Annotated in this window: 39 protein-coding genes; 19 read left to right on the top strand and 20 right to left on the bottom strand. The window is 71.3% G+C overall.

Going from position 1 to position 46,074, the window contains the following annotated elements:
• Window positions 1-17 precede the first annotated feature (17 nt).
• Window positions 18-968, bottom strand: a complete 951-nt coding sequence (locus tag NZH93_RS11315) for a Gfo/Idh/MocA family protein (protein ID WP_259622946.1) — start codon at window positions 966-968, stop codon at window positions 18-20.
• A 313-nt stretch (window positions 969-1,281) separates the two neighbouring features.
• Here NZH93_RS11315 and NZH93_RS11310 point away from each other — a divergent pair, with 313 nt between their 5' ends.
• Window positions 1,282-2,325 (top strand): hypothetical protein, encoded by a 1,044-nt coding sequence (locus NZH93_RS11310; protein WP_259622945.1) that lies wholly within the window; start codon window positions 1,282-1,284, stop codon window positions 2,323-2,325.
• Window positions 2,312-3,412, top strand: a complete 1,101-nt coding sequence (locus NZH93_RS11305) for a hypothetical protein (RefSeq protein ID WP_259622944.1) — start codon at window positions 2,312-2,314, stop codon at window positions 3,410-3,412. The genes NZH93_RS11310 and NZH93_RS11305 overlap by 14 nt, the downstream gene beginning before the upstream one ends.
• 226 nt (window positions 3,413-3,638) lie before the next feature.
• On the opposite strand, the gene NZH93_RS11300 is transcribed toward NZH93_RS11305, so the two are convergent.
• Window positions 3,639-3,809 carry a hypothetical protein gene (locus tag NZH93_RS11300; RefSeq protein ID WP_259622943.1) on the bottom strand — a complete coding sequence of 57 codons (171 nt, stop codon included), beginning with the start codon at window positions 3,807-3,809 and terminating at the stop codon, window positions 3,639-3,641.
• A gap of 182 nt (window positions 3,810-3,991) precedes the next feature.
• Here NZH93_RS11300 and NZH93_RS11295 point away from each other — a divergent pair, with 182 nt between their 5' ends.
• Together NZH93_RS11295 and NZH93_RS11290 are read left to right on the top strand one after the other, a co-directional pair.
• Window positions 3,992-4,837 (top strand): hypothetical protein, encoded by an 846-nt coding sequence (locus NZH93_RS11295; protein ID WP_259622942.1) that lies wholly within the window; start codon window positions 3,992-3,994, stop codon window positions 4,835-4,837.
• A 2-nt stretch (window positions 4,838-4,839) separates the two neighbouring features.
• Window positions 4,840-8,091: a tetratricopeptide repeat protein gene (locus NZH93_RS11290; RefSeq protein ID WP_259622941.1), complete on the top strand. Its 3,252-nt coding sequence runs from the start codon at window positions 4,840-4,842 to the stop codon at window positions 8,089-8,091.
• On the opposite strand, the gene NZH93_RS11285 is transcribed toward NZH93_RS11290, so the two are convergent.
• The 5 genes from NZH93_RS11285 to NZH93_RS11265 are packed head-to-tail and all read right to left on the bottom strand — an operon-like array spanning window position 8,088 to window position 15,460.
• Window positions 8,088-10,847, bottom strand: coding sequence for an AbfB domain-containing protein (locus NZH93_RS11285; RefSeq protein WP_259622940.1), 2,760 nt, complete (start codon window positions 10,845-10,847; stop codon window positions 8,088-8,090). The genes NZH93_RS11290 and NZH93_RS11285 overlap by 4 nt on opposite strands.
• Window positions 10,848-10,906: 59 nt before the next feature.
• Complete coding sequence (locus NZH93_RS11280) at window positions 10,907-11,848, bottom strand: ABC transporter permease (RefSeq protein WP_259623144.1); 942 nt, start codon at window positions 11,846-11,848, stop codon at window positions 10,907-10,909.
• Window positions 11,849-11,904: 56 nt separating this feature from the next.
• Window positions 11,905-12,870, bottom strand: coding sequence for an ABC transporter permease (locus NZH93_RS11275; protein ID WP_259622939.1), 966 nt, complete (start codon window positions 12,868-12,870; stop codon window positions 11,905-11,907).
• Window positions 12,867-14,378: a sugar ABC transporter ATP-binding protein gene (locus NZH93_RS11270; RefSeq protein WP_259622938.1), complete on the bottom strand. Its 1,512-nt coding sequence runs from the start codon at window positions 14,376-14,378 to the stop codon at window positions 12,867-12,869. Before NZH93_RS11270 ends, NZH93_RS11275 begins: the two co-directional genes overlap by 4 nt.
• A 2-nt stretch (window positions 14,379-14,380) precedes the next feature.
• Window positions 14,381-15,460, bottom strand: a complete 1,080-nt coding sequence (locus NZH93_RS11265) for an ABC transporter substrate-binding protein (protein ID WP_259622937.1) — start codon at window positions 15,458-15,460, stop codon at window positions 14,381-14,383.
• 112 nt (window positions 15,461-15,572) lie between these two features.
• Here NZH93_RS11265 and NZH93_RS11260 point away from each other — a divergent pair, with 112 nt between their 5' ends.
• From NZH93_RS11260 to NZH93_RS11225, 8 genes are all read left to right on the top strand, one after another.
• On the top strand, window positions 15,573-16,610 hold the full coding sequence (locus NZH93_RS11260) for a LacI family DNA-binding transcriptional regulator (protein WP_259622936.1): 1,038 nt from the start codon (window positions 15,573-15,575) through the stop codon (window positions 16,608-16,610).
• Window positions 16,611-17,127: 517 nt separating this feature from the next.
• Window positions 17,128-17,688: an RNA polymerase sigma factor gene (locus NZH93_RS11255; protein WP_443742647.1), complete on the top strand. Its 561-nt coding sequence runs from the start codon at window positions 17,128-17,130 to the stop codon at window positions 17,686-17,688.
• A complete protein-coding gene (locus NZH93_RS11250; protein WP_259622935.1) occupies window positions 17,685-18,485 on the top strand; it encodes a zf-HC2 domain-containing protein in 801 nt (266 codons plus the stop codon). The genes NZH93_RS11255 and NZH93_RS11250 overlap by 4 nt, the downstream gene beginning before the upstream one ends.
• A gap of 11 nt (window positions 18,486-18,496) precedes the next feature.
• Entirely contained in the window at window positions 18,497-19,288 is a 792-nt protein-coding gene (locus tag NZH93_RS11245; RefSeq protein WP_259622934.1) for an ABC transporter ATP-binding protein, read from the top strand.
• The gene (locus tag NZH93_RS11240) at window positions 19,285-20,628 is read left to right on the top strand and encodes a hypothetical protein (protein ID WP_259622933.1); all 1,344 of its coding nucleotides are present in this window, start codon (window positions 19,285-19,287) and stop codon (window positions 20,626-20,628) included. The genes NZH93_RS11245 and NZH93_RS11240 overlap by 4 nt, the downstream gene beginning before the upstream one ends.
• Window positions 20,625-21,176, top strand: coding sequence for a hypothetical protein (locus NZH93_RS11235; protein WP_259622932.1), 552 nt, complete (start codon window positions 20,625-20,627; stop codon window positions 21,174-21,176). The genes NZH93_RS11240 and NZH93_RS11235 overlap by 4 nt, the downstream gene beginning before the upstream one ends.
• A gap of 531 nt (window positions 21,177-21,707) precedes the next feature.
• Entirely contained in the window at window positions 21,708-23,342 is a 1,635-nt protein-coding gene (locus tag NZH93_RS11230) for a vWA domain-containing protein (RefSeq protein WP_259622931.1), read from the top strand.
• A gap of 69 nt (window positions 23,343-23,411) precedes the next feature.
• Window positions 23,412-24,218 (top strand): alpha/beta fold hydrolase, encoded by an 807-nt coding sequence (locus NZH93_RS11225; RefSeq protein WP_259622930.1) that lies wholly within the window; start codon window positions 23,412-23,414, stop codon window positions 24,216-24,218.
• Here the strand turns inward: NZH93_RS11225 and NZH93_RS11220 are convergent.
• The 4 genes from NZH93_RS11220 to NZH93_RS11205 all read right to left on the bottom strand — a co-directional run bounded on the left by NZH93_RS11220 (window position 24,208) and on the right by NZH93_RS11205 (window position 27,773).
• Entirely contained in the window at window positions 24,208-25,551 is a 1,344-nt protein-coding gene (locus tag NZH93_RS11220) for a hypothetical protein (RefSeq protein ID WP_259622929.1), read from the bottom strand. The genes NZH93_RS11225 and NZH93_RS11220 overlap by 11 nt on opposite strands.
• A gap of 40 nt (window positions 25,552-25,591) precedes the next feature.
• Window positions 25,592-26,074: a universal stress protein gene (locus tag NZH93_RS11215; RefSeq protein ID WP_259622928.1), complete on the bottom strand. Its 483-nt coding sequence runs from the start codon at window positions 26,072-26,074 to the stop codon at window positions 25,592-25,594.
• A 1-nt stretch (window position 26,075) separates the two neighbouring features.
• Complete coding sequence (locus NZH93_RS11210; RefSeq protein WP_259622927.1) at window positions 26,076-27,308, bottom strand: SLC13 family permease; 1,233 nt, start codon at window positions 27,306-27,308, stop codon at window positions 26,076-26,078.
• A 69-nt stretch (window positions 27,309-27,377) separates the two neighbouring features.
• Window positions 27,378-27,773, bottom strand: a complete 396-nt coding sequence (locus tag NZH93_RS11205; RefSeq protein ID WP_259622926.1) for a nuclear transport factor 2 family protein — start codon at window positions 27,771-27,773, stop codon at window positions 27,378-27,380.
• A gap of 87 nt (window positions 27,774-27,860) precedes the next feature.
• Here NZH93_RS11205 and NZH93_RS11200 point away from each other — a divergent pair, with 87 nt between their 5' ends.
• Window positions 27,861-28,232, top strand: a complete 372-nt coding sequence (locus NZH93_RS11200; protein ID WP_259622925.1) for a winged helix-turn-helix transcriptional regulator — start codon at window positions 27,861-27,863, stop codon at window positions 28,230-28,232.
• On the opposite strand, the gene NZH93_RS11195 is transcribed toward NZH93_RS11200, so the two are convergent.
• Window positions 28,214-28,912 carry an SDR family oxidoreductase gene (locus tag NZH93_RS11195; RefSeq protein WP_259622924.1) on the bottom strand — a complete coding sequence of 233 codons (699 nt, stop codon included), beginning with the start codon at window positions 28,910-28,912 and terminating at the stop codon, window positions 28,214-28,216. The genes NZH93_RS11200 and NZH93_RS11195 overlap by 19 nt on opposite strands.
• Before the next feature lie 77 nt (window positions 28,913-28,989).
• On the opposite strand from NZH93_RS11195, the gene NZH93_RS11190 reads away from it, so the two are divergent.
• Both NZH93_RS11190 and NZH93_RS11185 read left to right on the top strand, forming a co-directional pair.
• Window positions 28,990-29,448 (top strand): winged helix-turn-helix transcriptional regulator, encoded by a 459-nt coding sequence (locus NZH93_RS11190; RefSeq protein WP_259622923.1) that lies wholly within the window; start codon window positions 28,990-28,992, stop codon window positions 29,446-29,448.
• A gap of 56 nt (window positions 29,449-29,504) precedes the next feature.
• The gene (locus NZH93_RS11185) at window positions 29,505-30,116 is read left to right on the top strand and encodes a hypothetical protein (RefSeq protein ID WP_259622922.1); all 612 of its coding nucleotides are present in this window, start codon (window positions 29,505-29,507) and stop codon (window positions 30,114-30,116) included.
• A 12-nt stretch (window positions 30,117-30,128) separates the two neighbouring features.
• On the opposite strand, the gene NZH93_RS11180 is transcribed toward NZH93_RS11185, so the two are convergent.
• Together NZH93_RS11180 and NZH93_RS11175 are read right to left on the bottom strand one after the other, a co-directional pair.
• On the bottom strand, window positions 30,129-32,993 hold the full coding sequence (locus NZH93_RS11180) for an AfsR/SARP family transcriptional regulator (RefSeq protein WP_259622921.1): 2,865 nt from the start codon (window positions 32,991-32,993) through the stop codon (window positions 30,129-30,131).
• Window positions 32,994-33,268: 275 nt separating this feature from the next.
• Window positions 33,269-33,637 carry an STAS domain-containing protein gene (locus tag NZH93_RS11175; protein ID WP_259622920.1) on the bottom strand — a complete coding sequence of 123 codons (369 nt, stop codon included), beginning with the start codon at window positions 33,635-33,637 and terminating at the stop codon, window positions 33,269-33,271.
• A gap of 141 nt (window positions 33,638-33,778) precedes the next feature.
• On the opposite strand from NZH93_RS11175, the gene NZH93_RS11170 reads away from it, so the two are divergent.
• The 3 genes from NZH93_RS11170 (at window position 33,779) to NZH93_RS51210 (ending at window position 38,247) form a co-directional block, all read left to right on the top strand.
• On the top strand, window positions 33,779-34,126 hold the full coding sequence (locus tag NZH93_RS11170; RefSeq protein ID WP_259622919.1) for a helix-turn-helix domain-containing protein: 348 nt from the start codon (window positions 33,779-33,781) through the stop codon (window positions 34,124-34,126).
• An 82-nt stretch (window positions 34,127-34,208) separates the two neighbouring features.
• Window positions 34,209-34,646, top strand: a complete 438-nt coding sequence (locus NZH93_RS11165; protein WP_259622918.1) for a response regulator — start codon at window positions 34,209-34,211, stop codon at window positions 34,644-34,646.
• A gap of 2,209 nt (window positions 34,647-36,855) precedes the next feature.
• Complete coding sequence (locus NZH93_RS51210; RefSeq protein WP_372506614.1) at window positions 36,856-38,247, top strand: cellulose binding domain-containing protein; 1,392 nt, start codon at window positions 36,856-36,858, stop codon at window positions 38,245-38,247.
• A 31-nt stretch (window positions 38,248-38,278) separates the two neighbouring features.
• Here NZH93_RS51210 and NZH93_RS11155 read toward each other — a convergent pair whose 3' ends face one another.
• The 4 genes from NZH93_RS11155 to NZH93_RS11140 form a co-directional block, all read right to left on the bottom strand.
• On the bottom strand, window positions 38,279-40,351 hold the full coding sequence (locus tag NZH93_RS11155) for a putative bifunctional diguanylate cyclase/phosphodiesterase (RefSeq protein WP_259622916.1): 2,073 nt from the start codon (window positions 40,349-40,351) through the stop codon (window positions 38,279-38,281).
• A gap of 257 nt (window positions 40,352-40,608) precedes the next feature.
• On the bottom strand, window positions 40,609-41,130 hold the full coding sequence (locus NZH93_RS11150; RefSeq protein WP_259622915.1) for a PepSY domain-containing protein: 522 nt from the start codon (window positions 41,128-41,130) through the stop codon (window positions 40,609-40,611).
• A gap of 86 nt (window positions 41,131-41,216) precedes the next feature.
• Entirely contained in the window at window positions 41,217-42,476 is a 1,260-nt protein-coding gene (locus NZH93_RS11145; protein WP_259622914.1) for a sensor histidine kinase, read from the bottom strand.
• Between the two features lie 6 nt (window positions 42,477-42,482).
• Window positions 42,483-43,166, bottom strand: a complete 684-nt coding sequence (locus NZH93_RS11140; protein ID WP_259622913.1) for a response regulator transcription factor — start codon at window positions 43,164-43,166, stop codon at window positions 42,483-42,485.
• Between the two features lie 91 nt (window positions 43,167-43,257).
• On the opposite strand from NZH93_RS11140, the gene NZH93_RS11135 reads away from it, so the two are divergent.
• Window positions 43,258-43,734, top strand: a complete 477-nt coding sequence (locus tag NZH93_RS11135) for a hypothetical protein (protein WP_259622912.1) — start codon at window positions 43,258-43,260, stop codon at window positions 43,732-43,734.
• Here NZH93_RS11135 and NZH93_RS11130 read toward each other — a convergent pair.
• Both NZH93_RS11130 and NZH93_RS11125 read right to left on the bottom strand, forming a co-directional pair.
• Complete coding sequence (locus NZH93_RS11130) at window positions 43,721-44,902, bottom strand: PP2C family protein-serine/threonine phosphatase (protein WP_259622911.1); 1,182 nt, start codon at window positions 44,900-44,902, stop codon at window positions 43,721-43,723. The genes NZH93_RS11135 and NZH93_RS11130 overlap by 14 nt on opposite strands.
• Complete coding sequence (locus NZH93_RS11125) at window positions 44,899-45,651, bottom strand: alpha/beta fold hydrolase (RefSeq protein ID WP_308214188.1); 753 nt, start codon at window positions 45,649-45,651, stop codon at window positions 44,899-44,901. Before NZH93_RS11125 ends, NZH93_RS11130 begins: the two co-directional genes overlap by 4 nt.
• Window positions 45,652-46,074: the final 423 nt, after the last annotated feature.

Raw genomic sequence — 46,074 nt, 5'->3', positions numbered from 1 at the left:
CCCCCCCCACCGCGGGTTCACGCGTGGAACGCCTCCACGGCCTCCTGCACCCGCAGGGCGATGTCGAAGCCCGCCAGGTTCGGCGAGCCGGTCCCGCGCACGGCCTCGGCGAACAGGCCGAGGCGCGAGGCGTCCGAGCCCCTCCGGCGGCTGGGGACGGGGTTCCAGGAGCCGTCCTCGAAGACCTCCAGCCTCGCCCAGTCTCGCAGCCGGTACGACCGGCGCGTCCCCCACAGGACCCACTCGTACACCTCGGGTCCGGCGACGCCCGCGACCCCGGTGAAGTGCACCGGCACGTCGCCGGCCCGCAGCAGCCCGCGCGCGGCCACCTCACTGCCCTCGGCGGGGAAGTCGGCGCTCACGTCGACCGCCCGCAACGGCCCCAGCAGCCGGTCCGTCAGGTACGCGAAGTGCGAGAACACCTCCCGCACGAACCCGCCCTGCTGCCGCCCGTCCAGCCACGCCGCGTCCGCCTGGAACTCGCGGGGCCACTGGGGGAACTGGAGCCGGACGTCGACGCCGAGCACCTCGCCCGCCTCACCGGCGGCCAGCGCCCGCTCGACCTCCAGCACGACGTCCCGGTCCGAGAGCGCGAAGTTCACCGCCGTCGCGAGCCCGCTCGCCGCGGCCGCGTCCCGCATCGTCCGCCCGTCCTCCGCGCTGACCGACAGCGGCTTCTCGCAGAACACCGCCTTGCCCGCCCCCAGCGCCGCCACGGTCAGCTCCGCGTGGAAAGCGGGAGGCGTGGCGAGGTAGACCGCCTCCACGTCCGAGGCGCCCAGCACGTCCGCCGGGTCCCGGCTCACGGCGATCTCCGGGTGCGCCGCGGCCACCCGGTCGAGCGTCGCCTGATCGAGGTCACAGGCGCGCACGACCTCCAGGTCCGCGTGCTCCGCGGCCACGTCCAACACCCGTCCACCCATGGCGCCGAGTCCGATGATGCCCAGCTTCACTGGCTTGTCGACCATGTGGCCCAGCCTGCCGGCACCGGGGACCCGCGCGACACAGGGTGGCCACCAATTGGTCGTACGGTCATTCACACGTGAGCCGCAACTCCCCCCTTTCAGCGGTACACCCGACCCGATTGTCCGCAACCGAATCGGCATAAATCACGAAGTAATCCGCAAAAATCGGTAATCTCAAGCCAATGAGAGCACTCGATCAGGTGACAGCAAAAATCTGTCGTAACAGGGAGTCGTAAGTGCGCGATGATAGCCCTGAATCGCCGGAAGCGAACGCGGAACAATTGGCTCCGCTCCGGCGAAAGGGAGGTAACAGCCGATGGATACCACGACGAACGCTTCGTCTGCAGAAAGCACGCGGTCTGTCGCCTCTGCCGCGAACACCCTCGTCCACGCGATCAGGACGGACGGGTACGACGTCGGTTTGGCGTTCGACCGGCTCGAGTCGAACGCGAAGAGGACGGTTGGGGACTCCACCCGCGGATTCGCTCCCGTCGCCGAACCGAGCGACCAGGAGTTGCTGGAGTCCGCGCTCGCGCAGCTCTCGATCGGCGCCACGCTGTGCGTCGCCGACGGGGTGCTGATCGACCCCGCGCGGGTGGGAGAACTCCAATCCGCGGCCGCCTCGTTGGCGTTCACGTCAGACGTCTTGGAGAACGTGGGTCGCGAGTCCGGCCCGATCCGCGGGTTCGACGGCACTGGTGACGCGGACCGGTCCGTGCTAGAGGTGGCGCGGGAGTCGCTGGACTCGCTGTCCACCGCTGCGGCGGAGGTAACGACCTCCCTGCTGGACAAGACCTTCCGGCCGGTCGTCGACCAAGTGCCCACGGTGCTGCGCGACCTCGTCACGGACTTGGACGTCGCGACGCCGAGCCGGCTGCTCACGCTGGCGTTGCGCGCGATCCGCCGAGGTCTCAGCCTTCTCCTGAGGTTGGCGGACTTCACCGCGGTCGAGCGGCTCCGCGCCGACCTCGACGAGGTGCTGACCCGGCTGGGCCGGGGGGAGGACGGCACGGTCATCGCGGGATGGGCCATCGGGGCGACCTCGGTCGGCAAAGGGCTCACCGAACCGGTGGGCGCCGAGAAGCGACTGGTGGCACGCCGGTTGGGCGACCTCGTCCGTACCTTCGACAAGGTTTGCACCATCTTGGGCCGCATCGCTGTCGTGATCACCGGGTTGGCGGGCGTGCTGGCACTAGTGCAGATCACCCTTCCCCAAGCAGCAGCGCTGACGTCCACGGGCCTCGTGCTCGTGCTGGCCGCGCTCGTGCTGGCGGGGCGCGACCACACCGGTGCCACCGACCTGCCAGGCCGCGTGCGGGGTGTCCGCCTGCTCGTCGAGGACCACCATGCCCCTTCTTGATCTGGACGCCGTGCTCCGATTCCGAATCGCCGCGGAGAACGCCCGGATGGAGGACTTGGCCCGCTTCCTCGACCACACGACTACAGGCCTCACCGGCCTCACCGACCGGGTCGAGGCGCAGTCGTTGACGACACGGAGCGGCACCGACTGGTCGACGTGGCACGCCTCGGCCAGGGACGCGGATCCCCTGGTCCGGGAGGTTCTGGCGCTCGGGATGAATCGACTGCTCCAGGACGCGAAATTGGATTCTGGCGTGTTCGAAGTGGCCGATTTTCTGCTTTCCCGGTTAACGTCCACCGCCGGGCTTCCCGGCGTCGTGCTGGGTCACACGCAGGAATTGGAGTCGATCGACGAGGACCGCTCGACGATCTCTCTGCGCTTTCCCGGCACCAGGGTGTGGGACCTGCCGTTCCTCGCTCACGAATTCGGTCACCACGCCGCCGCCCGACTACCGCACCTGGACCCGGCCCTGAGGGATTCGCGACCGTTGCAGGACGTGGTGGATTCGGTCGCAGGAACGATCGGCGGGGATCTCGACAAGGCGCGGAGCCACGCGAACGAACTCGTCGCCGACGCGGTCGCCACCACGTGCCTCGGCCCCACCTACCCGATCGCCACGCTGTGCCTGAGGACGTCCGACGGCGGACGGGCCTCCGCGACGACCAGCACCCACCCGTCGTGGAGGGACCGGGTGGCGACGATGGGGGCCGTGCTGGAGGCGCTCACCGCCGCGACCGGGCTCCACCGCTACCGGGACGCGCACCTCACCACGGTCAGGGCTGTCGAGAACAGCCTGTTCCGCACCCTGTGCCCACCCGCGCCCGCCGCCGCCGAAGCGGCTGAGCGGACGGTCGTCTCGATCGTGCGCCATCGGCCGGGACTCGTCTACCGGGACGCCGACGCGGCCATCGACGTGGCGCACAGGTTGGCTCAGCTGGATCCCGAACCACCCGCGGATGCGAGCGTCCTCGCTGTCCTCGACGGCGTGTGGCGCTGGCGGCTGGCCCACATCGGGGAGGACGAGTCCGCGGTGGCCGACCTCGCACTGTCCTACTGCCGGTCGATCGCCACTGGAGGAGCCCGTTGACGACACCGGATCTGCTGATCGTGCGGCTGAACGCGCTGGAACTCGACATCAAGAAGGTCCGCAGCGCCGTCGACAGCGCCCAGGAGCGGGGCACGTTGCTGGAGCAAGCGCGGACCAGCCTCAAGGACGGTGCCCGTGCCTGGAGGGCGGTCAAGGACAAACTGACCGCCCTCAACTCGGCCATGAACAACGAGGCCAAGATCGGCAAGCTGCTCGCGGAGACGACCTACGAGCTGGACGAGGACATCAGCAAACTGCCCGAACTGATCGCCACCGTCACCGAAAACCTCCGCACCACGAGCACGCACCTGGACTCCGCGTTGGCCACGGCCGTCAGCCTCCACGACCGGTCGGAGGTGCTGCGGACGAGCCTGAGCCGCCGGTGCAACGAACTCATGGCCGAGTTGCACGAGTTGCGCGCGAATGTCGGCGGCGCTCCCCCTGCCGATCGCAGGGAGCATTGGGCCGCGTACCAGGAGCTTCTGGACCAGGTAGCACGTCCGGTCTTCATCGAGTACGTGGACTTCTTGGGCGGCTTGACGGTTCGCGACACCCGTTTTGGACGATCGTGTTTGCGAGATGACCGACGCCCTGCTCACACGGTTCAGAGTGGCGACCGGTCGGTCGCTCCCGCTGCCCGCACGGCACGCCGGTCTGGGCAACGCACTCGACAGCGTCGTACTGCTCGGCTTCCCGGACTGGTCGATCTGGGGCATCCCGCTGGTGGGCCACGAAGTCGGGCTGGCATACGCGAAAAAGGAGTGCGGCGGGGACCTGAAGCAGCTCGTCGAGGGCTTCGCCGCGGCTCCGCAGGCCGGTGTCCCCAGTCCCAGTGTGGAGTACGTCCAGCACTTGCTGGCGGACGTGTTCGCGACCTACACGCTCGGGCTGTCCTATGCGTGCGCGTCGCTGCTGCTGCGGTTGAACCCTGGGCGCGACAAGCCCTCGGAGGCCAACGAACCGCGTGACGTGGACCGCGCTCGGGTGATCATCGCGACGTTGGGGCGGGAACGTCCGACGGCACCTGACCGCGGAGGGGACTTCACCGACGTCGTGGCGCGCCTCACGACGATCTGGGACACCGCCGTGAGGGCCCACGCCGGTTTGTCCGTCCAGCATGAAGCAGCGGACCACTTCATCCCGGAGAACACTTGGCTGGACGACTTCGTCCAGCGAACCGTGGAGAGTTTCGAAGGACTCATGATGATCTTCCCTCCGTACGACAACGACCGGTGGAAGGCCTCCCAGCAGTGGTACGGGTCGTTGGGCGACGACGGCGACACCGGTGCCACACCGATCCAGGAGGACGAGGTCCCCGACGTGCTGACAGCGGCGTGGCAGCGCAGGCTCGTCGACAACGCCGAGCCACTCCGAGTTGCCGACGACATCAAGTCGCGGTGGTCCAAGCGACGCCAGGTGGCCTGAACGTGACCCTGTACCGAGAACCCGACGCGATCAACGTCCTGGCGTGGGCTCAGCAGCGACCCGCGGACCCACCGGTCTCGCGTCTCCGCCTGGAGGAGGCGACCGAGGCCGTGCGCGAGGGGCATGAGGAGGTCGCCACCAGTGTCCTCACCAAGTTGGTCCGCGGGCTGACGTCCGCCGGGCTGCCGAAGGCCGTCGAGTCGAGGCTCGCGTCGCTCGCACTCGCGGCCTCCCGCCGGATCCGCGCCGAGACGTGGACGGCGCTGGCCCTGTCCCGCAGGCAGCAGGGCGCCCTCACGTCGGCGGTACACCTGTTCGACACGGCCTATCAAGCAGAGCCGACCGCTCAGCGGCTGGCCGCCTTGGCCGCGGTCGTCAACGCCGTCGAGGGGCCCGAAGCCGCTGTCGCGATGGTGGAGCGAGGGCTGTTGAAGTGGCCAGGTAACCCGTCGCTGCTGGCGATGGCAGCACGTCTGGCGCTGGACGGAGGACGCGAAGAGGACGCGAACCGCCTCGCGACCGAGGCGTTGGCGCAGGACGACGAGGAACCGGACGCGCTCACTGTGCGCACCCGGCTGTTCCTCGGCTCGAACGACTTCAGCGGGGCGGTCGACTCGGCGAGGCCGATCATCTCCCGGAGACCGTCGCTCGGCCGGGCGTTGATCGCCATAGCCCGGCACAGCGCGGGGAGCCTGGAGGAGGATCCGGGGCTGGTGGACGCGGTGATCGCCGATCTACCCGAGGACACGTGGGTGCTGACCCGGTTCGGTGAGGTCCTCATCAGCATCGGCCGGGTGCGGGATGCCGTGACCACGCTGGACAAGGCCGTCCTGTTCGCGCCCAACGCCCCCGCTCCCGCGCACCTACGGGGACGGGCCCACGTCCTGCTCAAGGACTACGCCGCCGCCGAGCGCGACCTCGCCGAGGCTGCGAAGCACTCCAGCGCTGATCCGCTACTGACGGCACGCCAGGGCGAGGTCGCGCTGCTGCGCGGCAACGCGGCCACAGCCCTGGAGTGGTTCACCTCGGTGGACCCCGACAAGGCACCGGGGTGGATGGCGGTGTCGCTGGCACTGGCGCACGACGTGCTCGACCACGTCGCGGAGGCGCGAACCGCGTTCAAGAAGGTGCTCGAACGTGATCCGGACAACGTCACCGCGCTGCTGTGGCTGGCCGAACAGGCGCTGGCGGAGAAGCCGGACGGCATTCTCACCGCCGAGGAGGCAATCACACGGGCGTTACGCGAGGAACCGGACAACGTGCGGGCCCACGCGCTGTCGGGCGAAGTGCACCGCAGAGCGGGGCGGCACCAGCACGCGGTGCGAGCCTTCGACCGGGCGCTGCGGATCAAACCGACGTACAGCGACGCCTTGGTGGGTCGAGGGCGATCGCTAATCGCCCTCCACGACGTCGAGAGAGGTGTGGCGTCACTGGCCGAGGCCGCGGCGCACGCGCCCGAGGACGAGTGGGTCCTCGACCAACTCTTCAACACACTCACGGGCCACGTGTGGTCCGACGCGGACACCGTGGTGCGCACCGTGCTGGCGAAGATCTTGGACTCCGGTGGTGACGTCCGGCTCATCGCCGAACGGCGTGCACGCCTCGCCGCCGAGCACCGCCTCTGGGGCGAGGCCGACGCCCTCTACGCCAAGGCACGGCGGCTGAACGCACTCAACCCCCGGTTGGTGCACGGGCACGTGGACGTGCTGCGGGCGCTCGGCCACTTGGACGAGGCGTTGGCGGTGCTGGGCGAACATCCCGACCTGCTAGCGGTCGACAAGGACCTCCAGTGGAAGCGGATCGACGTCCTCTGGCGCCTCGAACGCCTGCGTGAAGCGCAAACCGAACTGGAGCGCCTCGCGCAGGAGGCCGATCCCCCACCCGTCGCCCTCGCCGCGCTCGGTGAGGTCCACCGTATTCAGGGCGATCGGGGAAGGGCTCGGGAACTCGCGAAGGCCGCCCTCGACCGGGATCCGGACAGCGCTTACGTACTGGCGGTGATGGGTACCGTGGAACTCGACGACGGTCACGTCGACGCGGCGCGCGACCTCCTCGACCGCGCGGTCGCGGTCGACCCTCACCACGGGTTCGCGGTGAGCCGACTGCTGGTCCTCGAGGCGGATCACGGCACGGTCGAGTCGGTGCGGCGGTTGCTCGGCAACGCCGAGCACGACGGGACCGCTGACCGGGACCACTACCTGAACAAGGCGATCGGGCATTACAGGCTGGGCGAGTACGCCTCCACGCTCTCGGCGCTGGAGGAGTCGGTCGCCGAACTCGGAGACGACGCCGAGACGTTGACGAGGATCGGCTGGACGCAACTGGTCGTCGGCCAGTCGCTCCGGGCCGCGCAGACCTTCAGCGAGGCGTTCAAGACTGCCACGGCGTCGGTCGACCTCGTCAAGGCGATCACCGGGCTGCTCGCGGTCGACGCCTGGGACGAGGCAGTGGCCGCGGCCGCGCAGCTCCGCAGTCGCGGTGACGGCGCGGCACCTGCGGCGATGGCCATGATCTGGTCGCACGCGGGCGCGTGGGACGCCGCCGCGGCCCACGCGCTGGACGTCCAGGTGACCCGAGCCGAGACCGCCTGGCTGTCGATCAAGTCCGCACGCATGGCCGGAGCGCACGACCTGGCCGTGCAGAGGGCTCGCCAGGCCCACAGCAGGTGGCCCGCAGATTTGTCGATCACGACGGAACTGGCCGAGTGCCTGATGGCCGTCGGTGAGCACGGCGAGGCCACCACCTCCTTCGAAGCGGTGGTCGACCGGCTGGCCGGTCGAGTGCACCTCAACGCGCTGGACCTGAACCTGCTGGGCTGGTGCCTGATGAGGACGGGGAGAACGGAGGAGGCGGGATCGGCCTTCCTCCGGGCGCTCGGCGCGACCCACCAGACCGCGAACGTCCTGCTGAACCTGGTGCTGCTCAGCCTGGCGAGGAACGACGTCCGGCAGGTGGACATGCTGGTGAAGCGCGCGGTGGATGAACTCGACCGCGTGACGCCCGCCAAGAAGCGCGGACTGGTCGCCACGGCACTGGTCGAACTGACGACGCTGGAACCCCACAGGGATCCCGCCACCGGCGCCAAGGCCGCGATGATCGGCATCCAGCTCCGCGGCATCCTCGACGGCCTCGACCACGTGGTCGAGGAGGCGGCGCGCGCCCTCTCCCTGACAGGAGACGACTTGGAGGAAGGAGGTGGTGGTGCCGTGGACGGCGGACACGGCACCACCACTACCGGTCATAGCCCTGTCTAGGGAGCCCAGGGGTTGGCCACGGCCCAGCTCGTGTCCTGGTCGTAGGACGACGGGTTGTCGTACGCGTGGGCGCCGCCGCTCGACGCGACGTACACGGCTTCGCCGTAGTGCCTCACGTTGGTGCCGAGTTCGTTGGCCGACGCGAGCCGGACGCCGCCCGTCCCCGGTTGGGCGCAGAAGGTCGCGTCCAGCCGGAACAGGTCGGTGTTCTCGTTGGCCGCCAGGCGGACGCGGAAGTCCGCGTGTCGCAGGAAGCGACCGGGGTAGTTGCGCGACTCGAACGAGTAGCACGTCGAGTTCGCCAGACCGCGGCGGACGACGAACGTGGCGTCGGACTTGAGCAGCGCCGCGCTGGCGTCGTTCACCACGTCCGTGCGCGCCAGGTCGGCCTGGTGGCGCAGGAACCGGTCGGTGTAGCCCGGCGTGGTGACCCGGAACGACCTGGCCTGGTCCAGCGGCAGGTCAGCGCCGCTGCGCCAGATGCCGGACGTCGCGGCCCACGTGCTGTCGGCCGTGAACGTCCCCCCGCCGTCCCACGGGTTCGCCCCGCTGGAACGGGCAAGGTAGACGGCCTCGCTGTAGTGCCGGATGAAGTAGCCGGGCAGGTTGGCCGACTCGAGCGCCGTGCCGCCCGCTCCCTCGCGGGCGCAGAACGTGGCGTCGCCCGCGAACACCGACGACCCGTCGTTCTGGTCGTTGCGGACCCGGAAGTTCGAGTGCCGCAGGAACCTGCCGGGGAAGTCGCGCGACTCGAACGACAGGCAGGCCGAGTTCGAGAGCCCAGGGCGGGCCCAGAACGTGGCGTCCTGCTTGGCCACGTCCGAACTGCCGTCGTTGATCACGTCCGTGCGCGCCAGCGCGTCGGAGTGGCGCAGGAACCGGTCGGTGTAACCGGGGGTGGTCACCCGCAGCGACACCAGCTCGCCGCGCCCGACCTCGGTGCCGCGCGCCAGGGCCAGCACCCGCTGGTTCACCTCGCGCACCCGCGCCTCGTTCATCTTCAGCACCCGGCGGTCGTAGGTGTAGAAGCCGTTGACCTCGTTCTCGACGTCGTACGGCTCGGTGTAGACCGACCCCGACAGCCCGCGCGTGTGCACGAACTTGCCGACCTCCTTGGTGATGTCCACGTACCGGTTCGTCAGCGACGACTCGTCCGGGTACAGCGCGCCGTAGGCGAACCCGGCTCCCGGCTGCCACTCGCTGCCGGGGATCGCCCTGCCGAGACCGCCGTACTCGCCGAGCACCGCGACCCGCGTGGCCGTGGGGAGCCTGGTGCCGGTGGAGATCTGGTAGGCGTGGTCGTCGATCACGTCGCCGTTGGACGGCTCCGGGTCCGACACGCAGCAGTTCGACCCGGAGTTGTGGTTGATCAGCCTGGTGCTGTCGATCGAGCGCACCAGGTCGACGATGCGGCCGTTGTCGTACTCGCCCCAGCCCTCGTTGAACGGGACCCACTGGACGATCGAGGTGATCCCCTTGAGCTGGTCGACGATCCGGCGCAGCTCCGACTCGTAGTTGGCGTGGCTGGCGACCGGGGTGTCGTCGACGGAGTCGAGCGCGGGCATGTCCTGCCACACCATCAGCCCGAGCCGGTCCGCGTGGTAGAACCACCGGGCCGGTTCGACCTTGATGTGCTTGCGGACCATGTTGAAGCCCAACGCTTTCTGGCGCTCCAGGTCGAACCGCAGCGCCGCGTCCGTCGGCGCGGTGTAGATGCCGTCGGGCCAGTAGCCCTGGTCGAGCGTGCCGAGCTGGAACACGAACTTGCCGTTCAGCGTCGGCCGCAGCACACCGCCGATCATCGCCTTGCCGACCGACCTCATGCCGAAGTAGCCGACGACGGCGTCCCCTCCCCCGGTGCCCAGCAGGGTCACCCGCAGGTCGTAGAGGAACGGGTCGTCCGGCGACCACAGCCGCGCGTTCGGCACCGGGACGCGCAGGTGGGCGCCGGTCGCACCGGTCGCCGTACCGACGACCTGGCCGCCGCTCACCACCTCCGCGCGCGCCTGCATCCCCGCGGTGCCCTGCACGACGAGGTCCAGCACGCCCGCGTTGACGTCCGGCGTGGTGTCGAGCCGGGTGATGCTCGCCGCGTTGACCGGCTCCAGCCACACGGTCTGCCAGATCCCGGACGCGGCGGTGTACCAGATGCCGCTGGGGTTCCGGCGTTGCTTGCCGATCGGGTAGAGGCTGCCGTCGATCGTCGAGCGGGCGCCGACGATGATCTCGTTCTCGCCCGCCTTCAGCGCGGACGTGATGTCGATGGTGAACGCGTCGTAGCCGCCGGTGTGGGTCGCGCCGACGCGGACGCCGTTGACCCAGACGCGGGTCTCCCACGTGACGGCGCCGAAGTTGAGGTTGACCCGGCGACCGCTCCACGCCGTCGGCACGGTGACCGTGCGGCGGTAGAACATGTTGTCCTCGTGCCGCTTGATCCCCGACAGCGCGGACTCGATCGGGTAGGGCACCAGCACGCCCTCGGCGAGCGGCCTGCCGATGGGCGGCGAGTCGAGGTTGGGGGCCCCGGCGAACTCCCACACCCCGTTGAGGTTCAGCCACTCCGTGCGCTGCAACTGCGGGCGCGGGTACTCGGGCAGGGCGTTGGTGGGCGACACCTGGCTGGTCCAGGGTGTCGTGAGCTGGAACGGCTTCGGCTGCCAGACGGCAGCCGAAGCCGGTGGTGCGACGGCGACCGCGGTGGTGGTCGCGACGAATAAGGCGGTGACGACGCTCAGGACGCGTCGGAACGTGGACATGGTGGCTCCAAGACTTCGCAGGGGAACGCAGCCGGGCCGTGCTGGTGGAGCGGGACCTCCTATCGTCGGGGTTTCGTTCTGGCGAGGGACCGTTGCAGGATCACGACGACGAGCAGGAACGCGCCGCTGACCACTGACTGGTAGTTGCTGTCGAGGGTGCCGATCTGGTTGATGATGTTCTGGATGACGTTGCGCAGCCCCACGCCGATGACGGTGCCGAGCACGGTGCCCGCGCCGCCCGTCAGCAGGGTGCCGCCGATGACGACGACCGAGATGGCGTCCAGCTCGGTGCCGACGCCGATGACCGTGACACCGGACTGGAGGTAGGCGGCGGTGAGCGCGCCCGCCAGACCGGACAGCACACCGCTCATCGTGTACACGGTGATCTTGGTGCGCGCCACCGGCAGACCCATCAGCAGCGCCGACTGCTCGGCGCCACCGGTGGCGAACACCGACTGGCCGAACCTGGTGCGCCGCAGCACGATCCCGCCGATCACGCACAGCACCGCCGCGATGAACACCGGGTACCCGAACCCGCCGATCGTGCCGCGGCCCAGCTCGATGAACGCCGAGTCGGCCGGGACGCGGTAGGTGTTCGAGCCCTCGTCGGTGATCGCCAGCAGCAACCCGCGGGCGAACAGCAGAGACGCCAGCGTGACGATGAACGGCGCCATCTTCGTCCTGGCCACCAGCACGCCGTTGACGAACCCGATCAGCCCGCACACCGCGAGCGGCAGCGCCAGCGCGACCAGGAACCCGTACTGCGAGCCGTAGGCCGCGAGCACGCCGCCGAGCGCGTACACCGAGCCGACGGACAGGTCGATGCCGCCGGTGATGATCACGAACGTCATGCCGAGCGCGATCACCGCCAGGAACGAGCTCTGCAACGCCAGGTCCCGGAGGTTGTCCAGGCTGCCGAAGCGCGGGAACGAGAACCACGCCACGGCCACCACGAGCACGAGCGCGATGGCGGCGCCCTGCCGTTGCAGGACGCCGGTCATCAGCTCGCGCCGGGTCGTGGAGGCGGTGGTGTCCGGAGGATCGGTGATCACGGCGGTCAACGGGTGCTCCGTTCACGGGCGACGTACACCGCGATGATGATGATCGCGGCCTGGACCATCTGAGCGGTCGAGTCGGGCAGGTTGTGCTTGATGAGCGTGGCGCGCACCAACTGCATGAGGATCACGCCGAACACCGTTCCGACGATCCGCACCCGACCGCCGGTGAGCGCCGTGCCGCCGACCACCACCGCGGTGATGGCGGACAGCTCCATCAGCAGCCCGATGTCGGCCGGGTCGCTGGCGCCGAGCCGGGCGGTCGCCAGCACGCCCGCCACGGCCGCGAGCAGGCCGCAGATCGCGTACACGCCGACCAGCACGGACTTCACCGGCAGGCCTGCCAGCCCGCTCGCCGTGCGGTTGCCGCCGATCGCGACCAGCCTGCGGCCGAACGTGGTGCGCCCGACCAGCAGCGCCATCACGACCGACAGCAGGCCCGCGATCCACACGCTGATCGGGATGCCCGCGAGGTCGCCGTCGCCCAGCTCGAGGAACGTCTTGTCGTGCAACTGCACGAGCTGGCCCTCGGCTATCACGAGCGCGAGCCCGCGCCCGCCGACCAGCAGCGCCAGTGTCGCCACGATCGGCTGGATGCCGAGGTGGGCGACCAGGAAGCCGTTGAACGTGCCTGCCACGAGCCCGACCACCAGCGCGATGAGGATGGCGGGGATCGGGCCCGCGCCCAGGTACAGCGGGATGAACGACGCGGCGAGCGCCATCACGGCGCCGACCGACAGGTCGACGCCCTCGGTGCCGATCACCAGCGCCATGCCCAGCGCCACGATGCAGACCGGCGCCGCCTGCACGAGCTGCGTGCGGAAGTTGCCCAGCGTCAGGAAGTTCGCGGTGAAGAACACGTTGAACAGCAGCAGCGCGACGACCGCGACGTAGACGCCGTACTCCTGCAACCACCGCGCCGCGCGCGCCCGGTCGAAGCCTGCCGGGGCCAGGGTGGTGGCGCTCACGGCGCCTCCCCCGCGATGGCGGCGAGCACCTTGTCCTGGGTGAGGTCGTCACCCGAGAGCTCACCCACCACGGCCCCGTCCTTGAGCACGACCAGCCGGTCAGCCCCGTCGAGCAGTTCCTCCATCTCCGAGGAGATCAGCAGCACGGCCAAGCCTTCCTGGGCGAGTTCGTCGATCAGCGCCTGCACCTCGGCCTTGGCGCCGACGTCGATGCCGCGGGTGGGCTCGTCGAGCAGCAGGACCTTCGGCTTGGTGCACAGCCAGCGGGCCAGCAGCACCTTCTGCTGGTTGCCGCCGGACAGCTCCGACACGAGCTGGTCGGGGTTGGACACCTTGATGCGCAGGCGTTTCACGAAGGTGTCGACGATCCGGTCCTGCTTCTCCCTGCTGATCACGCCGAAGCGGGAGAGCTGGGGCAGCGCGGCGAGCACGATGTTCTCCCGCACGGACAGGTTGGGGATGATCCCCTCGGCCTTGCGGTCCTCGGCCAGCATGTTGATGCCCGCGCGCATCGCCGCGCCGACGTCACCGGCCTTCAACGCCTTGCCGCCGACCAGCACGGTGCCGCCGTCGAGCGGCAGGGCGCCGACGATGGCCCGCGCGGTCTCCGTTCGACCCGAGCCGAGCAGCCCGGCGAGGCCGACGACCTCGCCGGGCCGGATCGACAGCGACACGTCGTTCAGCCGCACCCCGCTGGACAGGTTCTCCGCGCTCAGCAGCGGTTCCTTCCCGGCGTTGTGGTCCTCGCCGAACGCGGTCGCGCCGTGCTCGCGGATGTCGCTGACGCTGCGGCCGAGCATCATCGCCACCAGCTCGATGCGGGACAGGTCGTTCAACGGTCCGGTGTGGACCATCTTCCCGTCCCGCAGCACCGTGACCTGGTCGCAGATCCGGTACAGCTCGTCCATCCGGTGGCTGACGTAGACGACCGCGATGCCCTTCTCGTGCAGCCGTTCGACGACCGAGAACAGCGTCTCGACCTCGCGCGGCTCCAGCGACGACGTCGGCTCGTCCATGATCACCACGTCGGCGTCCGTGGACACGGCCCGCACCAGCGCGACCATCTGCTGCGCGCCGACGCTGAGCGTCCCGAGTGGACGCTTCACGTCGGTCTCGATGCCGTACCCCGACAGCAGTTCCTTGGCGTCGCGGTTCATCCTCGCCCAGTCCACGAGCCCGAACCGGGTTCGCGGCTCGCGGCCGAGGAAGACGTTGGCCGCCACGCTGATCAGCGGGACGAGGTTGACCTCCTGGTAGATCGTGGAGATCCCGGCCTCCTGCGCCCGAACCGGGCGGTCGAAGGACACCACCTCGCCCCGCAGCCGGACCTCGCCGGAGTCGGGGCGGTGCACGCCCGTGAGCACTTTGATCAGCGTGGACTTGCCCGCGCCGTTCTCCCCGACCAGGGCGTGCACCTCCCCCGGCCGCACCGTGAACGACACCCCGTCGAGCGCTCGCACGCCGACGAACTCCTTCACGACGTCCGTTACATCCAGCACAGGGTTCACGGTCAGTACGCGTTCCCGAGCTTGGCGCTCGCGTTGGTCTCGTCGTACTGGTCGTCGGAGATCACCACGTTCTCACTGATCTCCTTGCCGTCCGCGAAGTCCTGGAGGACCTTGAAGGACAGCGGGCCGAAGCGCGGGTTGGACTCGACGACCGCGTTGTAGCTGCCGTCGGCGATGAGCTGCACCGCGTTCTTGGTGCCGTCGATCGAGACGATCTTGACGTCCTTGCCGGGCACCTTGCCCGCGCCCTTGAGCGCGGTGACGGCACCGATGCCCATCTCGTCGTTCAACGCGTACACGGCGGTGATGTCCGGGTTGCTCTGGATGAGCTGCTCCATGACGGCCTGGCCCTTCGACCGGTCGAACTCACCGGTCTGCTCCGCGACCACGGTCAGGCCGGGGGTCTTGGCCAGCTCGTCCTTGAAGCCCTTGGCGCGGTCGGTGGTCACGTTGTTGCCCGACGAGCCGAGCAGGATCGCGACCTTGCCCGTCCCGCCCGTCACACGGGCCATCTCCACCGCGGCGCGCTTGCCCTGCTCGACGAAGTTCGAGCCGATGAACGTCAGGTAGTCGGTGCAGGGCGCGGAGGTCACCTTGCGGTCGATCGTCACGACCGGGACCTTCTTGGCCTTCGCCGCGTCGAACGCGGGCTGGAGGCCGTCGGAGTTGAGCGGCGCCACGATCAGCAACTGCGCGCCCCGGTCCAGCATGGACTTGATGTCGCTGATCTGCTTGTTCAGGTCGCTCTGGGCGTTGGTGACCAGCAGCTTGTCGTTCGCGATGCCCAGCTTCGCCGCCTCGTCCCTGATGGACTGGGTCTCGGCGGTGCGGAACGGGTTCGCCTCCTTCTCCGACTGCGAGAAGCCGACGATCGCGGACTTCACGTCCACCTTCGGGTATCCGGTCTTGTCAAGCGTGCAGCCGGGACCCGATGCTTGGGACGCGGCGGCGGACGCGGCCGGTCCGGCACTGGACTGGCTGTTGGACTCGGCTTCACGGCTGGTGCAGGCCGTCAGCGCGACGGTGAGCGTGGTGACCGCGAGCAGGGCGGCTTTGGTTCGGCGCACGGGCGGCGTGGACATCGGTGGCTCCTCGGTCGGACGGCGTGAGCCCCGTCACGGAGACTGGGCGACAACAGATTTACATCGTTGGTACAACGTTGTAAAGACCCTGGTGAACCCGCTAGGATTCGTTATGTTCCCCACTACCGACGCCGATGGGAGGCCGTTGTTGGCCACGCTCAAGGACGTCGCCAGGCTCGCCGGTGTGTCGGTCAAGACGGTGTCGAACGTGGTCAACGGCTACGAGTTCGTGAAACCGGACAACCGCCGCCGCGTCGAGGAGGCCCTGGCCACGACCGGCTACCGCCCGAACATCGGCGCCCGCAACCTGCGCCGCGGCCGGACCGGCTCGCTCGCCCTCGTGCTGCCCGAGCTGAGCATCCCCTACTTCGGCGAGATGGCCGGACTGGTGCTGGAAGCCGCCGGGGAACACGAGTGGAACGTCCTCATCGAACAGACGCTGGGCACCAGGGACCGCGAACGCTCCACCCTCGCCGCACTGGGCCCGCACATGATCGACGCGGCCATCGTCAGCCCGGAAGCCCTGCACGCCAGGGACTTCGACCAGTTGGACCCCGGCATCCCGGTGGTCATGCTCGGCGAGCACTCGGTAGACGTACCGATCGACCACGTGGGCATCGACAACGTCCTCGCCGCCACCGTCGCCACCAGCCACCTGGTGGAGCTCGGCCGCCGCAGGATCGCCGCCATCGGCGCCCACCCGTACCGCGGCACCGCCACCCAACGCCTGGACGGCTACCGCGCAGCACTCACCGCGGCGGGCCTCCCCCTGCGCCACGAGTACATCGTCCAGGCGCTCAACTACCACCGCCGAGACGGCGCAGACGCCATGGCCCACCTCCTGTCACTACCGGAACCACCGGACGCCGTCTTCTGCTTCAACGACCTGCTGGCCATAGGCGCCCTGCGCGCGGCAGCGGAACACGGCGTCAGCGTCCCGAGAGACGTGGCGGTGGTCGGCTTCGACAACAACGAGGAAAGCGCCTACAGCATGCCCTCGCTGACCACGATCGCCCCGGACAAGGCCGCCATCGCCCACAGCGCGGTAGACCTGATCCGCCGCCGCATCAACATCAACGGCGGCCAAAACCTCGCCCCAGAGGACGTGCAGACCCCGTTCTCACTGGAAATCCGGGAAAGCACCAGATAACCCAACGTCCACACACCCACCACGGCCCAGCACAGCAACGCCCCCGAACCCACCACGGCCCAACACGGCAACGCGAACCGGCCCACCATCACCGCCCAACGCGGCAACGCCACCCGCCCCACCACCGTCGCCAGCGCAGCAACGCCACCCGGCCCATCCCGGCCCCACGGCAGCACCCAGGCCACCAGTCACCCAGACCCAGGGCGCCACCCCGATCCGAAGCGCCCTCATGCCCGTTTTGGTTTGTCAAGGCATCTTTCCCGCCTTGACAAACCAAAACGGGCATGGAGACAATCAAGCGAGCGGGGTGACGACCGACCCCCCACCCAAGCCCCACCCACCCCTAACCAGGCGTCCCCCACTCCCCAGGACCCCCCCGACACACAACCTACGCACGGGGTCCGACAAGAACTCCCCCTCTCCACCCTCCGATTCGGGTGAACCACCCCGCCCCACCATGTGACCCATGACACCTTCTCCCGAGAACCTCCCACCGGGATTCGGCGTCTAGCGGGGTGTGGGACCAATCAGGACCAAGCTGAGCAACCGCGACGAGGAGCACCTCGTACGGCTCGTCGCCAAGGGCGACCGGGCCGCCTTCGAGGAGCTCTACCGCCGCACCTCGCCCTGGATCGCGGTACGCCTGCGCCGCCGTTGCGCGGACGACCAGATCGTCGCCGAGGTCATGCAGGAGACCTACCTGTCCGTGTGGCGCGCGGCGAACGCCTTCTCCGGCGCCGCCACGGGCGGCACGGCCGTCGGCTGGCTGTGGACGATCGCGGCCAGACGCCTCATCGACGCGTTCCGCAGACGCGCCCACCACGCCGAACCCCCGGTCGCGGCGGCTCAGGAGCCCGCCACGGCCGCGGCGGAGGACGAGGTGCTGGCCACCGTGGTCGGTGACGAGGTGGGTGACGCGCTGCGGCGGCTCGCGCCGGAACTGCGGCAGGTGCTCCAGGCCATGGTCCTCGACGGGTTGACCGTCCGGGAGACCGCGGTCCTGCTCGGGGTGCCCGAGGGCACCGTCAAGACCCGCGCGAGGCGGGCACGGATCGCGATGCGGGAGGCGCTGTCATGACCGTGGAACACCCCAGTGAGCGGCTCGTCAGCCGCTACGCGCGGGGCGAGGTGGACATCCCGGCCGACGAGGTGTGGGCGGTCGAATCGCACCTTGAGTCGTGCGCGGTGTGCCGGGCACGACTGGCGGACGTCGTCGAGGGGTCGACGGCCGCGCTGGTCCAGGCCGTGTGGACCGACCTGGAGCCGCAGCTCACGCCGAAGGCCCGACCCCGGTGGAACCCGCTGCGCGGGCTCGCCGGGTGGACCACCCCGGCGATGGTGCCGTGGCTGGTGATGACGACGGCGGTGACGCTCGTGGCGCTGCTGTTCGACCGGTTCGCCCGGTCGCCCGACAACGAGGTGTCGGTGGTGCTGCTCCTCGCGCCCGTGCTGCCGGTGCTCGGCGTGGCGGTGTCGTGGGCGAAGGCACTCGACCCGATGCACGAGATCGTCGCGTCGACCCCTCGGGCAGGCCTCTACCTGCTGCTGCGGCGCACGGTGTCGGTGCTGCTGGTGGTGATCCCGACGCTGCTGTTCGCGGGCTCGGGCACGTCCACCGCACTCTGGCTGCTGCCGTGCCTGGCCTTCACCACCGGCACGCTCGCGCTCGGCGGCCTGGTCGGCGTCACCCGCGCCGCCGCGGGCCTGATCGCGGTGTGGGCCGCCGTGATCATCGCGCCGAGCGTGGCCATGGCGCAACCGTCCTTCGCCCTGCACCACAACGGACTTCCCGTGTGGGGCGCGCTCTTCGTGCTCGGGGCACTCGTCGTGGCCGTCCGCAGGGGCGCCTACGCGGACCTGGGCGCACACCGATGAAGGGGAACAAGATGACCAACGCGGTGGACACCGCACCCACGACCTACGCGTGGGAGATCAAAGCATCCGGGCTGGTGGTCCGCGCCGGCGCGCGCAAGGTCGCCGTCGACGGGCTCGACCTGTCGCTCGGCACCGGCGTGCACGGGCTGCTCGGGCCGAACGGCGCGGGCAAGACCACCCTGATCCGAGCACTGGCGACGGTGCTCCGCCCGGCCGGTGGCGCGCTCGACCTGCTCGGCACGGCCGTCGGGGGACGTGCCGACCAGCGCGAGCTGCGCCGCCGGATCGGGTACCTGCCCCAGGAGTTCGGGTACTACAAGCGCTTCACGGTCCGCGAGTTCGTCGAGTACATGGCGTGGCTCAAGGAGATGCCGAAGCGGGACATCCCGGCCGCGGTGCAGCGGGCCGTCGAGCGGGTCGGTCTCGCCGACCGCGCCGACGACCGGATGAAGACGCTGTCCGGGGGCATGGTGCGGCGGGCCGGGATCGCGCAGGCGATCGTCAACGACCCGACGATCCTCCTGTTCGACGAGCCGACGGCCGGTCTCGACCCGGCGCAGCGGCTGAGCTTCCGCGAACTCCTCCAGGAACTCGGCACCGAGAGCTGCGTCGTCGTCTCGACCCACCTGGTCGAGGATGTCGCCGCCGCGTGCACCGACGTCGTGCTGTTCGCCGACGGCAAGCTCGTCTTCCAGGGCACACCCGCCCAACTGGCCGCCGCCGGGACGTCCGAGCACGTCGGCGACAGCCCCATCGAACGCGGCTACACCGCGCTCCTCAACCAGGGAAGGGGTAGCTGGTGAACCGGCGGATCCTCGGTGTCGAACTGCGGCGCTCCGTGGCGCTGTGGATCAGCGCGATCGTCGTGCTGGTCGCGCTCGGCATGTTCTACCTGTTCAGCGCGCCGTGGACGAAGGGCACGGTCGCGTGGACCGAGCAGCTCACCACGACCTCCCACTGGGTGCGGTTCATGCTGGTGTTCCTGTGGCCGCTGGCGATCGGCGCGGGCGCGATCCAGGGCCTGCGCGACCACCGGTCGGGCATGACCGAGCTGCTCGGCTCCACCCCGCGGCCCGCGCTGCACCGGGTCGCCCAGACCGGCTTCGCGATCGGCCTGGCGCTGACCCTCGCGTACGCGGTGCTGTTCGCCTTCGGCGGCGTGCAGGCGGTCGCGGGCGGCGGCTACGTCTCCTTCTCCTGGCTGCCCGCGACCCTCGTGGGCGTGCTCGGCCTGGTCGCTGGGGCGTGGTTCGGCATGGGCGTCTCTCGGGCGATCCCGTCGCCGCTGGTCCCGCCGCTGCTGTTCGTGGTCGCCCTGGTGGTGACGATCCCGCTGTCGATCGAGGGGAACGGCATCCCCAACCAGGTCGCGCTGCTCTCCCCCGCCCTGTTCTCGATGAAGAGCGTGTTCACCACGGTCTCCACCGCCGCGACCGCGGGCCAGGCCCTCTGGCTGGCCGGTCTGGCGGCGACCGGTATCCTGCTGATGGTCGCCACCACCCTGCGCACCCGGCTGGCCGCCCTGGTGCCGGTGGCGCTGGGAGTCGCGCTCGCGCTCGCCGTGCTGCCGTCCACCCCGGCGACCACCTACGTCGTCGACACCGCCGCCATGGAGCAGGTGTGCGACGGCCCGGTGTGCGTGTCGCGGATGCAGGAGGCGCGGCTGGCCTCGCTGACCGGCCCCGGCACCGAGGCGCTGCGGATGCTGGCGAAGCTCCCCGACCCGCCGACCACCGTCCGTGAGTTCACCGGTGAGGTCCCGGACCTCACCGGACGGCCCCGCACCGCGGACGCCGTGACCGTCGTGTTCGAGACGGTGCGGGCGAACCAGCTCCCCGCCGCCGACCTCACCCGCCTCCTCGTGGCGGGCGCGGGCGTCCCGTCGTGCTACAGCTTCAACACCGCGGGCGAGAGCGTGCAGCGCGAGCACACGGCCCGCCTGGTGACCGCGGCGTACTTCACCGGCGAGCTGAAGCCCCTGGCGAGGTCCTCCTACCTCAACACCGGGTCGATGCCGGAGGCCGAACGGACGTGGAACACCTTCCGCGCCCTGCCGGAACCCGACCAGCTCGCCCGCGTCCAAGCCGCCCGCGAGATCGGCGTCTCGTGCGAGGGCGACCAGTTGGAGGCGCTGACCCGATGAGGTGGCTGACCCTCTACGCCCGCTCCCGCCAGATCCCCGTGGCACTGGCGTCGGCCCTGGTCACCACGTTCGCCGTGTGGGCCATCACCGACCCCCCGAACCCCGCCATGGCCGCGCTGTCCGTGGTGTCGGCCGTGGGCGTGCTGGCCATCGGCCTCACCGGCCAGGACCCCCACCTGGACCGCACGGCCGCCATCCGCTGGTTCCCCCGCCGTGTGGCGCACGTGGTCCTCATCGCCGCGGTCGCGAGCGCCCTACTCCTGGCCTTCACCACCGACCTGGCCCCAGCCGCCTTCGTGCTCCGCGCCGGCGCGGGCCTCGCAGGCCTGGCCGCACTCGCGGCGGCCGCGTTCGGCGGCCAACACGCCTGGACCCTCCCACTGGGCTGGTTCGCCATCTCCTTCTTCATCCCGCGCTCGGACGAGGTACCGGTGCACGTGGCGACGTGGCTGTTCCAGGCCCCGGACAACACCCCGGCCGCGTGGACGGCGGGCGTGCTGGGCGTGGTCGGCACGACCACCTACGCACTGGCCAGACCCAGGCGCTGAGCCTGGTCCCGGTGCCAGGCGAACGCACCCCGGATGACGGCGATCACCACGGGTCGACCGGGGCGATGGACCTTCGGATGAATCAATACCTCTCCAAGGCGAAAGAATCATCCACTTTCGCGACCCGCCGTGCCCATTTCGTTTGGACTGGGCAAATCTGGCCACGTTCAGCCCACCAGAAGTCCCCCGAATGCCGTGGCCGCCACTGAAATAGGGCGACAAGCACCCGGATTCTTCTCCACGGGACAGGCACGGTCGCCTTGGCCGTGGTGGCGGCCGTCGGGATGGCACCGACGGCCGCCACAACAGCTCTGGTGACCGAACATCTGACAACGCGAACGAATGCGATAGGCCGAACGGTCCGTTCATCCACAATTCCGGGCTATACCATTCCCGAAACCAATGCCCAAAACCGTATTCACCGTATTTCCCCCTCTCCTCCCCCATCCGCCTCACGTGATCGCAACGATCGCGTTCGGAGCAGCGAAGCGGGCCTTGCACCCGGTCGCCCGAGTGAGAAGAGATGGTCTGATGGATTCCGTTCGTCAACGTGGACGACGGCGCGTTCTCGGCGCGCTGGCCTGCTCGGTGGTGGCCGTGCTGGGCTCTGTCGTCTCGACCCCTGTCACCACGGCGGCCCCCGGTGCGGCGGCGGCCACCCGGTGCGGTCCGCTGGACGTGGCGTTCGTCCTGGACGACACCGGCAGCATGGGCGGCACGATCGCCAACATCAAGACCGGCATCAACAGCATCGTCAGCGACGTCGTGGCGGCGTCGGGCGGTGACTACCAGTTGGGGCTGGTGACGTTCAAGGACGACATCACCGTGGTGAACGACCTCGCGCCGGGCAACGCGGGGCCGGTCACGAACTACGTGACGAACGTGCTGGCCGCCGGCGGTGGTGGTGCTGAGCCGGAGGCGTCCGACGAGGCGGTGAACACGGTCGTCAACCGGTTGCCCGCGCTCGGGCGGCCGCAGGCCGGGAACTTCTCCGGGGTGTGGCGGTCGAACGCGACGAAGTTCGTCGTGCTCGTGACCGACGCGCGGCCGGGCGGGTTCGACGACACCTACACCGCGGGCACGGACGACGTGAACGCGGCGACGCGCGCGACCGAGGCGCTCGGCGCGGGCATCAAGATCTCCGCCGTCTACGTGCCCACGTCGGCGGCCTACACCCCGACGATCACGCCGATCATGCAGAACTACGCGACGACGACCGGCGGCACGTACGTGCAGGCGCAACCCGACGGCACCGGGACCGCCACGGCGATCCAGCGGTTCCTGAGCGACTGCCGCCAGACGGACGTGTTCATGCACGACCAAGCGTCCGACACCGGGGTCGAACCCAACCCGAGCGGATCGGTGTGGAGCAGCCCGGACATCAAGGTGTGCCCGACGGCGGCGGACTGCCCCGGCAGCCAGCCGGTGGTCGGGTCGACCAGCTACGTGCACGTCAAACTGCACAACCCCGGCCCGTACGGCAGTGGTCCCGGACTCGGGACGCTGAAGGTCTACTACACCGCGCAGGGCGGCGCGGCGGTGTGGAACGCGGCCACCGGCGGTGACTGGACGGCGATCGGGCAGCAGAGCCTCTCGGTGCCCGCGGGCGCCACGGTCGTGAAGATCCCGTGGGTGAACGTGCCGGGGCCGGGTCACTTCTGCCTGCTCGCGCGGTGGGTGTCGGCGACGGACCCGATGACGTTCGCCGAGGTGTCCAACACGGTGCTCAACGCCAAGAACAACAACAACATCGCCTGGCGCAACGTGGACTCGATCCGGGTGAAGCCGGGCCAGGTCGGCACCGCGCCGTTCACCGTCGGCAACGGCACCCTCGAGCGGATCAAGACGGACCTCGTGTTCACCAGCCCGGCCAAGCCGTTCATCGGCGCGGGCACGCTGGTGGTCGACCTCGGTCCGAGGCTGTTCGAGCGGTGGAAGCAGGGCGGCGGCCAGGGCGTCGGTGTCAAGCAGGTCGGCGAGACCTCGCTGCTGGTGGCCGACCCGAGGCAGAGCCGGATCTCGGGGCTGCTGGTCGGCCCCGGTGAGCGGTTCGAGACGAAGCTGCTGTTCACCGGTGAGCAGCGCGGCGAGTTCGTGCAGCACGTCGCGCAGTTCGACGAGACCGGCGACATCGGCGGTGTCGAGTTCCAGGTGGTCGTGGAGTAGACCCCTCGGGGGCGGGCTCACGGGCCCGCCCCCGTTGCCTGTCGGCGTGGAATCAACGATGCTCCGCTGGTGGAACTCGTGGAGCAGGACGTGCCGACGGTGCTGGGCCGCATCCGGATCCGGGTCGGCGGTGCCGGACCGGTGATCGTGTTCTGGCCCAGCCTGCTGATGGACGGGACCATGTGGGCGGCGCAGGCGGAGCACTTCGCGGCCACCCACCGGGTCGTGCTGGTCGACCCGCCGGGTCACGGCGGCAGCGAACCGCTGACCCGCCTGTTCGAGTTCTCCGAGTGCGCGCACGTCGTCGCGCAGGTCCTCGACCACGTCGGCGCGGCCGACGCCGACTACGTCGGCAACTCGTGGGGCGGGATGATCGGCGCCACCTTCGCCGCCCGGTTCCCGGACCGCGTCCGCACGGCCGTGCTGATGAACTGCACGGTGTCCCGCGCGCCCTTCCGGCAGAAGGTCGAGTTCGGTCTCCTGACCCGCGCGGCCCGCTTGGCGGGCGGCATCCGCGGGCCGCTGGTGGGACCGTGCGTCGACGCGTTCGTCGGCCCGACCACCAAGGCCGAACGCCCCCAGGTGGTCGAGACGATCAGGGCCGCTCTCGGCCGGGTCGACATCGCCTCCGCCCGCTGGGCCGTCACGAGCGTCGTGCCGCGCCGCCCCGACCAGCGCGCGCTGGCCGCCGAGATCCGGGCGAAGGTCGTCGTGGTCGCGGGCATCGAGGACGCCACGTTCCCCGTCGCCGAGACCCGCGTCATGGCCGACGCGATCCCCGGCGCCCGGTTCGTCGTGCTCGACGACACCGCCCACCTCGCCGCACTGGAGAACCCGGTCGAGGTGAACGCGCTGATCGAGGAGGTCATCCGCTGACGGCCGCCAACTCCTCCAGCAGCACCGGATCGAGCCACGGCTCGGCCGCGCCCAGCGCCCGACGCAGGTCGGCCGCGTTCGGCGGCGGGGACGCCGTCTGCCGCGCGTCCGAGAGCCAGACCCGCAGGTCCGCCGCCGCGCGCACCCGCCGTTCGGGGTCGCGGGCCACCAGCACGAGATCGGCCAGCAGGCGGTGCCAGGCGTCGCTCGCCACCAGCAGGCGGTATGCCGCCGTCCGCACGTTCCGGGCGTCGGACAGCAGCAGGTCCACCAGGCGGTCCTGGTCGAGTGCCTCGGCGTGACGGCGCAGCGCCCGCGTCACGGCACGGGTGACGGCCCCCGACGGGTCGGTCAGCATCGCCTCGAAGCGGGTCACGTCCACCGCGCCCAACCGCAGCAGCGCGTGGACCGCGTCCGCGCGGACCCGCGAACTCGGGTGCGCCAGCCACGGCCGCACCAGGTCGGCGTCGGCCGGGACCCCGGTCTCCCCCAGGCCGAGCAGCGCCTCCGGCAGCCGGGCCCGGCAGTGCGCGGCCGGGTCGTCGACCAGGCTCCGGGCGACGGTCCGGACCCGCGCGCTGCGATCGGTCAACGCCGCCACCGCGTGCTCCTCCTGCCCGATCGCGCGCACGGCGGCGGCCCGCACGCAGGCGGCCCGGCAGGTCAGGAGCACGCGCACGTCGTCGACGTCGGCGGCGAGCCGCGTCGCGGCCTCCGCGCACCGGACGCGGATCGGCCGGTCCTCGCCGCGCAACGCCCCGCGCAGCACCGCATCCAGGTCGAGGATCCCCCGCTCCAGCGCCACGTCGTAGGCGAAGCGGCGGGCCGGCACGTCGGCGGCCTCCCGCGCGACCGCGAGCACGGCGGGCGTCGCCGAGCGCAGCGCGGACTCCACTCGTTCGGCGAGCCACGCCCCGAGGGGGTGGTCCCGCAGCGCGAACGCCACCGGCGCCACCTCGACCACCGACGGGCTGTCCAGCAGCGGTTCGCACGCGGCCCGCGCCCGGTCGCGGACCTTCGGCACCCGGTCCGCAGCCCGCAACGCCAGCGCCTGCGGCGACTCCCCGCGTTCCACGATGTCCACGACCGCCGCCTCGCGCGCCCACCCGCGCCGGTCGCACGCCGCCAGCACCCGGTCCAACGCACCGGCCCGACCGGTCGCGCGCCGCGCCTCCAGCACGTCCGCCAAGGTCGGCTGGTCCCACTGGCAGTAGCGGACGGCTTCGTCCACCGCGAGCCAGGTGCTCGCCGACGCCGAGGCGAGGACGTCGGGCGACTCGGCCGCGAGCAGGTGCTCCAGCAGCTCGTCGCCGCGCGGGTCGGAGGTCTTCACGCCGGGATCGTCCCGCCACGACCGCGGGAGCGCACGCGTTTTACCGGGGTGGCGGTGGGATCGACGCGATGCCGGGCGCCTGTTCCGGCCACACCAGCAGCACCGGGCACGGGGCGTGGTCGACGACGAAGCGGGTGGCGTGGCCGAGGCTCTTCGGGCCGAGGCGGGTGCGGTCGCCGTCGCGGGCGATGATCAGCAGGCCCGCGCCCTCCGCGGCGGCGATCACCTCCTCCTCCGGGCGGCCGTGGCGGTTCACCGCGGTGGCGGGCAGGTCCAGTTCGGCGGCGGCCACGGCGAGCAGGTGCTGCGCGGCGACCTCCGCCAACTCCTCCACCTGGTGGCCGGGATCGCGTTCGGGGTGGCCGCGGCCGAGCAGGCCCGCGAACGCCCCGTGCGCCGCACCGGGTACGTCCGGTGCCGTGACGTGCAGCAGCACGATCCTCGACGACGGCGGGGCGAACGTCCGCGCGGCGTGCGCGCAGGCCCGCCAGGTGCCTTCGACGATCCAGACGACGACGTCCACATCAGCCTCCGATCACGGTCAGACCCGCCCACAGTCCCAGAACGGCGAGCACGAGCGACACCGGCACGGTGAGCAGGCCGAGCCTGGTGAACTCGCCGAGGTCCGCGCTGGTGTCGTGCTGGTGCAGGATCCGGCGCCACAGCAGGGTCGCCAGCGATCCGACGTAGGTCAGGTTGGGGCCGATGTTCACCCCGATGAGCACCGCCAGCACGGCGCCGGTCCCGCCGGAGGCCGCCAGCGGGAGCAGCACCAGCACCGCGGGCAGGTTGTTGATCAGGTTCGCGAGCACTGCGGCGACGGCGGCCAACCCGAGCAGCGCGAGCAGCGTGCTCCCGGTCGGGATGAGGTGGCCGACGGCGTCGGACAGGCCGTTGTCGACGACCGCGCGGACCACGACCCCCAGTGCCAGCACGAACACCAGGAACGGGACGCTCGTGGACCCGAACAGCGCGCGGGGGGTGGTCGTGCGGCGCACGAGGGCTCGCACGCCCAGCACCAGCGCCCCGCCGAACGCCGCCCACGCCGGGTCGACGCCCAGCGGTGAGGTGACGGCGAACCCGACCAGGGTCAGTCCCAGCACGACGAGCACGAACGTCGGCGCCTTCCGCGGGGGCACCGGCAGTCCGGCGTCCGCGCCCGCCGCGAGGTCGGAGGCGAAGAACAGCCGGAACACCGCGTACTCCACGGCGATGGCCGCGAGCCACGGCAGCGCCATGAGCCCGGCGAACCGGGTGAACGAGATGCCCGCCGCGGTGAACGCCAGCAGGTTGGTCAGGTTCGACACCGGGAGCAGCAGCGACGCCGAGTTGGCCAGGTGCGTGCACGCGTACACGTGCGGCTTCGGCCGGGCGCCCAGGCGGGAGGCGGTGGCGAACACCACGGGCGTCAGCAGCACGACCGTGGCGTCCAGGCTGAGCACGGCCGTGATCGCCGCCGCCACGCCGAACACCGACCCCAGCAGGCGCTTCGGGCTGCCCGAGCACAGCCGGGCCATGAGCGACCCGGCCGCCTCGAACAGCCCCTCGTCCGCGCACAGCCGGGCGAGCACCAGCACCGCGGCGAGGAAGGCGACGACCGGCGCCAGCCGTTCGACCTCCGCGACCGCGTGCGGCACCGAGATGGCCCCGGTGGCCAGCACGACCAGCGCGGCCGGAACCGCGGCCACGGCCTCCGGCCAGCCCCGAGGCCGGACGACGGCGAACGCCAGTACCGCCACCAGCAGCACCACGGACACGACGGTGTTCAGCTCGGACCTCCCCGCACGACGGACACCATCATCCGACGCGGGTCCGGAACCGGCACATCACCTGCCCCAGAAGGCGTCCTCGGCGTCCTGGTCGGCACCGAACAGCCACACCTCCACGATCACGCCGTCGACGACCCGCAGCAGGTCGACGCCGTCGAGCGCGAGCGACGCGCCGTCCCGTTCGGCCACGAAGTGGATGGTCGCGGCGACCAGGTCGCCGTTGCCCATGACGTGGTCGACCCGGTCGATCCGGAAGGTGCCGCGGCTGATCTCCACCATCCCGCCGATCATGGCGAACACCTCGCCAGAGCCGGACCGCTCGCCGGAGAAGCGGTTCGCGCCCGGCTGGTGCCAGACGACGTCCGGCGCCAGCAGCGCCCCGACGGTGTCGAGGTCGCCCGCGGCGAGCGCGTCGAAGTACTGCCGGACGACGGCGGTGGTCGAATCGGACATGTGGTGCCTCCCTGTTGTCGTTGCAGGGAGCTATGGTTCCTTTCGGTAATCAATTACCTCAAGGTAACCAATGGACGGGTGCGACCTATGTCACCGAAGTGGGACGTGCTGTCCCGGACGTGCCCGTCGCGCACGTCGCTGGCCCGCATCGCGAACAAGTGGACCGCGATGATCGTGATCACCCTGGCCGACGGGCCCCAGCGGTTCGGCGGGATCCGCGAGGCCCTGGACGGCATCAGTGGCAAGGTCCTCACCTCGACGCTGCGCGACCTCGAACGCGACGGGCTGCTGCGGCGCACCGCCTACGCCGAGGTGCCGCCCAGGGTCGAGTACGAGCTGACGCCGCTCGGCCACACGCTGCACGGTCCGCTGGAGGCGCTCGCCCGCTGGGCGGAGGAGCACATCCCGGAGGTGCTGGAGGCGCGGGACGAGTTCGACGGTCAGGCGGTCAGGGGGTAGAGCGCGGCGACGCCGCCCGCCAGGTTCCGCTGGACGTGACGGCTCAGCGTGTCGGCCAGCACCTCGGGCTCACCCGCCGCGACGCCGTCCAGCGCCTGCTCGGCGACGGCCGCCGGGTCGCTCTTGGCGCCGGTGACGTGCGCGGCCATGTCGGTGTCCATGTACCCGACGTGCAGCCCGGTGACCTGCGTCCCCTGTGCCGCCAGCTCGTTGCGCAGCGCGTTGGTGAGCGACCACTCGGCCGACTTCGCCGCCGCGTAGGCGGAGACCGTCGGGCCGCTGACCCAGGACAGGACCGAGAGCACGTTCAGCACGGCGCTGGTCTCGTGCTCGGCGAGCTGCGGGGCGAACGCCCTGGTCACCGCGAGGGTGCCGAAGTAGTGGACGTCCATCTCCCGCCGGACGTCCTCCAGCGGGCCCACGACCACCGAGGCCCCCGTGGACGAGCCCGCGTTGTTGACCAGCACGGACAACCCCTTGATGGCGCGCGCGGCGGCGGCGATCGACTCCGGGTCGGTCACGTCGAGCGCGATCGGGATGGCTCCGGGGAGGTCGACGGACGCCGGGTTGCGGGCACCCGCGTAGACCGTGGCCCCCCGCTCGAGGAGCTGCTCGGCGAGGTGCCTGCCGAGTCCGCGGTTGGCGCCGGTGACGAGTGCGGTGCGGCCTGCGAGATCCATGACGACTCCAGTCTGAGTTGGTTTTTCCAACTTAGCACCTGGATTGGAAAGCGCAACCCAGGTGTAGGATGGGTCTCATGGCGACCCCGAAGATGCTGGACTCCACGTGCTCGATCGCGCGCAGTCTCGGTGTGCTCGGCGAGCGCTGGACGTTCCTGATCCTGCGCGACGCCCTCTCGGGCTCCACCCGGTTCGCGCAGTTCAAGGACTCGCTGGGGATCGCGCCGGACGTCCTCACCGCGCGACTGGCGACGCTGGTGGAGTACGGCGTGATGACCCGCGAGCCCTACCAGGAGCCGGGCAGCAGGCCGCGGGACGCCTACCACCTCACCGACGCGGGCCGGGAGCTGAAGCTGGTGATCGGCGCACTCCAGCAGTGGGGCGACCGCCACGTCCCGCACGAGAACGGACCCACGATCGAACGCCGGGTGCGCGACAGCGACCGCCCCGCCCACGTCGGTTTCGTCGACGAGTCCGGCCGCGAGGTCGGCACCGAGGACGTCGCGTTCCTCCGCACGGCGGCCTACCCCGCGTAGCGCGGAAGTTCCCGTTCTCCTCCGGGGGACCGCGTCGCCGTGCCACAGTCGGGGCCATGTCGATCACCGCGAGCCGAACGCTGGTCCTCTGCGCCGCGCTCCTGCTGGCCTCCGGGTGCGCGAGCCGCACCCCCGTGGCGTCCGACGGCGGTGGTGACGGGCCTGTGCTGAGCGTCAGCAGGTCCGCGGCCCCGACCTGGGTTCCGACGACCCCGACCACCTGCCCCGGCGATGTCACCGCCCCACCAGCCGCGACACCCACTACCCCGGCGCCCACCACCGCGGGCACCGGCAGGCCCGCGCCGGACGTCGCACCGCACCAGGCGGAGAACAACGCCTGGAAGCAGCGGCGCCCGCTCACGCCGGACGAGCGAGCACGAGGCGTCGAAGCCGCGGACAAGGTCCTCCCGCTGTTGGAAGCGCTGTGCGCCAAGGGCGACTTCACCACCGACAGCGCCCGCAAGGCCCTGGTCGACGCGGGTCTGCCCGCCGACACCATGGTCGAACTGGTCGAGCAGCGCTTCGACGGGCAACCGCCGATGATCTACTACAACGCGACGCTCGGGACCCGCACGTGCGTGCTGGGCGACCTCACCCCCGGCCACGTCCGGGTCTTCGTCGAAGGCCCGACCGGTGAGGGTAGCTGCCACGAGCCCAAGTCCCACTGACCGCGCGGCGCGTCAGCCCGCGGGTTGCCGCGCGTGGTCCAGGCCCAGCAGCCGGTCGGTGATCTGCTGCGTGGCGGGGAGCTTGAGCTCCTCCAGGATCGCCAACGCCCGCAGCCACGACTCCCGCGCGCCCGACCGGTCTCCCGCCTCCATCATGGTGTCGCCCAGCTCCATCAGTTCCTCGGCCTCGTACACCGGGATGTTCGCCTTGCGGTACAGCGCGATGGCCCGCTCCCGGTAGGCGATGGCCCGGTCGTAGCGACCGCGCAGCCGGTACGACTCGGCGAGCACGACCCAGCAGTTGCCCTCGCCGTTGCCGTCGCCCAACTCCCGGAAGACGGTCATGGCCTGCCTGCTGAGCGAGACGGCGTCGACGTGGTCCCCGAGGTGGCCGCGCGCCCAGGCGATGCCCTGCAACGAGTTCGCCTGGCCGTACAGGTCGCCCGCCTCCAGGTAGAGCGCGTGGGCCCGCTCGTGGTGGTGGGCGGACTCCGCGAACTTGTTGCCGCGGGCGAGGATGGACCCGAGCCCGCTGTGCACGTGGGCCTGCTCGTAGTTCAGGCCGAGGTCGCGGAAGATCTCCTGGGTGCGGTTCAGCAGCGCCACGGCCTCGGCGGGACGGCCGAGGTAGTGGCGCGCGCCCGCCAGGCTGCGCATCGCGAGCGCGCGGCCCAGCGGGTCGCCCTCGATCTCGGACGCGGCGACCACGGCGGACATCGTCGCGTCCCACTCGTGCCACAGGCCCTGGTACTGGAAGTGCTGCTGCATCGACAGCGCGAGACCCCTGGCGTAGGCGGGGCGGCCGTTCGCGACGGCGTACCGGACGGCGGCCGTGAGGACCTGGTGCTCCGCGGTCATCCACCGGGTGGCCTGCTCGTCGTCCTCGACGACCTCCGGTCGCACGCCGGGCAGCGGCTCGGCGGGCGGCTCGGGCACCATCCTCGGTTTGAGCAGCAGATTGGCCCGGTGCGCGGTCTGCCGGTAGTGGTCGAGCAGCCGGTCCAGCGCCGCGGCGCGGTCGGCGTCGGAGTCCAGGTCCCGGCTCAGCTCGGCGGCGTAGACCTGGATCAGCTCGTGGGCGGCGAACCGGCGCGGCACGTGCTCGGTGACCAGCCTGCCGCGGACGAGTTCGACCAGCAGGCCGCGGGTCTCCTTGACGTCCGCGCCGAGCAGGCTGGCGGCGGCGGCGAGCGAGATGTCCGGTCCGATGTGCGGCGACAGCAGGCGGAACAGCCGCGCGGCGCGGTCGCCGAGCATCCGGTAGGACCACGAGAAGACGGTCCGCACGTCACCGCTGCTGCCGTCGCCGAAGGCGTCCAGGCTGCCCTCGGTGTCCTTCAGCTCGTCGGCGATGGCGGCCAGCGGGAAGCCGGGGTGGGCGGCGGCCCGCGCGGCGACGAGGCTGAGCGCGAGCGGCAGGCCCGCGCAGAACCGGACGACGTCGTCGACCGCCCGCGGTTCCGCCCCGACCCGGCGGGCGCCGATCCGGCGCACCAGGTTCTCCCTGGCCTCCTCCGGCGAGAGCACGTCGAGCGACACGAGGTGCGCCCCGTCGGTCGCCATCAGCCCGGTCAGCCGGTCGCGGCTGGTGACGATCACCAGGCAGCTCGCCGACCCCGGCAGCAGCGGGCGGACCTGGTTCGCGTCGCGCGCGTTGTCCAGCACCACGAGCATCCGCTTGCCCGCCGTGAGGCTGCGGTACAGGCCCGCCTGCTCGTCCACGGTGGACGGCATCCGCGTCTGGAGCACGTCGAGCGCGCCGAGAAACCCGCGCAGCGCCTCGGCGGGGTCCATCACCTCACCGCTGAGGTCGAACCCGCGCAGGTTCACGTAGAGCTGCCCGTCGGGGTACCGGTCGGCCAGCGAGTGCGCGAGCCGCACCGCCAGGGTGGTCTTCCCGGTGCCCGGCATCCCGTCGATCGCGCAGATCACCGTGGACCCCGAGGTGGTCGGGTCCACGGACGCCAGCGCGCTCAGCTCGGCCAGCACCGCGCGGCGGCCGGTGAACGCGGGCAGGTCCGACGGCAGTTGCGCCGGGCGCAGGCCCGCGCGGAACACGGGCGGCGTCTCGGGCCGCACGTGCTCCGGCTGGTCGGGCACGACCTCCTGCGCCAGTACCCGGTGGTGCGCCTCGCGCAGCGCCGGACCGGGCCCGATGCCCAGCTCGTCGGACAGGTGCGTGCGCACGACCTGGTAGATGCCCAACGCCTCGGCCTGGTGGCCCGCCGCCGCGAGCAGCAGCATCACCTGCGCCTGGAGCGCTTCGTCCAACCTGGCCTGGGCCGCCACGGCCCGCAGCGCGGGCAGCAGTTCCTCCGCCATCCCGGCTTCGCGCGCGATCTCGGCGGCGTCCCTGGCCAGCGCGAGCCGTTCGTTGTCGATCGCGGTGAACAGCGCGGCGGCCCGCGACCCCACGTCCAGACCGTCGGCGCACCGGCCCCGCCACAGCGTCAGCGCCTCCGCGAACACCGGCACCGCGCCGGCGTGGTCACCGGAGGAGACCAGGCGGCCCGCCTCGGCGGCCAGCGCGCGGAACCGCAGCAGGTCGAGCGACCCCTCGTCGACGCCGAGCTGGTAGCCGCCCGCCTTGCGGAGCAGCCACGTCCCGGCCGCTCGCGGCGGCAGCCCCGGCTCCAGCATCCGGCGCAGCAGCCCGACGGACCGGTGCACCACGTTGACAGCGCTGGTCGGGGCGCTCTCGTCCCACATCAGGTCGACCAGTTCGCCGAGGCTCACCGGCCTGCCACCGCCCGCGAGCAGGAAGGCCAGGACGAGGCGCTGCTGCGGTGCCCCGAGGTCGATCTCGACGTCGTCGCGCCACGCCCGGACCGGCCCCAGCACGGTGAAGCGCACCCGCGCGACACCGCTGTCCGTCAACTACCGGCCTCCTCGCCACCCACGGCACGTCACCCCGTGACAACCGGGTGTTCACAGGTTACCAAACCGCGACCCGTTCTCGGTCGATCTTGCCCAGCGGGCAAGGTCCAGCGAGTTCGGCGACGGACTGGACCACTGCCCCGACAGGTCTGGTCCTGTTCGAGGACAAGGCGTGCGCGCGGCGAGTGGCGGCGCGGCCGCGGATGGCGAACGGCCGCAGACTGCCACCACCTCATCCTCCACTGTGGACTCGCGGCCCGCACGCAGACCCCCGGTCAGGCCGCCAGCGCGGCGTCCACCGTCGGGTAGATGTCCAACAGGCCGTCCAGCGCGGTGAGCGAGAGCGGCCGGGCCACCGCGCGGCTCGCCACCACGAGGCGGAACCCGCCGCCGCCGAGCCCCCGCTGGTGGCAGCGCACGAGCGCGCTGAGGCCGGTCGAGTCGAGGAACGTCACCCCCGTCAGGTCGAGGACCAGCGGCACTTCCGGCCGCCCGACCGCGACGAGCCGATCCTCCAGTTCCGGCACCGTGTTCATGTCGACGTCGCCCACGACCGCGACCACCACCGCGCCCCGCGCTTCCTGGTGGTGCACGCGCAAGCGCGGAAGATCCGCGTCGGAGTCCTGTCCGGGGACCGTGCGCATGACGACCTCTCCTCGTCCGGGCGGACCCGGCGGCCCGCGTCCCGAAAATCTCCAGTGGAGATGGTAGACATTGATGCGCGCCAAGCATAGAGTTTGTTCACCAGCGACGCGAAGTACCGCTCGCGCGACCCGGAAGGACCCGTGGACCCCACACCCGATCCCAGCGCGGAGAGCAGGTTCGAGGACGACGACTACCCCGCCTACTCGATGGGCCGGGCCGCCGAGATCCTCGGCGTGACGCAGGTGTTCCTGCGCAGCCTCGACAACGCCGGGCTGATCGCCCCCCAGCGGTCCGAGGGCGGCCACCGCCGCTACTCCCGCTACCAGTTGAAGCTCGCGGGGCGGGTCAGGGAACTCGTGGACCAGGGCACCGCGGTCGACGCGGCGTACCGGATCGTCGTCCTGGAGGACCAGCTCACCGAGGCGCTGCGGGTCAACGAGGAGCTGAAGCGGGCCCGCCCGCGGGGGACGAACGCCGACCAGGGGTGAACCGCCCCCTTCGCCGTCCGCCCCGACGTGGCACGATGGCGCACAGGGCCCGTGCCGCACCCCTGGAATGGACTGCGCCGTGATGGTTTCCGCAGCATCGGCGATCGACGTCCTCCTGGTCGAGGACGACGCGGGTGACGCCCTCATCACCGTGGAGGCGTTCGAGCGCCACAAGGTGGCCAACCGCCTGCACCGGGTGCGCGACGGCGTCGAGGCGCTGGAGTTCCTGCGCCACGAGGGCGTGCACGCGGAGGCGCCCCGGCCGGACCTGATCCTGCTGGACCTCAACCTCCCCAGGATGAACGGCCACGAGGTCCTCGCCGAGATCAAGGAGGACGAGGACCTCCGCCGCATCCCGGTGGTCGTGCTGACGACGTCCGGCGCCGACGAGGACGTGCTGCGCAGCTACCAGCTCCACGCGAACGCGTACGTGACGAAACCGGTCGACTTCGACGCGTTCGTCGCCGCCGTTCGGCAGATCGACGACTTCTTCATCACGGTCATCGCACGCCCGAGCTGAGAACACCTTCACCTAACCACGGGAAATAGACCACATTTCCCGTTCTACTACCTATGCCTGCAGGTAGAAACCGGTTCTCACCTGCTCTTTCACCAATTTGAATGGCGTAGCAATAAGCTAGTTAGACCACCTCGATTTACCTATTTCACATACCTGACCATTCGCGTACTTGAACTCGTCGCGAATTTCCGCGCAATCATTGACCGGAGCGTCGAGCGCTCCCCACACTGCAACTCCACGATGTGAGCCGCCACACGTCCGAGGTCCGACATCTCCCTCCTTGGAGGCACGTGTGTCCCGAAGTCATCGCCTGCGCCGAGCCGCCGTGCTCGGGTTGGTGGGCTCGCTCGCCGCGGCCGGGGTCGTCCTGGTGAACGCCGCGGGCGCCGCGCCCGGAGCCGGTGCGCTCACCGGGCTGAACACCTCGGCGGACAACCGCCGGGCCCCCGTGAGCGGCCTGTACGACTGGAGCAGGGCCGGGTACCGGGGTGGCCAGAACCTCCCCGGAGCAGCGGAGACCAACCCCGCCGAGGCCTGCCGGATCACCGCGGCGGAACTCGCGGGCCAGTTCGGCGTCCGCCCGGACGACGGCGTGGACGACTCCGCGGGCATCCAGTCGGCCATCGACTCGATCAAGTCGACCTGCTCGCCGTCCGCGGGCTACGGGAAGCTGAGCCTGATCACGCTGCCCGCGGGCGAGTTGGCGGTGTCGCGCGAACTGCACGTCGACGCGGACTACCTGATCATCCGCGGAGCGGGCGCGGCGGCGACGAGGATCGTGTACCGGCCCGACGCGAACACCCTGTACGACACCCTCACCGAGGACGGGTCGGACTGGGACGAGGACGGCATGACCGCGGGCGAGGGCAAGGGCGGCTGGCTGTGGCCGGGCCGCGGCCTGTTCCGCGTCCAGTCGCGCGAGGTGCACCCGGCCTACGCGAGCGCGTACGCCTCGGCTCCCGCCAACCGCAAGGACATCTTCGAGGGCACGGTGAACGTGCACTGGAAGTCCGGCGCGAAGCTGCGGGCGAAACCGGGTGAGACCGCGTACGCCGCGAGGCAGGGCGACCGGACCGTCTACCTGGCGACCAACGCGAACACGTCCGCGATGGCGGTCGGCTCGTTCCTCAACGTCCGCGCGGCGAACTCGGTCAAGTTCTACGAGCAGCAGAAGGCGACCGGCACGGCGTTCCCGATGCTGAACATGCACATGCGGGCCCAGATCTTCACGGTGACCGCCGTCGACGCGGCGAACAAGACCGTCACGGTGGACAAGCCGCTGGAGTACGACGTCCCGATCACGTCCACCTCGGACGGTTCGGCGCCGATCGACGGCGCCGCCTACGACTCGAAGGCCGCCCCGCTGGTGGACCCGGTCGTCGGCGTCGGCTTCGAGGACTTCGGCTTCACCCAGGCGATGCCGGGGCTGGACCGCGCCGACTCGGTGAACAACTACGGCAACATGGCGCCCGCGGCCGAGATGCACGGCATCGTCTTCAAGTGGGCGGCCAACTCCTGGGTGCGCGGCGTCAAGGCGGAGATGACCGGGTCGCACCCGATCGTCACCGAGGAGGCCAAGAACCTCCAGGTCGTGGACAACGAACTGGTGGGCTCGTGGAACAAGGGCAAGGGCGGCAACGGGTACTTCCGCGGCTCGCGCGTGTGGGACTCGCTCTACGCGGGCAACACCTCCCGCGAGCTGCGGCACTTCACGTTCCAGTGGTCCGCGTCGGGCAACGTCGTGATCGGCAACGACTTCGACTCCGACCTGAACCTGCACGGCGGCTGGGAGCGCAACAACCTGTTCGAGCTGAACACGGTCCGCGTCCCCTACGCGCACCGCTCGGCGAACTGCCGCGCCAACTGCGGTGAGGAGGGCGGCGGCGGGCCGGACACCTCCAACTGGTTCCCGATCTGGTGGGGCGCGGGCCAGAAGGCCGTCAAGTGGTCCGGCGCCTCGGGGCCGCGCAACGTCTTCTTCAACAACGCGATGACCAAGCAGCAGGCGACCGGCGGCCCGTTCACCGCGTACTACGCCGACCGCACCAGGGTCTACCAGTTCGGCTGGAACGGCACCGGCTACCAGCACCTGGACGTCGGCGGCACGCCGATCGCGGACTGGGCGACCAACGAGCAGCGCGACTACACCGGCGGCCACGGCGTGGACGCGAGCAGGACCGACACGGCGTCGTCGCTGTTCCTGAGGTCGGTGGGCGGCGCCCCGCCGACCACCACGTCCAGCACGACGACCACCACCACGACCACGACCACCACTCCGCCGTCGACCGGCTGCCTCACCGCGACCGTCACCCGGACCTCGGTGTGGAGCAGCGGCTACGGCGCCGACGTCGTGCTCACCAACGGCTGCCCCACCGCGACCACGTCGTGGGCCGTGGAGTTCGACCTCCCCTCCGGCACCACGATCACCAGCTCGTGGAACGCCGTCCGCACCACCACCGGCCAACACCACAGGTTCACCAACGCGACCTTCAACGGCGCCGTCAAACCCGGTGCCACCGCCAAGTTCGGCTTCAACGCCTCGGGCACCGGCCTGCCCACGACCTGCACGGTCGACGGCGTCGCCTGCGACGGCGGAGGCAGCGGTGGCGGTGGCGGTGGCGGTGGCGCGACGGTCGACGTGTCCACGGCGGCGCAGCTCCAGGCCGCGCTGGCCACCGCCTCCCCAGGTCAGACGATCCGGCTGGCGGCGGGCACCTACCGCGGCTCCTTCGCCGTCGACGGCCGCGCGGGCACGGCGGCGCAGCGGATCACCCTGAGCGGCCCGTCGACCGCCGTCATCATCAACGACGGCCCGTCCGGCGAGGCCCCGTCCTGCCCCGTGCCAACCGCGGGCTGGGACTCCGGCTACGGCCTGTGGCTGTTCGACTCCCCGTACTGGAACCTCACCGGGTTCACCGTGCGGGAGTCGAAGAAGGGCATCGTGCTCGACAACTCCCACCACACCACCATCGACGCCGTCTCCGTGCACCACGTCGACGAGGAGGCCGTCCACTTCCGCCGCTCCTCCGCCGACGGCGTCCTGCGCGGGTCCACCATCACCGACACCGGCCTCGTCCAGCCCGGCTACGGCGAGGGCGTCTACCTCGGCTCCGCCAACTCCAACTGGGCCTGCCACGGCAACACCGGCGGCGTCGACCGGAGCGACCGGATCCAGGTGCTCGACAACAGGATCGGCCCGAACGTCGCGGCCGAGTCGATCGACGTCAAGGAAGGCACCCACGAGGGCGTCATCCGCGGCAACACCTTCGACGGCCAGGGCGTCACCGGCCAGAACTCGGCTGACTCCTGGATCGACGTCAAGGGCGTCGGCTACCGCATCGAGGCCAACACCGGCACGTTCCGCGCTCCCGGCGTGTTCGCCAACGGGTACGAGACCCACAACACCAGCACCACGCCCGCGTTCCCCAACGGGTGCGGCAACGTGTGGCGCGACAACCGCTCCGACCTCGGCGGCGTGGGCCAGTACGCCATCAACATCAGTTCGGTGTCCAAGTGCGCGGCGATGCCCAACGTCGTGCACGCGTCCAACACCGCGTCCGGCGCGGTAAAGGGCCTGACCAACATCGCGGTCACCCCGTGACCCCGGACGTGACCGGGTCCGGCGGGCCCGGTCACGTCCGGTCGTGCTCGGCCGCCCACACCACCGACGGCTGCACGTCCCAGTTCTCCGCCATGTCGGGTTTGCCGAACAGGTACCCCTGCGCGTAGTCGCAGCCCGCGACCCTCAGCCACTCGGCCTGGGCGGGGGTCTCGATGCCCTCGGCCACGGCCACGGCGCCGAGGACCCTGGTGAGGTCGATGATGCAGCGGACGACGCCCGCGGTGCGGCCTGACTCGCCCAGTTCCGCGGTGAACGACTTGTCGATCTTCACGACGTCGAACGGGTAGCGCTGGAGGTAGCTCAGCGACGAGTAGCCGGTGCCGAAGTCGTCCAGTGCCACGCGCACCCCCGTGTCGCGGACCGCCATCAGCGTGCGCATGGCGACCTCGTCAGCCCACACCGACTCGGTGACCTCGATCGTCAGCCCCTTCGGGCGCAGCCCGGTCGTGGTGAGCACCTCGTCGAGGGTGTCCAGGAAACCCGCCTGGGAGAGCTGGCGGGTCGACACGTTGACCGTGACGCCGATGGACCGGTCCTGCCAGCGCACGGCCTGCTCGCACGCGTCGAGCAGCACCCGGTTGCCCAGCGGCACGATGAGGCCGGTCTCCTCGGCGAGCCCGATGAACTCCATCGGGCCCAGCAGCCCGTGGCCGGGGCGCTGCCAGCGGACGAGCGCTTCGGCGCCGGTCACGCGGCCGGTCGCCAGGTCGACGATCGGCTGGTAGTGCAGGACCAGTTGGCCGCTGTCGATGGCGGCGCGCAGGTCCACCTTGTCGCGCTGCCTCGCCAGCACCTCCTCGCCCATCTCCGGGTGGAACAGCCGGTGGCGGGCGCCGCCCTCGCGCTTGGCGACGTACATGGCGGTGTCGGCGTCGCGGAGCAGGTCGGTGGCGGAGCCCTCGCCGTCGGACACCGCGATCCCGACGCTGGCGCGGATCACCAGCTCGTAGCCGAACGCGGACAGCGGTTCGGCCAGCGCGGCCAGCACCCGTTCACCGAGCCCGACGCACGCGTCCGCGTCGTGGCCGGGGGCCAGGACGGCGAACTCGTCGCCACCGATCCTCGCGGCGACCGCGCCGGGGCCCGCGGCCGAGTGGATGCGGTCGGCGGCCGACATCAGGTACTCGTCGCCCGCCTCGTGGCCCTCGGTGTCGTTGATCTCCTTGAACTGGTCGAGGTCGATGACCAGCAGGCCGACGGGGCCGCCCCCACCGGGCACGGCCTGCTCGACGAGGTGCAGGAAGTGCGAGCGGCCGACGAGCCCGGTCAGCTCGTCGCGTTCGGAGCGGGTGCGGAGGGCCTCCTCGCGGTGGGTGCGGGCGCTCACGTCCACCACGGCGACCAGCGTGCGGTCCGGGTCGACGGGCATCGGGTGCAGCGCGAGGACCCCGGTCCTGCCGACCCGCACCTCCACCGGGTCCGCCGAGGCGGTGCCGCACCCGCGTCCGCACGCGGTGATGTCCGGGCCGTGGGGGCACGGCACCGCGCCCGGCCCGGACCAGTCGAGGAGCGTCCGCGCCCGGTCGTTGTGCAGTTGGGGCACGCCGTCGTCGCCCAGGAGCACCAGGCCGACCGGGCTGGCCTGCACGACCGCCGAGAGCGTCCGGCGGGCGGAGTCGGCGGTCTTGGCCGCGCCCACCACCTTGTACAGCGCGCCCGAGCCGATCACCAGCCCCACCAGCGGCATGAGCGCCCCCACCAGCGAGTCGACGCCCACCGGCCGGGAGCCGAGGTCGAGCGTCATGGCCGCGCCGAGCCCGACCACGTACCCCAGCAGCGCGGGAGTCGCCTTGAGCGGGAACCACGCCGTCCCGCCCCGCAGCGACCGCCGCACGGTCACCCCGAAGAGGAACCCGATCACCGGTTGCGGGCCGGGGAGCACGAGGAACGCGGACACGGCGACCACACCCTCGGCGGCCGACACCCACCACGCGTCCCCGTCCGGACTCACCAGCCAGGTTCCGAGGACGACCACGGCCAGCAGCACCAGCGGGTAGTGCAGCGGCCCCCGCCCGGTGAACACGAGAGCCACCACCAGCGCCAGCCCGACCATCCAGGCGAAGGCGCTGGTGAGCAGTCGCACACCCCTGAGTTCAACCTTGTCCCGCGCTGTCGCCACCTCGTCCACCGGATCCGCGGTCTTGGCCGAAACCCCCAGGTCGTGGCGCGACCGACACTTTTCGTGCGAAGGCTCGCAATATGCAATTCTCGCACGGCGGGGGCAACCGCCAACAGGGTGATCGGCGAACCGCCCAGAACGACGGCGACAGTCCTTTGTGGACACCCATGGGCCCGCGAACCGGCGAAAGGCCCGCTGTCCAGGCCTTTCGCCGTGATCGACTAGTGGTCGTCACCACCTCGACCCCGGTGGGCGGAACCGTCGTCGCGGCCCCCGTGACCGCGGTGGACGTCACCGCGACGGCCCCGGTGACCGGAATCGTCGCCGGGCCGCACGGTCCCGGTCTCCTCGTCCACCCTGACGTCGCAGCGCCCGCCGCTCCACTCGATCCGCACGTGCCACTCCCACCGGCCGTGCTCCAACTCCCGCTCGGTGCCCACGACGCTGCCGCCGCCGACCTCGTCGAGCGCGATCCGCCCCGCCTCCTCCGCGGTCACACCCCCGGCGACCTCGGACGAGGGGGCCGCCGTCGTGGAGGTGGACGTGGTGGAGGACGACGTCGTGGAGGTGGACGTCCCGGAGGACGACGTGGCGGACGAGGTGGTCGGCTTGACCGAGATGGACGTCGCGGTGGGACTCGTCGTGCCGCTGTCGTCGGCGCCCGCGACCGCCGCCGCGGTCCCGGCGGCCACCAGCAGCACGAGCGTTCCGCCCACCAGCACGGCCCTGTTCCGGTTCGACATGATCGGCCCCTCTCCGTTGTGGCTGGACAGGACCGACGGTGCCGGGCGGTGGCCTAGCGGCGCGCTGTCGGACGGTTAACGGGTCCCTAAGCGGGCGGTCCGAGGTCGACGGTCACCAGCAGGCCACCGCGTTCCGAGGCGCCGATCCGCAGCCCGCCGCCCGCCTGTTCCGCCGTGCGCCGCACGATGTCCAGCCCGAGCCCGCTGGAGCCGGACCCGCTGGTCCCGCGCCGCACGGCGGTCGCGTCCATCCCCGGTCCGGCGTCGGCGACGACCAGCCGCGCGCCGCCGTCGGCACCCGCCCACAGCGCGACCTGGAAGTCCGTGCCGTCCGGGGTGTGGGCGAACACGTTGCCCAGCAGCGCGTCGACGCTCGCTTCCAGGTCCGCCCGCGCCACGGCGACCGGGAGCGGCCCGTCCGGCACGTCCACGCCGACCCGGCGGTCGGTGTCCTCGGCGAGCACGAGCCAGAACGCGACCCGCTCCCGCACCACCTCGGCGGCGTCGCTGCTACCCGCCGGGTCGACCCCGCGCCGCCGGGCCTGCTCGATCACCTGGGTGACGGCCCGCTGCACGGCGTCGACGCCGGAGCCGATGCGCTCGGCGTCGTCGGGACCGGCCAGCGCCTCGGCGTCCAGGCGCAACGCCATCAGCGGGGTGCGGACCCGGTGCGACAGGTCGGCGATGGTCTCCCGCTCCTCGCGCAGCAGGTCCGCGATGCGGCCCGCGAGCCCGTTGAGCGCGGTCGCCACGACACCGATCTCCGCGGGCGCGGCCGGATCGGCCCTCGCGTCCAGGTCGCCGCGCGCCAGCCGGTGCGACACGGCGGCGAGGGAGATGGTGGCCCGGACCAGCGACCGCGCCAGCCGGTCCGCGACCACGAGGCTCACCGCGAGCAGCACCACGGCCAGCCCGATCAGCAGCAGCCACGCCCGGCCGACGCCCGCCGACAGCCGCGCGTCGGGCACGAACGTGCGGATCACCCCGATCGTCGTGGTCGGGCCCGCGACCGCGAACACGATCTCGCGGCCCCCAGGCACGTCACCGGACGCGCTGGTCCCGTGAAAGGCCAGTTCCACCAACGACGTCCGGTCCGCGGCCGCCCCGAGGGTGGTGCCGTCGGCCAGGAACACGGTGGCGTCGGTGTCGACCTGCCGCACGCTCAACGACAGCGCGGCCGCGTCCGTGGTGGCGACCAGCGCGCTGAGCGACTGGGCGCGCACGGTCGCCGCCTGCACGGCCCGGTCGGCGGCCACGTCGCGGATCAGCAGCGCCAGCGGCAGCAGGAACGCGACCAGCACCAGCGAGGTGGTCGCCCCGACCAGCAGCAGCACCCGTCGTCGCACGCGCGGTCACTCCCCCGGCGCGCTGAGCCGGACCCCGACCCCGCGCACGGCGTGCAGGTAGCGGACGTCCTGCGCGGTCTCGCCGAGCTTGCGGCGCAGCCACGACAGGTGGACGTCGACCGTCTTGTCCGGGCCGCCGTAGGGCAGCCGCCACACCTCGGTCAGCAGCTCGCGCTTGCCGACGACCTCGCCCGCGCGGTTCGCGAGGTAGTGCAGCAGGTCGAACTCCCGCGGCGTGAGGTCGAGTTCGCGGCCGTCCAGGCTGGCCCGGCGGGACCTCGGGTCGATCCGCAGCCCGCCGACTACGACCGCGCCGTCCTCCACGTGCTCACCGCCGCGCCGCAGCACCGCCCGGATGCGGGCGTCGAGCTGCGCCGCGCCGAACGGTTTGACCAGGTAGTCGTCCGCGCCCGCGTCGAGCACGGCGACGATCTCGTCCTCGCCGTCCCGCGCGGTGGCCACGACCACCGGGACCCGGCTGACCCCGCGCAGCATCCGCAGCACCGTGACACCGTCCAGGTCGGGCAGGCCGAGGTCGAGCACGACGAGGTCCGGCCGGTCGCCGACGGCCTGCTCCAAGCCCGCCAGCGCGGTCGGCGCCCAGGTCACGGCGTGGCCGCGGTCCGCGAGCCCGCGGATGAGCGCCGTGCGGATCCGCGGGTCGTCCTCGATCAGCAGCACCTGGGCCATGCCCGAACGGTAGGCCACGGACGGCGGTCGCGCGGTCGCCTTAGGAGTCCGTTAGGAGCGCCTTAACGATCCCCGACGGCATACTGGCCCCATGTCCAGTCCCTGGTCCGGACGCACGAGGGCGCTCACGGTGGCGCTCGCGTGGGTGGCCGCGCTCGGGGCCGCGACGGTGGTCGGGATGACCGCCGTGAACGCCATCGGCAGCGGCATCGTCGGCGCAGGCCAGGAGCCGCTGAGCCAGTCCGAAGTGGACGCCAGGCTGTCGGCGTTCCCGGCCACCACGAGGACTTCCGACCCCCCGCCCACGCCGTCGTCCACCCCGGCACCGACCACGACCACCCCGGCGGTCGAGCCGACCGTCGTGAACAGCCGGGGCGGGTCGGTCATCGCCCGCTGCGACGGCGACCAGGTCCGGATCGTGTCCACCACGCCCGCGCAGGGCTTCCAGTCGCGCGCCGAGTCGGGCCACGACCACCCGTCGATCAGGTTCACCTCGGGCCGCGCGCGGGTGGAGGTCCGGTTGCGCTGCGTCGACGGCGTCCCGCGGCCGGAGATCAGGAACGGCTGACCGGCGGCACTCCCAGCGCCAGCACGGCGGTGTCGTCGTCGACACCGGGACCGAACCCGGTCAGCAGCTCGCGGACGGCCGTCACGGTGTCGGCCGCGCCACGGGGCGCGAGCGCGGCGGCGAACTCCAGCAGGGCCTCGTCGCCGTACCGGGAGCGGTCCGCGGCGACCCGCGCCTCGGTGATCCCGTCGGTGTAGAACAGCAGCGTGTCACCGGGCCCGAGGGTCACGGTGCGGGCCGTGAAGCAGGCGTCCGACAGCAGGCCGACCAACTGGCCGCCCACGAGGTCCTGCGGTTCGGCCGTGCCGTCCGCGCGCAGCAGCAGGGCAGGCGGGTGCCCACCACCCGCCAGTGCGACGGTGCAGCCGTCGGCGGTGGGCGTGAGCAGGCCGAACAGCACCGTGCAGAACCGGTGGCCGTCCTCCTGACCCAGGACGGTGTTCAGGGTCCGCAGCACGGCCCGCGGGTCGGAGTCCTGCACGGCGGCGGCGCGCAGCGTGTACCGGGCGACCGAGGCGATGGTCGCGGCGCCCGCGCCCTTGCCGCACACGTCACCGAGGAACAGCCCCCACCGGTCCCTGGTCAGCGGGAACAGGTCGTAGAAGTCGCCGCCGACCTCGTCGACGGACGCCGCGTGGTAGTACGCGGCCGTCTCCACCCCCGGCACGCGGGGCAGCGCGGGCGGCAGCAGCGACCGCTGGAGGGTCGTGGCCAGCCGCTGGTAGCGGTCCCGCTCGCCATCGGCCTGCTGCCTGGCCCGCAGCAGCTCCTGCTCGTACGCGCGGCGGTCGCGGGCGTCGAACAGGGTGGTCCGGATCAGCGCGGGCCGACCCTCCTCGTCGTGCTTCAGCACGGACGTGGCCAGCACGGGCAGCCTGCGCCCGTCGGAGGCCACCAGCTCCAGCGCGACCCCGCCGACCTCGCCCTGCATCCGCAGCAACGGCGCGAAGTGCGTCTCGTGGTAGATCCGGCCGCCGACGGTCAGCAGGTCGGCGAACCGGCGCCCGCCCACGACCTCCTCGCGGGAGTGGCCGAGCCACGACAGCAGCGTCGCGTTGACCCGCACGATCCGCCCGTCCAACGACGTCGACAGGTACCCGCAGGGCGCGTGGTCGTAGAGGTCTTCCAGGCTCTCCTGAGGCAGTGCTCCGATCCGGTCCCCGGTCATCCGCCCACTCTCGCGGCGAACGGGATGATCGCCGCCGCGGTCTCCGCGGGCGCGCTGAGCTGCGGGCAGTGGCCGGTGGCGTCCAGCGTGACCAGTTCGCTGCCGCGGATCCGGTCGTGGACGAACGCGCCGACCTCGGGCGGGGCGATGGCGTCGTGGGCGCACTGGACGACCAGCGACGGCACGGAGACGGACTCCAGGTCGGCCCGGTTGTCCGACAGGAACGTGGCGCGCGCGAACACCCGCGCGATCTTCGGGTCCGTCCGGCAGAAGCTGTTCTCCAGCTCCTCCCCCAACTCGGGGCGATCCGGGTTGCCCATGATCACCGGCGCCAGCGCGGCGGACCAGCCCAGGTAGTTGCTGTCCAGCGACTCCAGCAGCTCATCGATGTCGGCGGCGCTGAACCCACCGCGGTAGTCGCCGTCGTCGACGTAGCGGGGCGACGGCGTGAGCAGCACCAACCCGGAGAACAGATCAGGTTCCGCGACCACGGCCAGCACACCGATCATCGCGCTCACCGAGTGCCCGACCAGCACGACCGGCCCCACGTCCAGGTCGCGACACACCTCCACCACGTCCTCGGCGTACCCGTCGAGCGAGGAGTACCGCCGCTCGTCCCACGCCGCCAGATCCGACCGACCGGCCCCGACGTGATCGAACAGCACAACCCGGAAGTGCTCGGCCAACACCGGGACCACCAGCCGCCACAGGTTCTGATCACACCCGAACCCGTGAGCCAGCACAACCACAGGCCCACCCTCACGACCCGTAACCACGACGTTGTTCCGAGACCGAACATCCACTCCCGCATCCTGCCACCACCCCCTACCCCGCGCGTGGTCACGGTTCGGGACCGAACAGGCTTCTAGCAGCACACCCGCAGGTCAAAGCCTCGCACTACTCGACGGCGACGGACACACGACTCTTGTCGCTAGACCTTCCACTCTCCGCCCTCGCCCTCCGTTCTTCCCCCTTGGCCCTCTGCCCTCTCTTTTCTCTCTTCTCTCTTGGCGCTCCACCCTCGCTCTCCGTTCTCGCCCTTGCCCCTCCACCCTTCCCCGCTCTCTCCGCTCTCCGCTCTCCGCTCTCCGCTCTCCGCTCTCCGCTCTCCGCTCTCCGCTCTCCGCTCTCCGCTCTCCGCTCTCCGCTCTCCGCTCTCCGCTCTCCGCTCT

The sequence above is a fragment of the Umezawaea endophytica genome, assembly GCF_025061645.1.
In the GTDB taxonomy this organism is placed as follows: Bacteria; Actinomycetota; Actinomycetes; order Mycobacteriales; family Pseudonocardiaceae; genus Umezawaea; species Umezawaea endophytica.
Note: the sequence above shows the minus strand (reverse complement) of the source record. Positions and strands in the feature narration are given on the sequence as shown.

Excerpts from the sequence above, each read along its gene's own strand:
- NZH93_RS11280 (WP_259623144.1), bottom strand. The coding sequence starts at position 11,848 with ATGACCGGCGTCCTGCAACGGCAGGGCGCCGCCATCGCGCTCGTGCTC.
- NZH93_RS11315 (WP_259622946.1), bottom strand. The coding sequence starts at position 968 with ATGGTCGACAAGCCAGTGAAGCTGGGCATCATCGGACTCGGCGCCATG.
- NZH93_RS11235 (WP_259622932.1), top strand. The coding sequence starts at position 20,625 with ATGAGGTGGCTGACCCTCTACGCCCGCTCCCGCCAGATCCCCGTGGCA.
- NZH93_RS11130 (WP_259622911.1), bottom strand. The coding sequence starts at position 44,902 with ATGACCGGGGACCGGATCGGAGCACTGCCTCAGGAGAGCCTGGAAGAC.
- NZH93_RS11175 (WP_259622920.1), bottom strand. The coding sequence starts at position 33,637 with ATGCGCACGGTCCCCGGACAGGACTCCGACGCGGATCTTCCGCGCTTG.
- NZH93_RS11205 (WP_259622926.1), bottom strand. The coding sequence starts at position 27,773 with ATGTCCGATTCGACCACCGCCGTCGTCCGGCAGTACTTCGACGCGCTC.
- NZH93_RS11135 (WP_259622912.1), top strand. The coding sequence starts at position 43,258 with ATGTCCAGTCCCTGGTCCGGACGCACGAGGGCGCTCACGGTGGCGCTC.
- NZH93_RS11200 (WP_259622925.1), top strand. The coding sequence starts at position 27,861 with ATGTCACCGAAGTGGGACGTGCTGTCCCGGACGTGCCCGTCGCGCACG.
- NZH93_RS11190 (WP_259622923.1), top strand. The coding sequence starts at position 28,990 with ATGGCGACCCCGAAGATGCTGGACTCCACGTGCTCGATCGCGCGCAGT.
- NZH93_RS11265 (WP_259622937.1), bottom strand. The coding sequence starts at position 15,460 with ATGTCCACGCCGCCCGTGCGCCGAACCAAAGCCGCCCTGCTCGCGGTC.
- NZH93_RS11295 (WP_259622942.1), top strand. The coding sequence starts at position 3,992 with ATGACCGACGCCCTGCTCACACGGTTCAGAGTGGCGACCGGTCGGTCG.
- NZH93_RS11185 (WP_259622922.1), top strand. The coding sequence starts at position 29,505 with ATGTCGATCACCGCGAGCCGAACGCTGGTCCTCTGCGCCGCGCTCCTG.
- NZH93_RS11150 (WP_259622915.1), bottom strand. The coding sequence starts at position 41,130 with ATGTCGAACCGGAACAGGGCCGTGCTGGTGGGCGGAACGCTCGTGCTG.
- NZH93_RS11250 (WP_259622935.1), top strand. The coding sequence starts at position 17,685 with ATGACCGTGGAACACCCCAGTGAGCGGCTCGTCAGCCGCTACGCGCGG.
- NZH93_RS11285 (WP_259622940.1), bottom strand. The coding sequence starts at position 10,847 with ATGTCCACGTTCCGACGCGTCCTGAGCGTCGTCACCGCCTTATTCGTC.
- NZH93_RS11245 (WP_259622934.1), top strand. The coding sequence starts at position 18,497 with ATGACCAACGCGGTGGACACCGCACCCACGACCTACGCGTGGGAGATC.
- NZH93_RS11300 (WP_259622943.1), bottom strand. The coding sequence starts at position 3,809 with ATGAGTTCGTTGCACCGGCGGCTCAGGCTCGTCCGCAGCACCTCCGAC.
- NZH93_RS11195 (WP_259622924.1), bottom strand. The coding sequence starts at position 28,912 with ATGGATCTCGCAGGCCGCACCGCACTCGTCACCGGCGCCAACCGCGGA.
- NZH93_RS11305 (WP_259622944.1), top strand. The coding sequence starts at position 2,312 with ATGCCCCTTCTTGATCTGGACGCCGTGCTCCGATTCCGAATCGCCGCG.
- NZH93_RS11310 (WP_259622945.1), top strand. The coding sequence starts at position 1,282 with ATGGATACCACGACGAACGCTTCGTCTGCAGAAAGCACGCGGTCTGTC.
- NZH93_RS11260 (WP_259622936.1), top strand. The coding sequence starts at position 15,573 with ATGTTCCCCACTACCGACGCCGATGGGAGGCCGTTGTTGGCCACGCTC.
- NZH93_RS11230 (WP_259622931.1), top strand. The coding sequence starts at position 21,708 with ATGGATTCCGTTCGTCAACGTGGACGACGGCGCGTTCTCGGCGCGCTG.
- NZH93_RS11140 (WP_259622913.1), bottom strand. The coding sequence starts at position 43,166 with ATGGCCCAGGTGCTGCTGATCGAGGACGACCCGCGGATCCGCACGGCG.
- NZH93_RS11165 (WP_259622918.1), top strand. The coding sequence starts at position 34,209 with ATGGTTTCCGCAGCATCGGCGATCGACGTCCTCCTGGTCGAGGACGAC.